Origin of the sequence: Caldimonas tepidiphila, from assembly GCF_003569765.1 — a bacterium.
Classification (GTDB): domain Bacteria; phylum Pseudomonadota; class Gammaproteobacteria; order Burkholderiales; family Burkholderiaceae_C; genus Caldimonas; species Caldimonas tepidiphila.
On record NZ_QXMG01000010.1, the window covers coordinates 1 to 54,825 of the forward strand.

Genomic DNA, 54,825 nt, shown 5'->3' on the forward strand with positions numbered 1-54,825 from the left:
CGGCCACGACAGGTTGATCAGGATGTAGCACAGCGGCAGGATCACCAGCAGGATGCCGAGGATGTCGATCACCGCGTTGGCGCGCCTGGACAGGTGCGAGGACAGCACGTCGATGCGCACATGGGCGTTGCGCAGGAAGACGTAGCCCGCGCCCAGCATGAACACGGCAGCGAACAGGTACCACTGGACTTCCAGCAGCGCGTTCGAGCTCATGTTGAACACTTTGCGCACGATCGCGTTGCCGGCGCTGATGAGCACCGCGGCGAGCACGAGCCACATGATCAGCTTGCCGATCAGCTCGCTGACACGATCGATGAGCCCTGATAACTTGAGCAAGGCAGCCACGACAGCTCCAGGTAAAGGTTTGAAATGCTGTGGACCGCAGGCGCGCGCGCGCCTCCCGGCCCTTCAGGAAAGGCGCGCAATTCTAGGGGGGGAGGGAGGGCGGAAGCCGAGGAGGATTACGAATGTTCCCCGAAATTTTTGGGGGTAATGCGTAACGCTGCCTTCCCTGCTAGAGAAGACCCTTAGGGGTTTGCCCCAGGGGTCTGTGGCGGCGGCTGAAAGGGAGCGTTCAGCCGCCGCTGGCCGCAACGAACAGCTTGGTGCTGCGCGCGCCGCTGCGGCAGAAGGCGAGGATCGGCTTCGGCAGCGTCTGCAGCAGCTCGGCGAACTGAGCGATCTCCTGCGGCGACTGGTAGGCGCCGTTGACCGGCAGGTGCCGGTACTCCAGGCCCGCGGCGCGCGCGGCCGCCTCGATCTGCGCGCTCGTCGGCTGCGTCGGTCCGCCCTCGAAGTCGGGGCGGTTGTTGATCACGCTGCGAAAGCCCGCCTCGGCGGCGAGCTGCATCGCGGCGGGTTCGAGTTGCGGCGCGACGGACAGCTCGGGCGTGACGGGGGTGGCGGGCAGGCTCATCGGGGGGCTCCTGGAGTGCGATCGGAACGGGGCGGGGGAGGGCTGGCTCAGCCCGCCAGTGCGCGCTTGACGGCGCCGGAGACCAGCGCCATGTCGGCCTTGCCGGCGAGGCGCGTCTTGGCCGCGCCCATCACGCGCCCCATGTCGCCGGGGCCGGCCGCGCCGAGCTCGGCGACGATCGCGCGCACCTCGGCGTCGATCTCGTCGGCGCCCAGGCGCTGCGGCAGGTAGGCCTCCAGCACCTTGATCTCCGCGCCTTCCTTGTCGGCGAGGTCGGCGCGGCCGGCGGCCGCGTACTGCGATTGCGCGTCCTTGCGCTGCTTGATCAGCTTGTCGACCAGCGAGACCACCGCGGCATCGTCGAGCTCGATGCGCTCGTCGACTTCCTTCTGCTTGCAGGCCGCGAGCAGCATGCGGATCGTCGTCAGGCGTTCGCTGTCCTTGGCGCGCATCGCCGTCTTCATGTCTTCGGTGATCTGGTCTTTCAGGCTCATGGTGGTGCGGAGGGTGAAATCGCGTCGATGGTAACGCGGGGCGCCGGCGGGGCGCAGAAACGACAAAGCCCGCGTGGGCGTCCCCAGGCGGGCTTTGTGCGCGAAGACTGACCGATCAGTACAGCTTCTTGGGCAGCTGCATGCTGCGCACGCGCTTGTAGTGACGCTTGACCGCGGCGGCCTTCTTGCGCTTGCGCTCGGCGGTCGGCTTTTCGTAGAACTCACGGGCGCGCAGTTCGGTCAACAGGCCGATCTTCTCGATCGTGCGCTTGAAGCGGCGCAGGGCAACGTCGAACGGCTCGTTTTCTTTGACGCGAATGGTAGTCATTGAGAGGTCAGATCCTTATCTTGCGCCGCTCACTCCGGTGTACCGGCCGAAGCTGTAGGCGCGGGTTTGCTAGCAAAGCGGGCGATTATAGGAGCAATCTGCGCGGGACGCAAAATCGGGTGTGCGTCGCACGCAGAAACCGTGACGGAAGTCGGGACAAGGGCGGCCCCGGCTCCTTCAGGAGGCCGGGGCTTGAGCCGCGACGCCGCGCGCGCAGGCCGCGGCGCTGGCCCAGGCCCACTGGAAGTTGTAGCCGCCGAGCCAGCCGGTCACGTCCACCACCTCGCCGATGAAGTGCAGGCCGGGGACCTTGCGGCTCTCCATCGTCTGCGAGTCCAGGTCGCGCGTGTCGACGCCGCCGAGCGTGACCTCGGCCTTGCGCCAGCCCTCGGTGCCGTCGGGAACGACCGCCCAGCGCGCGAGGCTCTCGGCGAGGCGCTGCAGGTCCTTCGTGCCGACCTCGGGCATCGGCCGCGTCGCGGGCAGCTGGTGCACCGCGAGCCAGGTGTCGGCGAGGCGCTGCGGCAGCCACTGCGCGAGCTCGTTGCCGAGCTGGCGCCTCGAGCGCGCCTTGGCGGTGAGCAGCTCGTCGGGAAGCGAGCGGCCCGGCGCGAGGTCGAGCTTGAGCGGCTCGCCCGCTTGCCAGTAGCTCGAGATCTGCAGGATCGCCGGGCCGCTCAGGCCGCGGTGCGTGAACAGCAGGTCCTCGACGAAGTGGCCGCGCTCGCGGCCCTTGCCGGTCTCGATCGCGACCTCGAGCGCGATGCCCGCCAGCGGCACGAAGGGGGCCCATTGCGCGGCGTCGAAGGTCAGCGGCACCAGCGCGGGGCGGGGCTCGACGATGCGGTGCCCGAACTGGCGCGCGAGCCGGTGGCCGAAGTCGCTTGCGCCGATCTTCGGGATCGACAGCCCGCCGGTGGCGACGACGACGCGCGCGGCGGCGACCGTACCCTGCTGCGTGTCGACCTCGAAGCCGTCGCCGCACTGGCGCACCGCCTGCACGCCGCAGGGCTGCCAGCGCGCGACGCCCCCGGCCTCGCACTCGGCGAGCAGCATGCGGATGATCTGCTCCGCGGAGTCGTCGCAGAACAGCTGGCCGCGGTGCTTCTCGTGGAAGGCGATGCCGTGGCGCTGCACCAGCTCGATGAAGTCGCGCGGCGTGTAGCGCGCCAGCGCCGAGCGGCAGAAGTGGGGATTGTTCGAGAGGAACTGCGCCGGCGTCGCGTCGCGGTTCGTGAAGTTGCAGCGCCCGCCGCCGGAGATGCGGATCTTCTCGGCGATGCGCGCCGCGTGATCGAGCACCAGCACGCGCAGGCCGAGCTGGCCGGCGATGCCGGCGCAGAACAGTCCGGCCGCGCCGGCGCCGATCACCACCATGTCGTATCTGTGCATGGGGCGGGATTATCCCGGCGGCACGCCGCCGGGGCCGGCGCAGGGCTGCTGTGTCGGGCCGGCGCCGCCTTCAGTCAGGCCGCGTGCTCGCGCCGCGGCGCGTCGCGCAGCGCGAGCAGCCCGCGCATCACCTCGCCGACGACGATCACCGCCGGGCTGCCGAGCCGCTCCTGCTCCAGCGTCCGGCGCAGCGCGCCGAGCGTCGCCACCGCGTGGCGCTGCTGCGGCTGGCTCGCGTGCTGCACGATCGCGAGCGGCGTGCCTTCGGGCAGCGTCCTCAGCAGCGCCGCCTCGATCGACGCGGCCTGCGCGACGCCCATGTAGATCACCAGCGTGAAGCCCTGCGCCGCGGTGCGGCCGAGCTGGTCCCAGTCGAGCGCGTCGGCGCCCTGGCGCGGATGGCCGGTGACGAAGATCACGCCGTGGGCATGGTCGCGGTGCGTCAGCGGCGCGCCGAGGGCGGTGGCGGCGGCCAGACCCGAGGTGATGCCGTTGACCACCTCGACCTCGATGCCGGCCTCGCGCAGGTGCTCGGCCTCCTCGCCGCCGCGGCCAAACACGAAGGGGTCGCCGCCCTTGAGCCGCACGACGCGCTCGCCCTTGCGGGCCTCGTCGATCATCAGCCGCTCGATGAACTCCTGCGGCGTGCTGCGGCAGCCGCCGCGCTTGCCGACGTGCACGATGCGGGCGGACTTGCGCGCCCAGCGCAGCACCTCGTCGCTCACGAGGTCGTCGACCAGCAGCACCGTGGCGGCGCGGATCGCGCGGATCGCGCGCAGCGTCAGCAGGTCGGCCGCGCCGGGGCCGGCGCCGACGAGCGTGCAGCGGGGGACCTTGGCGGACTTCTCAGCCTGCAGCATGGGCTTCTCCTGCTGCGACAGCGGCCGCGGCGGAGGGGGCCGCGCCGGGCAGCTCCCCCAGGGTGCGCAGCAGGCACTCCACCTGGCGCAGCAGCGGCGCCGGCGCGGGCTTCTCGCCGCTCGCGACCGCCTGGATGTAGAGCGCGGTGGTGGCCGCGTCGTGCTCGCGCGGCAGCAGCGGCACCTGCGCGAGCGAGCCCTCGAGCTGCGGCACGCTCAGCTCCGCGCGCAGCTCGCCGCCGAGGAACACGTCCATCTTCGGCGTGCGGCGCGCGTCGGCCACCGGCTCGCCCTCGGTGCCGCGCATCAGCAGCGCGTTGGCGCGCGTGGCGGCCAGGAACTCGCTCAGCGACACGGCGTACTCCGGGTGGGTGTAGTTGACGACGCGCAGCGCGAGGCCCGGCGGGCAGGGATCGAGCAGCTTGGCCACCGTGTGGCCCGGGTTGCGCAGCCCGATCACCCAGCGCGCCTCCAGCAGCCGCGCCAGCGGCGGGCACAGCAGCTCGGTGCGCATGAACACCGGCTCGCGCCGCGACCAGGCGCGCGCGATGTCGGCCGGGGTCTGCGCGATCGGCAGCCCGAGGTTCTGGAAGATCTCGGCGGTCGTGACCCGTCCCGGGTCGTGACCGAGGCCGTGCACCAGAACGGGGACGCCTTCCTGCGCCAGCAGCTGCGCCAGCAGCGCCGTCAGGTTCGGCAGGCGCCGCGCGCCGTTGTAGGAAGGCAGCACGACCGCGGGCCGCTCGGGCTGCACCGGGATGCAGCGCGCGGTGACGGCGTCGAGGAAGCCGGCGAGCTCGTCGGTGGTCTCGCCCTTGATGCGCATCGCGACCGCGAAGGCGCCCACCTCGAGGTCGCTGGCCCGGCCGTCGAGCACCTGGCACATCAGGTCGAAGGCCTGCTCGCGCGTGATGCCGCGCGCGCCTCGCGCGCCGCGGCCGATTTCCTTGATGTAGGGGGCAATGCTCATTCGGTGTCTCCAGTACCTCGCGGCTGACGCAAGTGTCGGGCCAGCGTCGGCGCGGCGGCTCGTTCGGGGGTGGCGCCGCGCTTCAACGCAGGTCGCCGTCGACGTAGAACCAGCGCCCGTCCTCGCGCACGAAGCGGCTGGTCTCGTGCAGCCGGTGCGCGCGCCCGCCGAGCTTGCTGCGCGCGACGAACTCGACCGTCGCGTGCGTCTCGTCCTGCTGCGCATGGCGCCGCACGTCGAGGCCGAGCCAGCGCAGGCCCGGCTCGTGCGGCTCGATCGACGCGGGGCGCGTGCGCGGGTGCCAGGTCTCGAGCAGGTAGTCGCCGAGGCCGAGCACGAAGGCGCTGTAGCGCGAGCGCATCAGCGCCTCGGCGTCCGGCGCCCGCAGCCGCTCGGGCCCCGCGTGCCAGCGGCCGCAGCAGTTCTCGTAGGGCAGGGGGCGGCCGCAGGGGCAGGCGGCGGGGGCGGGAGGCTGGGTCATGCGCGAAATGTAGTGCTGCTCTACAGTTCGCGCCTCACCACCGCCGCAACGCCATGCTGTTCCTGCTCTCTCCCGCCAAGTCGCTCGACTACGAGACCCCGCCCCAGGTCGACACCCACACGCTGCCCGCCTTCGTCGCGCGCTCGGCGGAGCTGATCGGGATCCTGCGGCAGAAGTCGCCGGCGGAGATCGCGAGCCTGATGAAGCTCAGCGACGCGCTCGCGGGGCTCAACGTCGCGCGCTACGCCGCGTGGAGCGAGACCTTCGACGCGCAGAACTCGAAGCAGGCGATCCTCGCCTTCAACGGCGACGTCTACGAGGGACTCGACGCGCGCAGCCTGACGGCCGAGCAGCTCGGCTGGGCGCAGGAGCACGTCGAGATGCTCAGCGGCCTCTACGGCGTGCTGCGCCCGCTCGACCTGATGCAGCCCTACCGGCTCGAGATGGGCACGAGGCTGCCCAACCCGCGCGGCAAGGACCTCTACGCCTTCTGGGGCGGCGCGATCGCCGAGCACCTGAACGCGCGGCTCGCGGCCGAGCCCGCGCCGGTGGTGGTCAACCTCGCCTCCGAGGAGTACTTCAAGGCGGTGGACCGCAAGGTGCTGAAGGCGCGCGTGCTGCAGTGCGTGTTCGAGGAGGGCAAGGGCGGGGGCTGGAAGATCGTCAGCTTCCACGCCAAGCGCGCGCGCGGCCTGATGACACGCTTCGCGATCGAGAGGCGCTGCACGCGCCCCGAGCAGCTGCAGGCCTTCGACCTCGAGGGCTACGCCTTCGACGTGGCGGCGTCGGACGACGCGCGCTACGTGTTCCGGCGCCGCGCCGCCTGATCCGGGTCGGGTTCGCGATCAGGCGCGGCCCGCGGCGGCTCAGGCACAATTTCCGGCCATGAGCATCCAGCACATTACCGTCGAACTGCGTCACTGGATCGTCGAGCAGACCGCTGCCGGCCACAGCCCGCAGGCGGTCCACGAGGCCATGCTCCAGCAGGGCTGGAGCGAGGAGGTCGCGGTCGCGGCCCTCGAGCAAGCGCTCGGCGAGAAGATCTACGAGGACGGGCCGCCGGTCGCGCTGCCCGAGCCGGACCTGGGCGGCTCGCCCAACCGCATCTGGGCGCACGACCGCGAGGTCAGCGTGCTGCTGCAGATGAAGTCGCCGCGCGTGGTGCTGTTCGGCGGCCTGCTCAGCGACGAGGAGTGCGACGAGCTGGTGGCGCTGGCGCGCGAGCGGCTGGCGCGCTCCGAGACGGTGCAGACGCTCACCGGCGGCAGCGAGGTCAACGCCGCGCGCACCAGCGAGGGCATGTTCTTCCAGCGCGGCGAGCACCCGCTGTGCGAGCGCATCGAGCGGCGCATTGCGGCGCTGGTGAACTGGCCGGTCGAGAACGGCGAGGGCCTGCAGGTGCTGCGCTACCGGCCGGGCGCGCAGTACCTGCCGCACTACGACTACTTCGATCCGGCGCAGCCCGGCTCGCTGCAGATCCTCAAGCGCGGCGGCCAGCGCGTCGGCACGCTGGTGATGTACCTCAACACGCCCGAGCGCGGCGGCGCAACCACCTTCCCCGACGTGCAGCTCGAGATCCCGCCGACCAAGGGCCACGCCGCCTTCTTCAGCTACGCGCTGCCGCATCCCTCCACCCGCACGCTGCATGGCGGCGCGCCGGTGATCGAGGGCGAGAAGTGGGTGGCGACGAAGTGGCTGCGCGAAGGCCGCTTCGACTGAGCCGGCGATGAACGAGCCGCTGCCGCCCGCTGTCCCGTCGCACGAGGAGCCGCCGCCGCTTGCCGGCGTGCGGGTCCTCGACCTGACGCGGCTGCTGCCGGGGCCCTTCGCGACGCTGCACCTGCGCCGCATGGGCGCCGACGTGCTGAAGATCGAGGATCCGGGCGCAGGCGACTACGCGCGCGAGCTGCTGCGCTCGCCGCAGCGGCGCGAGGCGGGCGAGCCGAGCCTCTTTTTCGCGCTGCTCAACGAGGGCAAGCGCACGCTGCGGCTCGACCTGTCGCAGCCGGGGGGGCGCGAGGAGCTGCTCGCGCTCGCGCGCGAGGCCGACGTGCTGGTCGAGGGCTTCCGTCCCGGCGTGATGGAGCGGCTCGGCGTGGGCTGGGAGACGCTGCGGCGCGAGAACCCGCGCCTCGTGATGGCCTCGATCAGCGGCTACGGCCAGGCCGGCCCCTGGGCGCACCGCGCCGGCCACGACCTGAACTACATCGCGCAGTCCGGCGTGCTCGAGCAGATCGCGACGCGCGAGGGCCGCCCGGTGATCCCGAACTTCCAGATCGGCGACCTGTTCGGCGGCACGCAGGCGGCGCTCGCCGGGCTGCTCGCGGCACTCTTCGCCGCGCAGCGCAGCGGGCGCGGGCGGCAGGTGGACGTGTCGATGACGCACGAGCTGCACGCGCACAACCTGCTCGCGCGCCTTGCGGTGCTGGAGGAGGGCCGCACGCCCGCCCACGGCCTCGGGCTGCTGACCGGCGGCGTGCCCTGCTACCAGGTCTACGCGACCCGCGACGGGCGCTGGATGGCGGTCGGCGCGCTCGAGCTGAAGTTCTGGCGCGCGGCCTGCGAGGTGCTCGGCCGCCCGGAGTGGGGCGAGCGGCACTGGTCGCTCGGGCAGGAGATCGGCGGCGCCGATGCGCTGGCGCTGCAGGACGAGGTGGCCGCGGTGTTCGCGACGCAGACGCTGGCCGAATGGACCGAGCGCTTCGAGCCGGTCGACTGCTGCGTCACGCCGGTGCTGCGCATGGACGAAGCGATGCGTCACCCGCTGTTCGCCGCCGCGCCGGGCTGAGCCGCCGCCGGGTTCTCCTCCACCCGCCATGAAAAACGGCCTCCCGAGGGAGGCCGTGGTGCTTGCGGGCAGGCCGGCCCGAGGGCCGGTGCTGCCGGGGATCAGTCCTGCGGCTTGCCGCCGCGGGCGCCGAAGGGCTTGCCGCCGAAGGGCTTGTTGCCGCCGAAGGGCTTCGGGCCGAAGCCCTTGCCGCCGTGCGGCTTGTTGCCGAAGGGCTTGCCGGCCACATCGCGGCGCGGACGCTGCGCGTCGTTGCGAACCGGCTCGAACCAGTTCTCGTCGCGCGGCGCGTCGAAGCCCTGCTGCTGGCCGCCGCCCTGGTGGCGCGCTTCGCTCTGGAAGGGGCGCTGCGCGAAGCCGCCCTCGCGGCGATCGCCGAAGCCGCGATCGCCACCGAAGCCGCGATCGCCACCGCCACGCGGGCCGCCGAAGCCGCGGCCGCCGCCGAAGCCCTGGCCGTCACGCGGGCCGCCGAAGCCGGGACGGCGCGGGCGCTGGCCGAAGCCCTCGCGCGGGCCGCCGCTGCGCTCGGCCGACGGTGCCGGCAGCTTGGGCTCGAGGCCCTCGATCGTCGCCACCGGCATGCGCTGCGTCGTGAAGCGCTCGATGCGGCGGATCATGCCGACGTCGCGGCGCTCGGCCAGCGTCACCGCCAGGCCGTCGCGACCGGCGCGGCCGGTGCGGCCGATGCGGTGCACGTAGTCCTCGGCCTTCATCGGCAGGCCGTAGTTGATCACGTGCGTGATGGTCGGCACGTCGATGCCGCGCGCGGCGACGTCGGTGGCGACCAGCACGCGCAGGTGGCGCTGGCGCAGGCCCTGCAGCACGCGGTTGCGACGGCCCTGCGGCATGCCACCGTGCAGCGCCGCAACGGCGTGGCCCATCTCGGCCAGCCGGTCGGCCAGCCAGTCCGCGTCACGCTGCGTGCTGGTGAACACCACCGCCTGGTCGACGTCGCGCTCGGTCAGCAGGCGATCGAGCAGGTCGTTCTTGTGGCTGACGCTGTCGGCCCAGTGCAGGCGCTGCTCGATGTTGGCGTGCGCCTCGGTGTGCGAGGCGATGTCGATGCGCTGCGGCTCCTTGGTCAGGCGCTGCGCCAGACCGCCCACGTGGCCGGCGAAGGTGGCCGAGAACATCAGCGTCTGGCGCGTCTCGGGCAGCGCATCGGCGATCGTGTTGATGTCGTCGATGAAGCCCATGTCGAGCATGCGGTCGGCCTCGTCGAGCACGAACATCTCGACGTTGGCCAGCACGGCCTTGCCGCTGCCGAGGTGGTCGAGCAGGCGGCCCGGGGTGGCGATCAGCACGTCGAGCGGGCCGCGCAGCGCCTTGAGCTGTGCCGCGTAGGGCACGCCGCCGACGATGGTGGCCACGCGCAGGCCGGCCAGGCCGCGGCCGTAGGTTTCGCAGGCCTTGGAGACCTGCATCGCGAGTTCGCGCGTCGGGGCCAGCACGAGGATGCGCGGGCCGTGCACGACGCCCTTCTCGCGGCGCTTGGTGTTGTCACCGCGCGCCTCGATGATGCGCTGCAGAGCGGGCAGCACGAAGGCGGCGGTCTTGCCGCTGCCGGTGCTGGAGGAGACCATCAGGTCCTTGCCGGCGAGTGCGGCAGGAATCGCCAGCGTCTGCACGGGCGTGGGCTCGGTGTAGCCGGAGGCCTGGACCGAGGACAGGATGGCGGGGCCGAGGCCGAGGGTATCGAAGGACATTGACTTTCTTTCAAGGCGAGGCGCAGCTCCCCGATGGCTCGAAGGCCACGACAAGGGCGCTGCAGAACGCGAAAACGCGTTCTCGTGTGGGGTCGCAGATCGGAAGGGAAGAGGGGGCGGAAAACGCCCGATCCCCAGCGGTTGAAGCGACGGCATCGCCGCCAACCAGGACTCAAGACGCGGTGTGGTTCCTGGAGTCGGAACCTGCGGCACCATCGGTGCCCCGGCTTGAAAGGGTCAGAGGGGATGAACGGATCGCAGGAGACGGCTCCAGCGAAGACCGCGATTGTGCACGAGTTCGGGCCGGCCCGTGCACTCTTACGCGGAAAAGAACCCGCATGTCATGCGGGTTTGCGAGGATGGCGGCACTGCCGGGCGGGTCACAGTACCGCGGCGTAGCCGAGTGACAGGGTCCTGGAATGGGCGCCCGAGCCGAGCCGGTCGGTGCCCAGCTTCAGCTGCCAGCCGTGCCAGTTCACGCCGAAGGTGGCGCGACGTTCGTGGAAGCGCCAGCCCAGCTCGGTGCGCAGGAACGGCCAGCGCTGCTGCCAGCTCACTGCCGGCAGCGCGCCGAAGCCCGGCAGGGCGTCGATCGAGGCGTTCAGCGTGCTGTCCGGGCTCGCCTGCCAGTTCCCGCTCAGCTTCCAGCGCAGCGGCGCATGGGCGGTGAGGCCGTCCTGGCGGTTGCGGCCCTGCAGCAGCGGCTTGTAGACCACGAAGCCGTCGGCGTCGATGGCCTGTGTGTCCGACGCCAGCGTGAACTCCTGGCGCGGCATGCCCTGCCAGTGCAGCCAGCCGGCGTCGCGCACGGAGGCCGCCAGGCCGAAGCGCTCGCCCTGCCAGGACACCCCGGCGCCGAACAGGAGGCCGGCGCCGTGCGGAGCATGCTCGCGCTGGAACGGGAAGCTCAGGCGATCGTTGAGCTCGCTCGAGCGCAGGTCGAAGCGGTAGGAGTCGCGCGCGGCGTCGAACTGCACCGGGCCTTCGATGCTGCGTTCGCGCCAGCGTGCCAGCCTCAGTGCCTGGAGCGACAGATGGGCGCGCCAGGCGGGAGCGGGTTCGAAAGCCCGCTTCAACTCGAGGCCCGCGCCGTTGAAGCCCCGCAGGCGGGCCTCGGTATGCCATTGCGTGTCCGCTTCGGCGCGGGTGTGTCCGGAGCCGTGCTTCAGCAGGCTGATGGCGTCGCGGTTGACGGTGAGGGTGGCGCGGCTGCGGGCGAGCAGGCTCCAGGTCCACGCGCCGTCGGCACGGCTCAGGCGGGCTTCGTCGTCGACATAGGCGAGGTTGCGCCGGCCTCGCTCCTGCAACCGCTCGAAATCGTCCTTCTCGAGATCGGCCAGCGGCAGCGGGTCGCTGTGGCGATCGGTCTGCAACTGGAACTGCCACTGCGGGCTGGCGCCATGCACCGCGGGGGCGACGCCCAGGACCATCCAGCAGATCCAGGACCAGCGGCCCGTGCGAGAGGGGACCCGGGCGGCCTCGGGAGTCGGGGGGCAATGCTTCATGGGATGGGGACAGTTCAGGGCGGGATTTGCGGGCCGGCCTCCGTCCGGGGGAGCGGAGGCGGGCATCCCGGGCCTGGAAAAAGGGCCCGGCATGCCGGGCCCTTGTCGGTGGCAACAGGGACGCGAGGCTCAGTTGGGCCGGGTGAAGTCCAGCGACAGGAAGGTGCCGTCGCTGAAGGTCATGATTCCGGTGCCCAGATCCAGTTCGCCCACCTTGGTGCTGTTGTTGAGCATCAGGTCAGCGCGCAGGTCGCCCTTCGTCACCTTCATCGACAGGCCCGACTTCGCCTCGTTCAGCGTGAGGGCGGGCAGGCCGGCGCCGTTGCGGAACGCGGTGACGTTGACCGTCATGCGCGGCGTGCCGGAGACCAGGCTGCGGTACTGGAGCGTCACCGGGGCGGCATATCGGTCATGACTGTTCTGCGAGGCTCCGAGCGTGAACTCCAGCACCGGCCGGGTGGGTGCAGTGACCTTGCCGACGAAGCTCAGGTCGGCGCGCAGGTAGTTCGTTGCCGAGGTGGGCAGCCTCTCCTCGAACTGGTCGAAGCGCGATACCGAGACATCCAGCTTGCCCGACATGAACTCCTTCGTCACGCCCGCGTCGATCGTGCGCAGTGCGCCGGCAAGGACGAACTTCGTCGGGGCATGCGTCGTCAGCGACTTGCTCCACACCGAGTCTGTGGCGGCGAAGGTGCCTTCGAACTCGGCGCCCGGCGTGGTCCAGGCGACGTTGAGGGACGCAGCGGAGAGTTCGCCGCCCGCGGACTCCACGGCGCCAGGATGGTGCGGGGCCACGATGGTGCCGTTGCTGTCGCGCGAGACCGGAATCTCCGAAACGCTGCCCGATTTGATGGTCAGCTTGCTCAGCTGACGGTCCTGGGCATCGAATGCCGTGACGGAGCCCGCGATCGTGCTGACGGAGTCCTTCGCGCCGTTGATCGTGCGGGTGCCGCTCAGGTTCCAGCCGTGATAGGCGTTCACGAGCGCCGTGCCTCCCATCTCGAAGGCGCCAGGCAGCTTGCCGTCGATGGCGTAGGAGACGATGCTGCCCTGGGCGTTGGTCGTCGTCGTCACCTGGCCGCCGTAGACATCGCTCAGCGAATTGTTGGCGAGCAGCGTATTGCTGGCGCTGATGAAGATGCGCTGGCGAGCGCGGGCCTGGTAGTCGAAGCTGCCCGGCGTCGCGGTCGGTGTGAGAGAGAAGCCGTGGCGCCACTCGTGGCGCTCGCCGTTCTGGGTGATCGTGGCGTAGAAGTTGGCCGCGCAGCCGATGTAGTTGGCATTGGCCGGCCCGGTCGCGAGAGTCGTCAGCGCGCTGTTCTGGAACAGTTGGCAGCCGACGGCGTTCAGCCAGGACAGGTTGCCGTCGCCGGTGGAGAGTGCGCCGGGGGCCCGGGCAATGGTGGGCACCGTGACGCGACCCGCCTTGTAGTCGTTGTAGAGCTCGATGCCCATCAGCAGCGTGCCCGCGTCCTTGATCAGCATCTCCGCCGGGGCCTGCACGCCCGCCATGGCGTCGCGGAACTTGAGCGCTTCGACCTTCACCTCGCCGGCGCCGATCGTGCCGGACGAGAACAGGAACAGCGTGGTCCAGTCGCTCTTGATTTCCGTGAAGAGGTGCTTGGCGGAAGCGATCGCGGTGGCCGCGGGATCCGCCGGTGCGGGAGCAGGTGCCGGTGCCGGGGCAGGTGCGGGAGCAGGTGCAGGTGCAGGTGCAGGTGCAGGTGCAGGTGCAGGTGCAGGTGCAGGTGCAGGTGCCGGTGCCGGTGCCGGTGCCGGTGCCGGTGCCGGTGCCGGTGCCGGTGCCGGTGCCGGTGCCGGTGCCGGTGCCGGTGCCGGTGCCGGAGCAGGTGCCACGGGCGTGCATGCCTCACCCGTGCAGCCCAGATTCCCGACGACGCTGACGAGCAGGGCCGGCGCGACCGAGCCGCGCAGCGCGTCGTCGTTCAGCACGGTGTTGACCGCCGACGCCAGGGCGCCCGAGACATCGACCGTGCCTGCACTGAGCTTGAGGGTGGTGGTGGAGGCGGCCTCTGCCATCTTCTCGACCACGCACTTCACCTGGCTGCCCGCCGAGTCGACGGCGCAACCCATCGCGCCGTCGTTGGCGAGCCGGGAGACTGCCGTCAGCAGCACCGCCATCTTCTGCTCGTCGGGGCTGCTCGCGTTGCTGGTGCTCTTCACCTCGACCGCGCTGGGGTTGAAGCCGAGCAGTTGCGTGACGGTCGAGATCGCCTGGCTGGCGGAGGCGGCACTCACGCCACCGGCGGACTTCTCGGCGGCGGAGACGGCCATCTCGCTGAACGGCGTGATGTTCGCGCTGGTGGTGACGGTGCCCGTGCTCGTCGGCACGAGCAGCGAACGCATCGTGAAGCCGGCCGGCAGGGGCTTCGACTGACCGCTCACCTCGTCGAGATGGGTGGTGCCGGCTTGCGCGGTCACCTTGATGACGTAGGGCTGGGACTGGGTGGCCGGGAAGCTCAGGGTGTAGCGACCGTTCTGATCGGTCAGCACCGGAGGCACCAAGGGCGTGGGGTTGACGGAGCCGTCGGCATTGACTGCATGGGCGGACACCAGAGCATTGGCCATCAGGCCCTTCGCCGCCGTGCCGCTCAGCGACATGCGGGCGCTGGTGTCATTCGACGTGGTGGTCGTGCTGCTGCCGCCGCCGCCACAAGCCGCCAACAGGCCGGCGCTCAACATTGCGGCCCATAGAACCTTCTGGTGCATTCCTTTTCCTTCCATGGTTTACAAGATGCATCTCGCCGATACGATCGGCAACAGATGTTATTGAAGTTTTGGAATGTTTCCCGAGGTGCTGCAGGCGCAACGACGCCGGAGGCAGGAGGGCGTGAATTCGATCACCGAAATCGCGGGCCGGGGAGGGCGAGACGCCCCGGGTGGCTCCAGGGCCGGCGCGACGGGCGTGCGCCGGAGCGTGTGTGCAATCCTCGGCCCGGATCGCGACAGGCCCGCCTCGCCTCGCGCTCGCCGGCCACGGCTCGCGCACGGCGGCTGCCCGGCACCCGGAGGGCGGGAAAGGCGATGGGGGGCTTCGGGTCCGGCACCGGCGCCTGCATTGGGCGCAGGCAGGGGCCGCTCCGGTCAAGAAAAAGGCCGGCGGAGGCCGGCCTGCGACGCATGTTCCGCTGCACCCGGCGACAGGGTCGCCGGGCGCCGGATCAGGACTGGGGCTTGCGGATCGCGCCGCCGAGCAGCGCCGCGCCCTGGCGCGGGCGGCCGCCGTTCTGCGACGGGGCCGAGCCCGCGCCGCCGCGGGCGGGCTGCTGCGCCTGACGGGCCGGCTGGCCGGCGGGCTTCGGCGCGGCGGCCTGGCGGCCGCCGTTGGGGTTGCCGGCGCCCTGGCGGCCGCCCTGCGGCGCCGGGGCACGCCCGCCGTCACGACGGCCGCCGCGGTCACCGCCGCCACCGCCGCCGCCACCCGAGGAGCGGCCGCGCGCGCCGCCGCCACCGCTGCTGCCGATGCCACCGTTGAGCGTCATGCGGCCGAGCTTGATCGGCTCGGGCTTCGCGTACGGGTCGGGCTCGAAGCCCGGCACGACCTCGCGCGGCACCTGACGCTTGATCAGCTTCTCGATGTCGCGCAGGAAGCCTTCCTCGTCGACGCAGACCAGCGACACCGCCTCGCCCTGGGCGCCGGCGCGGCCGGTGCGGCCGATACGGTGCACGTAGTCCTCGGGGACGTTGGGCAGCTCGTAGTTCACGACGTGCGGCAACTGGTCGATGTCGATGCCACGCGCGGCGATGTCGGTCGCCACCAGCACCTGGAGCGTCCCGGCCTTGAACTCGGCCAGCGCCTTGGTGCGCGCGCCCTGGCTCTTGTTGCCGTGGATCGCCATCGCGCTGATGCCGTCCTTGTTCAGCGCCTCGGCCAGGCGGTTGGCGCCGTGCTTCATGCGCGTGAACACCAGCACCTGGTGCCAGTCGCCCTGGCGGATCAGGTGCGCGAGCAGCTCCTTCTTCTTGTCGCGGTCCACCGGGTGGATCTTCTGCGCGATCGTCTCGGCGGTGGTGTTGCGGCGCGCGACCTCGATCACCTGCGGCTTGTTCAGCAGCCGGTCGGCGAGCGTCTTGATCTCGTCGCTGAAGGTGGCCGAGAACAGCAGGCTCTGCTTCTTCGGCGGCACGATCGCCAGCACCTTCTTGATGTCGTGGATGAAGCCCATGTCGAGCATGCGGTCGGCCTCGTCGAGCACGAAGTACTCGACGCGGCTCAGGTCCAGCGTGCCCTGCTGATGGTGGTCGAGCAGGCGGCCCGGGGTGGCGACCAGGATGTCGACGCCGCGGCGCAGCGCGTCGATCTGCGGCTGCATGCCGACGCCGCCGAACATCACCATCGACTTCAGCGGCAGGTACTTTCCGTAGTTGCGCACGCTCTCCTCGACCTGCGCCGCGAGCTCGCGGGTCGGGGTGAGGATCAGCGCGCGGATCGCGACGCGGCCTTTCGCGTCGCGGGCGGGCTGGCCGCCGGCCAGCTTGTGCAGCAGGGGCAGGGTGAAGCCGGCGGTCTTGCCGGTGCCGGTCTGCGCGCCGGCGAGCAGGTCGCCGCCGGCGATCACCGCGGGGATCGCCTGCTGCTGGATGGGGGTGGGAATCTCGTAGCCTTCCTCGCGCACGGCGCGAAGAATCGGCTGGGCCAGGCCCAGATCGTCAAAGGTCATGGAGGAAGCCCGTGCAACGGGCTGCGGTCCTGCCTGCTACCGCCGGGATTCGGGGGCACCAGTCGGAGGCAAAGGAAGTTTGCAGAGGTCGGAAACGACTGCGGCACCTTGACTGGAGGAGGTGCCGCGCAACCATTGTAGGCCGCGTGCCGGTTTCAGGTGGCGCCGCCGGCCGGGAAGCCGTATTTCCGGTGGGCACGGGGCCCGTCCGGCCGGGCGGCGACAGGGCGCGGGCGGGTCCCGGCGCAGCGTCGTACGCCCCTTTGCGGGGGCGGCGGCGCGGAAGCGGCGACAATACGCACATTCCTCCCGGTTTTCTCCGGACTCCCCTTCCCAGCTAGCGAACACTCTTCAGAGATGGCTCAGTACGTATTCACCATGAACCGTGTCTCCAAGACGGTTCCTCCCAAGCGGCAGATCCTCAAGGACGTGTCGCTGTCCTTCTTCCCGGGCGCGAAGATCGGCGTGCTGGGCCTCAACGGCTCGGGCAAGTCGACGCTGCTGAAGATCATGGCCGGCCTCGACAAGGAGATCGAGGGCGAGGCGGTGCCGATGCCCGATCTCAAGATCGGTTACCTGCCGCAGGAGCCGCAGCTCAATCCCGAGCAGACCGTGCGCGAGGCGGTGGAAGAGGGCATCGGCGGCGTGCTCGCCGCGAAGAAGCGCCTCGACGAGGTCTATGCCGAGTACGCCGAGCCGGACGCGGACTTCGACAAGCTCGCCGCCGAGCAGGCCGAGCTCGAAGCCATCATCGCCGCGGCCGGCAGCGAGAACACGGACCTGCAGCTGGAACTCGCCGCCGACGCGCTGCGCCTGCCGCCCTGGGACGCGCAGATCGGCCCGCTGTCCGGCGGCGAGAAGCGCCGCGTCGCGCTGTGCCGCCTGCTGCTGTCCAAGCCCGACATGCTGCTGCTCGACGAGCCGACCAACCACCTGGACGCCGAGTCGGTGGACTGGCTCGAGCAGTTCCTGCAGCGCTTCGGCGGCACCGTCGTCGCGATCACCCACGACCGCTACTTCCTCGACAACGCCGCCGAGTGGATCCTGGAACTCGACCGCGGCCACGGCATCCCCTGGAAGGGCAACTACTCCGACTGGCTGGACCAGAAGGAGAAGCGCCTGGAGCAGGAGCAGAAGAGCGAAGACGCCCGCATGAAGGCGATGAAGCAGGAGCTCGAGTGGGTTCGCAAGAACACCAAGGGCCGCCAGGCCAAGAGCAAGGCGCGTCTGGCCCGCTTCGAGGAGCTGAGCGACGTCGAATACCAGAAGCGCAACGAGACCAACGAGATCTTCATCCCGGTGGCCGAGCGCCTGGGCAACGAGGTCATCGAGTTCAGGAACGTCACCAAGAGCTTCGGCGACCGCGTGCTGATCGACGACCTGAGCTTCCAGGTGCCCCCGGGCGCGATCGTCGGCATCATCGGCCCGAACGGCGCCGGCAAGTCGACGCTGTTCCGCATGATCCAGGGCGTGGAGAAGCCGGACGCGGGCGAGGTGCTGATCGGCAAGACCGCCAAGCTCGCCTTCGTGGACCAGAGCCGCGAGGGCCTCGCGGGCGACAAGACGGTGTGGGAGGACGTCTCCGGCGGCCTCGACAACATCGTGGTCGGCAAGTTCGTGATGCCCAGCCGCGCCTACATCGGCCGCTTCAACTTCAAGGGCAACGACCAGCAGAAGCTGGTGAAGAACCTCTCCGGCGGCGAGCGTGGCCGTCTGCACCTGGCCAAGACGCTGGCGCAGGGCGGCAACGTGCTGATGCTCGACGAACCCTCGAACGACCTCGACGTCGAGACCCTGCGCGCCCTTGAAGAGGCGCTGCTCGAGTTCGCCGGCAGCGTGATGGTGATCTCCCACGACCGCTGGTTCCTCGACCGCATCGCGACGCACATCCTCGCGGCGGAAGGCGAGTCGAAGTGGGTGTTCTTCGACGGCAACTACCAGGAGTACGAGGCCGACAAGAAGCGCCGCCTCGGCGAGGAAGGCGCGCGTCCGAAGCGCGTGCGCTTCAAGGCGCTCAAGTAAGCCGAGCCCTCCCGGACGCCGAAGGCGCCGGTGCCCCCGCTGCAGGGGGCACCGGCGCCTTTTTCATTGCGGCGGGGATCAGTGCGGCCGGGGCGCGGCTTGTCGTGGCGCCTCCTGCGCGACGGCGGGCCGGCCGATGTCCCAGCCGGGCGTCGCGCTCGGCCCGGGCTGCTGCTCGGCGGGCGCGGGCGGCGGCTCGCGCTCGATCATCACCCGTGCATTGCGCTCGAAGGTCACGTAGGACCAGGCCCAGTCGGTCATCGCCGCGAGCCGGTGGCGGAAGCCGATCAGGAACCAGATGTGCACGAAGAGCCAGAACAGCCAGGCCGCGTAGCCGCTGAAGCGCCGACGCCCGAGCAGCGGGAACTCCACGTCGGCCACCGCCGCCTTGCGCCCGATCGTCGCGAGCGAGCCGTAGTCGACGTAGTGGAAGGGGCGGGTCGGCTCGCCGCGCAGGCGGCGCAGGATGCACGCGGCGGCATGGCGGCCCATCTGCTTGGCGGCGGGGCTGACGCCCGGCACCGGCACCGGCTCGCCGCGCTGTCCCGGGCGCGGGTGGCTCAGCGCCGCCGCCATGTCGCCGATCACCGAGATTTCCGGATGGCCCTCGATGCTCAGGTCCGGCCCGACCGGCACCCGGCCGGCCCGGTCGAGCGTGACGCCGGTGCCCTCCGCCAGCACCTTGCCGAGCGGCGACGCCGCGACGCCCGCGGCCCAGACGACGGTGCGGCTGACGAGCTCGTGCTCCCGGCCGTCCTCGCCCAGGTAACGCAGGCCGCGCGCATGGATGTCGGTGACGCGGCAGCCGGTGCGCACCTCGACGCCGAGGCGCTGCAGCTGCGCGCGGGCCTTCTCCGACAGCTCCTCCCCGTAGGCCGACAGCAGCCGCGGCGAGCCCTCGATCAGCACCACGCGCGCCTGGCGCGTGTCGACGCGGCGGAACTGATCGGGCAGCGTGTGGCGCGCGACCTCGATCAGCGTGCCGGCCATCTCGACGCCGGTGGGCCCGCCGCCGATCACCGCGAAAGTGAGCCACTCCTCGTGCCGCTCGGGGTAGCGCTCGGCCTGCTCGAAGGCCTTGAGCACGCGGTTGCGCAGCTCCATCGCGTCGGCGAGGGTCTTGAGGCCCGGCGCGTGCTCGGCCCACTCGTCATGGCCGAAGTAGCTGTGGCCCGAGCCGGCAGCGACGATCAGGTGCTCGTAGGGCAGGGCGGTGCCGTCGTCGAGCCGCACGAGGCGCGCGGCGACGTCGATGCCGGTGACGGTGGCCAGCAGCACCGTCAGGTGCCCGCGGCGGATCTGCTCGCGCAGCACGTGCCGGATCGGCGCCGAGATCGCCGGCGCGCTCATCCCGGCGGTCGCCACCTGGTAGAGCAGCGGCTGGAACAGGTGGTGGTTGGTGCGGTCCACCAGCGTCACCTCGACGTGGTCGCAGGCGAGCTCGCGCGCGGCCTCGAGCCCGCCGAAGCCGCAGCCGATGATCACGACGCGCGGCTTCGACGGCGGGGGCGTGGGCGGGGGCAGGGTGGGGGGCATGGCGGTCTTCTCCGGTTCGCGGATGCGGCAAGCGACGTGCCGCGCTTGACGGCGCGCCGCCCGTGGCCTTGCCGCTGTGGCTACACTGCCCGCCCATGAACGAGCAGCCTTTGGACGCCGAGCGCGTCATTGCCGAGATGCGCAACTGGGTCGACCGCGCGGTGATCGGCCTGAATCTCTGTCCCTTCGCCAAGTCGGTGCAGGTCAAGGGGCAGGTCCGCTATGTCGTGAGCCGGGCCACCGAGCCCGAGGCGTTGCTCGCGGAGCTGGCGCAGGAGCTGCAGCGGCTCGCCGACACCGACCCGGAGCTCACCGACACGACGCTGCTGATGCATCCGCTCGTGCTTCAGGACTTCCTCGACTTCAACGACTTCCTCGGCGCCGCCGAGGCGCTGCTCGAGGACCTGGAGCTCGACGGCATCCTGCAGGTGGCGAGCTTCCACCCGCAGTTCCAGTTCGCCGACGCGTCGCCCGACGACATCACCAACCACACCAACCGCGCGCCCTGGCCGACGCTGCACCTGCTGCGCGAGGAGAGCATCGACCGCGCGGTGGCCGCGATCCCCGACGCGGAGGCGATCTACGAGGCCAACATCGAGACGATGCGGCGGCTCGGCCCCGAGGGCCTGGAGCGCGTGCTGCGCGGCGAGGACGCGGGCGATGAGCGCGGCGCCTGAGCGCCGCGCCGCCGCCGGGGAGGCGCCGCGATGATGCGGCCGGTGCTCGACGCGCTGTGGCGCGCCGCGGCCTACTGCCTGCATCCGCGCGTGGTGCTGTACTCGATCGCGCCGGTGGTGCTGGTGGCGGGCCTCGCGCTGCTGCTCGGCTACTTCTTCTGGGGTGACGCGGTGGCGGCGATCCGTGCCCAGTTGGAGGGCTGGGCGCTGGTGCAAACCGTCACGCTGCTTCTCGAGTCGATCGGCTGGGAAGGTTTTCGCAGCGTGATGGCGCCGCTGATCCTCGTCGCGCTCGCGGTGCCCGTGCTGGTGGTGCTGACGCTGCTGCTGGTGTCGGTGCTGATGACGCCGGGCATCGTCACGCTGGTGACGACGCGGCGCTTCCCGCGCCTGGAGCGCCGCCACGGCGAGAGCTTCCTCGCCAGCGTGCTGCACTCGCTCGGCGTCTCGCTGCTCGCACTCGCCGCGCTCGCGGTGAGCCTGCCCTTCTGGCTGATCCCGCCGCTGGCGCTGCTGCTGCCGCCGCTGGTGTGGGGCTGGCTGACCTGCCGCGTGATGGCCTTCGACGCGCTGGCCGACCACGCCAGCCGCGAGGAGCGGCTCGAGCTGATGCACAGGCACCGCTGGCCGCTGCTGGGCCTCGGCGTGATCTGCGGCTACCTGGGCGCGGCGCCCTCGCTGCTGTGGGCCTTCGGCGCCTTCACGCTGATCCTTGCTCCGCTGCTGCTGGCGGTGTCGGTCTGGCTCTACACGCTGGTGTTCGCGTTCTCGTCGCTGTGGTTCGCGCACTACCTGCTCGCCGCGCTCGCGGCGCTGCGGGCCGAGCGCGACAGCGCCGCCGCGGGCGAGCTGCCCCTCGTCGAGCGGGTGGAGGGCGTGCCGCCCGCGCTGGCCCCCGCCCCGGCTCCCATGCTCCCAGGAGATTCCGCATGAACTTCGGCCTCATCATCGTCGGCGACGAGATCCTCTCCGGCAAGCGCCAGGACAAGCACCTGCCGAAGGTGATCGAGCTGCTCGGCGCGCGCGGCCTCGCGCTGTCCTGGGCCCAGTACGTCGGCGACGACCCGCAGCGCCTGGAGCGCCTGCTGGGCGAGGCCTTCGCGTCCGGCGAGACCGTGTTCTCCTGCGGCGGCATCGGCGCGACACCCGACGACCACACGCGCCAGTGCGCGGCACGCGCGCTCGGGCAGCCGCTGGCGCTGCACCCCGAGGCCCGCGCGCTGATCCTCGAGCGCATGGCCGACGTCGCCCGCGAGCAGGGCCAGACCTTCGAGCCCGAGCATCCCGCCAACCGGCGCCGCCTCGAGATGGGCGTGTTCCCGCAGGGCGCGCGCATCATCCCGAACCCCTACAACAAGATCCCCGGCTTCTCGGCGGACGGCCCCGCAGGCGGCACGGTGCATTTCGTCCCCGGCTTCCCGGTGATGGCCTGGCCGATGATCGAGTGGGTGCTCGAGACGCATTGCGCGCACCTCTTCCACCGCGTGAGCCATGTCGAGCGCTCGGTGATCGTCTACGGCGCGATGGAGGCGGCGCTCACGCCGCTGATGGAGGAGATCGAATCGCACTTCGCCGGCGTGCGGGTCTTCAGCCTGCCGAGCGTCGACCACCCGGTGCATGGCCGCCACATCGAGCTTGGCGTCAAGGGCGAGGCTGCGGCGAGCGAGGAGGCCTACGCCGCGCTGCTGGCCGGGCTGCGCGAGCGGGATTGCCCGCTGGGCCCCGAACTGGTGCGCTGACACCTCCTGCGGTATCCCCATATTGGTGCTATAACTGGCACTGAATTGGTGCACTCGGCGCTCTCGCACCCTCTCTGAAGTCTGCTGCAGGCACCTGCGCCCAACCTCAGGCATCTCGCTTCAACTGCGTTCCCCGGTGTGGTGAGCATGCCTCTGAAACGGGCATGGTTTCTGCTACATTGCAGTGCGCTTTTCGGGAGGGTCCGGCGGCCTGACCCCGATGTCCCCCATACACATTGATTCCCCATGAGGAGCTCTTGATGGCAAAGACCGTCGCCGACGTGATGCAGATGGTGAAGGAGAACGAAGTCAAGTTCGTCGACTTCCGTTTCACCGACACCCGCGGCAAGGAACAGCACGTGACCGTGCCGGTGTCGCATTTCGATGAAGACAAGTTCACGTCGGGTCATGCGTTCGACGGTTCCTCGATCGCCGGCTGGAAGGGCATCGAAGCCTCCGACATGCAGCTGATCCCGGATCCGAACACGGCCAACATCGATCCGTTCTTCGAAGAGCCGACGCTGATCCTGACCTGCGACGTCATCGATCCCGCCGACGGCAAGCCCTACGAGCGCGACCCGCGCTCGCTGGCCAAGCGCGCCGAGGCCTACATGAAGTCCACCGGCCTGGGCGACACCGCCTACTTCGGTCCGGAGCCCGAGTTCTTCGTGTTCGACAGCGTGCGCTGGAACATCGACATGTCCGGCTGCTTCTCGCAGATCGAATCCGAGGAAGCCGCCTGGAACACCGGCAAGGACTACGAGCACGGCAACAAGGGCTTCCGCCCGACCGTCAAGGGCGGCTACTTCCCCGTCCCGCCGGTCGACTCGGGCCAAGACATGCGCTCGGAGATGTGCCTGATCCTCGAGCAGATGGGCATCCCCGTCGAGGTCCACCACCACGAGGTGGCCAACGCCGGCCAGATGGAGATCGGCACCAAGTTCAGCACGCTGATCGAGCGCGCCGACTGGGTCCAGCTGCAGAAGTACATCATCCACAACGTCGCGGCCGCCTACGGCAAGACCGCCACGTTCATGCCCAAGCCGATCGTCGGCGACAACGGCAGCGGCATGCACGTGCACCAGTCCGTGTGGAAGGACGGCAAGAACCTGTTCGCCGGCGACGGCTACGCGGGCCTGTCCGACTTCGCGCTGTACTACATCGGCGGCATCATCAAGCACGCCCGAGCGCTCAACGCGATCACGAACCCCGGCACCAACAGCTACAAGCGCCTGGTGCCCGGCTTCGAAGCCCCGGTGAAGCTGGCCTACTCGGCCAAGAACCGCTCGGCCTCGATCCGCATCCCCTACGTCGCGAACCCGAAGGGCCGTCGCGTGGAAGCCCGCTTCCCGGATCCCCTGATGAACCCCTACCTGGGCTTCGCCGCGCTGCTGATGGCGGGCCTGGACGGCGTCGAGAACAAGATCCACCCGGGCGAGGCCGCCACAAAGGACCTCTACCACCTGCCGCCGGAAGAGGACGCGAAGATCCCGACCGTCTGCCACAGCCTGGACCAGGCGCTCGAGGCGCTCGACGCCGACCGCGCCTTCCTGACCAAGGGCGGCGTGTTCACGGACGCCTACATCGACGCCTACATCGACCTGAAGATGCAGGAAGTCACGCGCTTCCGCATGGCCACGCACCCGGTCGAGTTCGACATGTACTACGCCCTCTGATCCGCTCCACCGGATCCGACAGCGAGAAGGGACGGCGCGAGCCGTCCCTTTTTCTTTGCCTTCTTCTTCTCGGCGGCGCGCCGATGCCGGGGCGCGGCGCGTGCCCTATTTCGCAGGCGCGCGGCCTTTGGCCGATACTCGAACGCTTTGGCTTGAACCGCTCGCCGCAGTCGGGTTCCAATTCCGCATGCTGCCGAAGAACCCTCCGAATCTCCCGATCTCCTGCCGGGGCCTGACGGCCGGCGCGCTCGTCGTGCTGGCCGGCGCGCTCGCGACGCCGGCGCAGGCCCAGGGCACCGTCTACCGCTGCCCGGGCAACAGCTTCACCAACTCGATCTCCGAGGTGGAGGCGCAGCAGCGCGGCTGCAAGCCGCTCGACGGCGGTCATGTCAGCGTGCTGCAGACGCGCATCCCGCGCACGCCGCCGCCCGCCGCGCCCGCGTCGGGCGCCTCCGGCCCGGCCGCGGCGCCTGCGCCCGCGCCCGTGTCACGCCCGGCCGACTCGCGCGTGAGCCCGAGCGAGCAGCGCGCGCGCGACAGCGACGCGCGGCGCATCCTCGAGGCGGAGCTGCGCAAGGAGGAGGAGCGCCTGGCCGAGCTGCACAAGGAATACAACAAGGGCGAGCCCGAGCGCCGCGGCGACGAGCGCAACTACGCGCGCTACCAGGAGCGCGTGTCGGAGATGAAGGCCGGCATCGCGCGCAAGGAGAGCGACATCGCGGCGATCAAGCGCGAGCTCGCGAAGCTGCCGCAGTGAACATGAAGCCGCATCCGCAGACCCTGCTGCCGGCGCCGCTGCCGGCCTCCCCCTACGACGCGCTCGACCACCTCGCGACGATGGTGGCCGTGGTGCGCACCGACGGCGCCTGCCTGTTCGTCAACACCGCCTTCGAGAACGTGCTCGGGCTGTCGCGGCGCAGCATGCTGCGCGGCTCGCTGTTCGACTGGTTCGGCGCGCCCGATCAGGTGCGCGACATCGTCGCGGCGGTGGCGCGCAACGACTTCTCCGCCAGCCGCTCCGACGCGCTGCTCAAGCGGCTGTCGGGCCCGGCCCATGGCGAGCCGCTGCCGGTGCACGTGATCGTGTCGCAGACGGGCGACCCGGACACGGCGGTGGTCGAGCTCGTCGAGATCCAGCAGCAGACGCGCCAGGACCGCGAGGAGCGCGCGCTCGACCAGGCGCAGGCCACCAAGGAGCTGATCCGCAACCTCGCGCACGAGATCAAGAACCCGCTCGGCGGCATCCGCGGCGCGGCCCAGCTGCTGGAGATGGAGCTCGAGTCGAAGGGCCTGACCGAGTACACGCAGGTCATCATCAACGAGGCCGACCGGCTGCAGGCGCTCGTCGACCGGCTGCTCGCGCCGCACCGCAAGCCCCACGTCGTCAGCGACGTCAACGTGCACGAGGTCTGCGAGCGCGTGCGCTCGCTGATCCTCGCCGAGTTCCCGCGCGGCCTGCAGGTACGGCGCGACTACGACACCTCGATCCCCGACTTCCGCGGCGACCGCGAGCAGCTGATCCAGGCGGTGCTCAACATCGCGCACAACGCCGCGCAGGCGCTCGCCGAGCGCCGCGCCTGCGGCGACGCCTGCATCACGCTCAAGACCCGCGTCGGGCGCCAGGTCACGATCGGCAAGCAGCGCTACCGTCTGGCATTGGAATTGCATATCCAGGACAACGGTCCGGGCGTTCCCGAATCGATCCGCGATCGCATCTTCTTCCCGCTGGTGTCGGGGCGCGAGGGCGGGTCCGGCTTGGGGCTGACGCTCGCGCAGACCTTCGTGCAGCAGCACCACGGCACGATCGAATGCGAGAGCGTGCCCGGGCACACGGACTTCAAGATCCTGATTCCGCTGCCCTGAGTCCGACGGTCCTCCGGTGGGCGGGGCGGGCGGCCGAAATACAAGAGAGGGCAGGGCGCTGCATGAAACCCATCTGGATCGTTGACGACGACCAATCCATCCGCTTCGTGCTGGAGAAGGCGCTGGCGCGCGAGGAGCTGCCGGTGCGCAGCTTCACCAACCCGCGCGACGTGCTGCTCGCGCTGGAGCACGAGGCGCCGCAGGTGCTGGTCTCGGACATCCGCATGCCCGGCGGCTCGGGCATCGACCTGCTCGCCCGCGCCAAGGAGCTGTACCCGGGGCTGCCGGTCATCATCATGACCGCCTTCTCCGACCTCGACAGCGCGGTGTCGGCCTTCCAGGGCGGCGCCTTCGAGTACCTGCCCAAGCCCTTCGACCTCACGCGCGCGGTCGAGCTGATCCGCCGCGCGCTCGAGGAGAGCCTGCGCGAGCAGGTCAGCGACGAGCGCATTGCGCAGATGCCCGAGATGCTCGGCCAGGCGCCGGCGATGCAGGACGTGTTCCGCGCCATCGGCCGGCTCAGCCAGAGCAACGTGACGGTGCTGATCAACGGCGAGTCCGGCACCGGCAAGGAGCTCGTCGCGCGCGCGCTGCACAAGCACAGCCCGCGCGCCGCCGGCCCCTTCGTCGCGATCAACACCGCGGCGATCCCGAAGGACCTGCTCGAGTCCGAGCTCTTCGGCCACGAGCGGGGCGCCTTCACCGGCGCGCAGACGATGCGCCGCGGGCGCTTCGAGCAGGCCGACGGCGGCACGCTCTTCCTCGACGAGATCGGCGACATGCCCTTCGACCTGCAGACGCGGCTGTTGCGCGTGCTGTCGGACGGCCAGTTCTACCGCGTCGGCGGCCACCAGCCGCTCAAGGCCAACGTGCGCGTGATCGCGGCGACCCACCAGAACCTCGAGGAGCGGGTGCGCCAGGGCGTGTTCCGCGAGGACCTGTTCCACCGCCTCAACGTGATCCGCCTGCGGCTGCCGCCGCTGCGCGAGCGGCGCGAGGACATTCCCGGCCTCGCACGCTACTTCCTGCAGAGGAGCGCCAAGGAGCTCGGCGTCGAGGCCAAGCGCATCTCCGACCCGGCCGTCGCGCGGCTCGTCGCCTTCGACTACCCCGGCAACGTGCGCCAGCTCGAGAACGTCTGCCACTGGCTCACCGTGATGGCGCCGGCGCAGGTGATCGAGGACAAGGACCTGCCGCCCGAGCTGCTCGGCGACGCGACCGTGTCGCCGAAGCCGCTGGCGAGCGTGCCGGCCGAGGGCGCCGCCGCCGCTGCCGCGACGTCCCCGGCGCCGCTGCCGGCCGCGATGCCGGAGCCCGCCGCGCCGTCGCCCGGGGCCTGGCGGGCGGACGACGGGGTGCTGCCGCCTGCGCAGCCGCTGCCGCCTCCGCCGCCGGCCACCGGCTGGCTGCTCGACCTCGAGCGCGAGGCGCGCGCGCTGCTCGAGAGCGGCCATCCCGAGGTCTGGGACGCGCTCACGCGCCAGTTCGAGGCGCGCCTGATCCACACCGCGCTCGACCTGACGCGCGGGCGCCGCATCGAGGCGGCGCAGAAGCTCGGCATCGGCCGCAACACGATCACGCGCAAGATCCAGGAGCTCGGCCTCGACGACTGAGCCAGCGCCGCGCGCTCACGCGCGCGGGGCTCCTCAGGCGATCTCGACGAGCACCGGCGCGTGGTCGCTCGGGCGCTCGTTGCGGCGCGGCTGCTTGTCGATCGTGCAGGCGGTGACGCGGCCCTTGAGCGCGTCGCTCACGAGGATGTGGTCGATGCGCAGGCCCTGGTTCTTCCTGAACGCGAGGTTGCGGTAGTCCCACCAGCTCCAGCTCCGCGGCGCCTGCTCGAAGAGCCGGAACGCGTCGCTGAGGCCGAGGCCCACGAGCGCCTGGAAGTGCCCGCGCTCCTCGGGCGTGCAGTGGATCTGGCCGGCCCAGGCGACGGGGTCGTGCACGTCGCGGTCATCGGGGGCGATGTTGTAGTCGCCCATCAGCACGAGGCGGGGGTGGCGCGCGAGCTCTTGCGCGAGCCACTCGCGCAGCGCCTCGAGCCAGCGCATCTTGTAGGCGAACTTCTCGCTGCCCGGCGCCTGGCCGTTGGGGAAGTAGGCGCCGATCACGCGCAGCGCGTCGGGCGTGCCTTCGAGCAGCGTGCCGGCGATGACGCGCGCCTGCTCGTCGGCGAAGCCGGGGATGTTCTTCACCACGTCGGTGGCCGGCGTGCGCGACAGCAGCGCGACGCCGTTGTAGGTGCGCTGGCCGAACCACTGCGCCTGCCAGCCGGCCTCGGCCAGCGCCGCGGCCGGGAACTTGTCGTCGGTGAGCTTGGTTTCCTGCAGCACGAGCGCGTCGGGCTGCGCGGCGGCGAGCCAGTCGAGCAGCTGCGGCAGGCGCACGGCGAGCGAGTTGACGTTCCAGGTGGCGAGCCGCATGGTTCTCTTCGTTCCTCTTCAGATCGGTGGTCGGGACGCGCCGCTGCACGGCGGTCCCGGATTGTGCTCCGCAGCCGGCTTCCCCGCTCGCCTCGCCACGCGCCGTGGCGCCGTCTCAGCGGAACCTTCGCGCCACCCGCATCAGCGCGCGCTGCAGCACGACCAGGATCGCGGTGACCAGCACGGCGGTCGTGAAGAGCGCCAGGCTCTCCTCCTCGGCCGCGCGCAGACCGAAGCTCAGCGCGGTCGACACCGCGGGCGGATGCATCAGGTCGAACACCACCATCGCGCCGATCGCCAGCAGCATCGCGATACCCGCGGACAGGTAGCCCGGCCCGAGCAGCTCGTGGCTGAGCCATCCGAGCAGGGCGGCGCCGATCTGGGAGATCACCAGCCGGCGCACGTTGTTCATCTCGTGCTCGGGATCGAGGTAGATCAGGAAGGCGCTCGACGCCAGCGAGGCGAACAGCAGGCGCTGGCGGGCCACCGACTCGACGAAGGCGAGCACCAGCAGCACCGTGAGCGTGGGCATCAGCGCGAGCAGCAGCTCGGCCTTGACGCTGCGGCGCCGGCGCGAAGGCAGGCTCGACGGCCTGTCTTCCTGCGGGGGAGGAGCGGGGCTGGGCACCCGGAGTCGAGCCGAGGTGGGGCAGACGAGGAACGGGCGAGCGAGGACGTCCGCCCCTGCGCACGCATCAGGCCGCCGCCATCCTGCGGCACTCGTCGGCGCAGCGGCGGCACGCGACGGCGCACTGCTGGCAGTGATCGTGCTGGTGCTTCGCGCACTCGTCGCCGCAGGCCTGGCAGATGTCGGCGCAGACGCGGCACAGCTGCTTCGCGAACTCGCTGCCGCGCGCCATGTAGCCGGCGGCAAGCCGGCAGATCGCGGCGCAGTCGATGTCCAGCACGATGCAGCGCGCCATCATCTTGACGTCCTGCTCCTGCAGGCAGGCGCTGGCGCAGTGGTCGCAGGCATCGGCGCAGGCGTTGCAGGCCTCGACGCAGGCCTGGTGGATCTGGTGAGACATGGGTCACTCCTTCCGTGTGGGTGTCGGCGCGTTCCTGCGCCGATGGTTGGAAACGTGGGGAGCAGGGGCGGTCGCCGGCCGGGAAAGCCGGCAGGCGTCCTGTCGGGCGTGCCACTGGCGTCGCCTGTCCGGTCGACGCGATGTGCAACTCCTGCCCCGGCTTGCATCGTGAACCTCACGCAGCGGCGCAGTGCCGGTCCGCGGATCCGGCCGTCCCGGGAGGCAGGGTCTGCTTCCCCGAACGGTTCCCCCAGGTGCGGCAAGCGGCGTTCCATGCGCGGGTCGTCCGCAAGGCCTGAGAGCGGTCTCTCATTCGCTGCCCGCCGGCAGCTCGAGCCGCAGCCCCAGAACGCGCGCCTGCGCCAGCAGGACATCGCGGCGCGCCTGCAGGCTGACCGTCTGGGCAATGGCCTCGGACACCAGCGCGAGCCGGCGCCGTAGCGCCAGCCGTCGCGAGGGCTCGGTGACTGCCTCCTCGACGATCCCGATCGCGTGCAGCAGTCGGGCGAACACCTCGGCGTCGCCGCGGGTGTGCGACACGATCGCGTCGAAGGCGAGCGCGCTCAGGCTCTCGAAGTCCGGTCCCCGCGCCACGACCCGCAGCGTGCATCCGTCGCTGCGGCAGGGGCCGGGAATGTGCCGGCCCGCCAGCCGCACGAGCAGCGCGGTCAGGTGGTCGATGCACATCACCGCGGTCGTCGGGTCGTTGACGCCGGGCGACAGCGCCTTCACCGCCACGTCGACGATCTGCTGCACCCCGTAGGGCGCATCCTGGTGCACCGTGCGCTGGCGCTGGATCGAGAGCAGCCGGCACAAGGCGTCGGCGTCCGCCTCGCCGGGTGGTGCATCGCCCGACAACTCGGCAAGCGGCCGGCCCTCGATCACGAAGTCGCCGATGCAGTGCGCGAGGCGCACGACCCGATCCTGCCGTGCGGCGAACTCGAGCAGTCCCGCATCGTCCACCCCCACGATGTAGCCGGTCGACTTCGCGGCCACCGGGTGCCAGCGCGTCGGCATCCCGGCGGCGCAGTCCTCCGTGGCCGGCAGCGCTTCGCCGAGCCTGCAGGGGAAGAGGCGGTCGATGGCCCGCGTGGTCTCGCCGGCGATGCGCTCGAGGATCGAGGAGGCATGGATCGACGAGGCGACGTGGTGGATGAAGTAGATCAGCATCGCCACGCCGAAGAGCGCGAGCACCACGCCGCCGAGCACCGCGAAGGAGGGCAGGAAGCCCGCTCCCTCGTCGCTGCTGCGCACGGTGCGCAGCACCACCAGGCAGTAGGCGAAGATGCCGACGAAGACCCCCAGCACGAACTGGGTCGGGCGGTCGTTCATGAAGTTGCGCAGCACGCGCGGCGAGTACTGGCTCGACGCGAGCGACAGCGCGACGATCGTCACCGAGAACACGACGCCCGCGACCGTGATCATCGACGTCGCGATCGCCGACAGCATGCTGCGCGCGCCGTCGGGCCCGGCGCCGAAAAGGCGGGGCCACCGTGCCGCGAGGTCCGCGTCGATCCAGGAATGGGCCTCGATCAGCATCAGCGCGAGCCAGATGGCACCCGCCACGACGAGGGTGGGCACGAACCACAGGCTCGCACGCAATCTCAGCCACAACTCACGCACCCGGCTCATCGAGTGCCCCCGCTGCAATCCGCGCGCCCATTGCCGCCGGGGGAAGGCATGGACATTGCCGAAAGCGGGCGACCGCGCCGTTCCCGGCATGCGGTCCGCAACGCGGACATGGGGGCAAGGGCATGTTCTTCGACGGATGGATGGCGCTGGCGCGCATCGTGATTCTCGGCACGCTCGCCTACGTGGCGCTGGTGCTGCTGCTGCGCGTGACCGGCAAGCGCACGCTCTCCAAGCTCAATGCCTTCGACCTGATCGTCACGGTGGCGCTCGGCTCGACGCTGGCGACGGTGCTGCTGTCCAAGGACGTCTCGCTCAGCGAGGGCGTGACAGCGCTGGCGCTGCTGATCGGGCTGCAGTGGATCCTCACCTGGCTGTCGGTGCGCTCGCGGCGCGTCTCCGACTGGGTCAAGGCCGAGCCGAGCCTGCTGTATCACGAGGGCCGCTTCCTGCGCGACGCGATGAGGCGCGAGCGCGTCACCGAGGACGAGCTGCGCGCGGCGGTGCGCATGCACGGCTTCGGCCGCATGGAGCAGGCCGTGGCGGTGATCCTGGAGACCGACGGCAGCCTGGACGTGATCGGCCCGCCCGGCGATCGGCCCTGGACGGCGCTGGCGAACGTGCAGGGCAGCGAGGCCCGGGCCCTGCGCGAGGCGCCTCCCGGGGACGAGGGGCCATGAAGGAGGGGCTGCGGCGGGCGGCGCTGGCGCTGCTGCTCCTGCTCCTGCTCCTTGCGGCGGGGCTCGTCCCGGTCCACGGCCAGGCGGCGCCCGAGGCCTCCGCGCTGCCGGCCTCCGAGGCCGGCTCCAGCGCGGCGAGCGAGACCGCCAGCGTCACGCAGCAGGACCAGCGCCTCGTGCGCGAGCTGCTCGCGCGCCTGTCGCGCATCGAGGGCCTGCGCGGCGTGCGCGTGCAGGTCAACGCCGGTGTGGCGACGCTGCACGGCGAGGTGCCGACGGAGGAGGACCGCCAGCGCGCCGCGAAGCTGGCGCGGGACGTGAAGGGCATCGTCGAGGTGGACGACCAGCTGCGCCTGGACACCTCGCTCTCGGTGCGGCTGCGCCCGACGCTCGTGCGGGTGCGCTCGCTGGCCCAGCAGGCGGTGGGGGCGCTGCCGCTGTTCGTGCTGTCGGTGCTGCTGGTCTGGGGCATGGGATGGTTCGGGGGCTGGCTCGGCGACCGCCAGGTGCTGCGGCGCCTGGTCGGCGGGCATCCCTTCCTCGTCGACCTGCTGCGCCAGACGGTGCGCGTGGCGGCCGTGCTGCTGGGGCTGGTGATCGCGCTCGAGCTGCTCGATGCCACCGCGCTGATCGGCGCGGTGATCGGCACCGCCGGCGTCGTCGGCCTCGCGCTGGGCTTCGCGCTGCGCGACGTGGTCGAGAACTACCTTGCCGGGCTGCTGCTGAGCCTGCGCCAGCCCTTCGCGCCCAACGACCACGTCGTGATCGACGGCCACGAGGGCCGGGTCGCCGCGCTCACGACCCGCTCGACCACGCTCATCACGCTCGACGGCAACCACCTGCGGCTGCCGAACTCGGCGGTGTTCAAGGGCGTGATCCTGAACTACAGCCGCAACCCGCAGCGGCGCTTCACCTTCCGCATCGGCATCGGCGGCGGCGAGGATCTGCTGCGCGCGCGTCGCATCGGCGTCGACGCGCTGCGCCGGCTGCCGGGCGTGCTGGCCGATCCCGCGCCGCTGGCGCTGGTGATGGAGCTGGCCGAGTCGAGCGTGACGCTCGAGTTCAGCGCCTGGTTCGACCAGCGCGAGGCGGGCTTCTTCCAGCTGCGCAGCGAGGCGATCCGCGTCGTGAAGGGCGCGCTCGACGCCGGCGGCGTCGACCTGCCCGAGCCGACCTACCGGGTGCAGCTCTCGCGCGGCGTGGCGGGCAGCGCACGCCCCGCGCCGGGGCCGGCCCCGGACGGGGAGGGCGCGGAAGACCTCGACGCCCTGCCGGTCGAGCGCGCGGTGGAGCGGCAGGTGGCGCAGGAGCAGGCGCTGAGCGCCGGCAGCAACCTGCTCAAGTCGGACGCGCCGCGGGAGTGAGTCTCATGCCCCGGGCGCCACGCGGATTCGGCCGCGGGTGCGCTCCGTGCCCTGGCCTGCTCCGTCGCGCAGGGCCAGGCCGCGAACGAGCACGCCGACCCGTCGCGGGCGCAGCAGACGCGACCCGAGCGGGCCGAGCTCGGCTGGGGCGCGGCCACGCAGAAGACCACGCGCGACCGGCTCGCGACCCGGCTGATCGGGACGAAGGTGCGCAACTGGCAGGGCGAGGATCTCGGCGAGATCCGCGAGCTCGTCATCGACGTGAACAACGGCCGGGTCCACTACGCGATGCTGTCCTTCGAGGGGGGCTGCTGAACCTGGGCGACAAGCTGTTCGCCTACCCCGTGACGCTGCTGCGCCAGGGCACCGGCGACGAGCTGATCCTCAACGTCCCTCGGGAGGCGCTGGAGCGCGCGCCGGGCTTCGAGCGCTCGCTCTGGCCCGGCTTCGAGGACAAGGCCGACCGCAGCGGCACCGACGGCATTCCCGGCGGCGCGCCGGCCGCCGGGCCGCCGGGTGCCAGTGAGCGCCACGGGGCGTGCCAGCGCGGCGCGACCCGTTCAGCCGGTCTGCGCGGCCCGGCCCCGCGCCTCGCCCGATTCCTGCCCCGACTGCAGCGTGTCCTCGATGTAGAGCTTGCGCACCAGCACCAGCGCGATGACCATCATCGGCGTCGCGAAGACCACGCCGACCGGGCCGAACAGGATGCCGAAGATCAGCGCCGAGAACAGCGTCAGCACCGGCGGCAGCGCGACCGCCCAGCGCTGCACGAAGGGCAGCAGCAGGTAGTCCTCGACCTGCTGCAGCGCGAAGAAGAGCAGCGCCACGTGCAGCGCCTTCTGCGGCCCCTCGATGAAGGCCATCAGCACCGACAGCAGCCCGGCCGTGATCGCGCCGAAGAAGGGGACGAAGGCCAGCAGCCCGGTGATCAGGCCGAGCGCGAGCGCGAGCGGGATTCCCAGCAGCCACAAGCCGATCGCGGTGCTGGTGCCGAGGAAGATCATCGACAGGCCCTGGCCGAGCAGCCAGCACGACAGCGCGCGGCCGCTCGCGTCCAGCGCCTCCCCGGCGCGGTCGCGGTACGCCGGTGGCACCAGCCTGAGGACCCCCTTGCGGTAGGTGGGCGCGTCGGCGGCGAGGTAGACGCCCACGATCGCGATCAGCAGCGCGGTGCCGAGCGCGCCGAGCGTGGTGCCCGCCACCCGCGCGAGCCGGTTGCCGGTGAGGCCCGAGTCCATCGCGCCCTGCAGCACGTCGAGCAGCTGGCGCCCGAGCGCGTGGCTGGCGAGCCAGCTGGAGGCCGCGGCCCAGGCCTGCGGCAGCTGCTCGCGCAGCCGGGTGATCTGCTCCGCGAAGGCGCCGCCGACGAGCCAGCCGACCACCGCGAGGACGGCGAGCACCAGCAGCGCGGCGAGCACGGCCGAGACCTGCGGCGAGGCGCCCGTCCAGCGCTCCAGGCGCCGCGCGATGCCGCGCAGCATCGTCGCCATCACGATGCCGCCGAAGGCGAGCACCGCCACGCTGCTGAGCTGCCACAGCAGCAGCAGCAGCAGCAGCACGACGACCGCGGTGGTCAGCAGCAGCAGCTGCAGGAAGCTCCAGGAGTCGTCGGTCGGTCGGGGCATGGCGAAGGCGGCACGGGGCACATTCCGGCAAAGGCCCGCGAGCGGGTCCGCGCCTTCCCAGGCAAGCCGCGCACCTGCCGGCCGCGTCCGGGGGGGCGCTCCCCGGCGCGCCGAAGGCCGCCCGCCGCATGTGGGCGCCCTCGGGAGCGGCCTCGCGTTCAGAGCTGCGGGCGCAGCAGCGAGGCCAGGCGCTCCACCAGCTTCTTCGACCAGGGGCGCCGCTGCCACTGGGAGAGCGTGATGCGGCGCGAGCGCTTCAGGTCGGCCTCGAACATCGCGGTCATCCGCGCGGCCAGCGCCTCGTCGTAGACGTTCAGGTTGGCCTCGTCGTTGAGGCGGAAGGAGCGGTTGTCGAAGTTCGTGGAGCCTACCGACACGAGCAGCCCGTCGACGATCATCGCCTTGACGTGGTACATCGTCGGCTGGAACTCGTGGATCTCCACTTCCGCCTCCAGCAGCTCGCGCCACAGCGTGCGCGAGGCGCGACGCACGACCTTCATGTCGATGTGCCGTCCCGGCACGATGATGCGCACGCGCACGCCGCGCTTCCTCGCCTCGATCAGCGTGCGGCGCGCGAGTGCGTCCGGCACGAAGTAGGCGGCCGCGAGGTCGATGCTGCGGCTCGCCGCGGTGATCGACAGCAGGTACATCAGGTGCATGCTCTCGCTGCCGCCGGAGGGCGAGCTGCTGAACATCTGCGCCGGCATGTCGCCCTGCGCGCGCAGCTGCGGGAAGTAGTCCGGCCCGTGCAGCACGACGCCGGTGGCCTTGAGCCAGTTGTCGAGGAACACCGCCTGCATCTGCGCCACGACCGGGCCCTCGACCCGGTAGTGCGTGTCGCGCCAGTGCCCGGGATCCTGCGCCCGGCCCTGCCACTCGTCGGCGATGCCGACGCCGCCGGTGAAGCCGACGCGGCCGTCCACCACCAGCACCTTGCGGTGCGTGCGGTTGTTGATCCGCGAGAGATTCCAGCCGCGAGGCTCGTGGAAGCGCTTGACCTCGACTCCGGCCGACTTCATGCGCTCGACCAGGGACTCGTCCATCGGCAGGCTGCCGAACCAGTCGAGCAGCACGTGCACCCGCACCCCTGCGCGGGAGCGCTCGCTCAGCGCCTCGGCGAAGACGTGGCTGATCTCGCCGGACCAGTAGATGAAGGTCTCGAAATTGATGCTGCGCTGCGCCTCCCGGATCGCCGCGAGCATGGCCGGGAAGATCTCGTCGCCGTTGTGCAGTTCCGCGACGCGGTTGCCATCGACGATGGCCGGTCCGAGCATCACCCCCATCGAGCGGCAGAAATCCGGGTCGCGCACCCCGTAGAGGCGCTCGATCCGGTGTTCGATCCTGCGGTCGTCGTGCATCAGTCCCAGCGGTTCATGGCAAGCCGCTCCCGGCGGGCGAGGCGCAGCGCACCGTGGCGCCGCCTTCCTGCCCGCTACTTTCTCATGCCCTGCCGTGGTGCGGCAGGGAGGCCCGTCCCCGGCCCGGCACAAGGCCGCAGGCGGGGGACAGGGCAGGCCCCTTCATCCCCAGGGGAGGCCGCTCGTCGGTGCGGGGGCCGCAGGGGGCCCGACAGGCGTCTCGCTTGCCGGAGAGGGAGGCGGGCCCCGCCCGTGCCAGATCCTCTTTTCCAAAAGGAGAACTGCCATGTATCGATTCCATGATTTCGGAGTGCCCGCCGCAAGGCGCAGCGCGATGTTCCTGAGCATCCCGGTGCTGGCCGCGGCGCTCGCCCTGTCCGTCCCTGCGGCTTGGGCCCAGAACGATGCCGGGACCCGGGCGCCGAACACGGCCGCCCCCGGCACCACCGGCCTGGGCACCGACCCCGGGAACACCTTCGATGCCGCCCGCACCACCGCGCCGGAAACCCGGGCCTCGCACGACATGCGCGTCAGCCAGCTGATCGGCAAGGAGGTGCGCAACCCGCAGGGAGAGAGCCTCGGCCAGATCCAGGACCTCGTCATCGACGTCGGCAACCAGCGCGTGCACTATGCCGTGCTGGCCTTCGGCGGCTTTCTCGGCATGAACGAGAAGCTGTTCGCCTACCCGGTGCGCCTGTTCCGGCAGGGGGCCGACCGCGAGCAGCTGGTGCTGAACGTGAACCGCGAACAGTTGCGCGAGTGGCCCGGTTTCGAGCGCAACCGGTGGCCGAACTGGAACGACGAGGCCTACCGCAACGAGGTGGAACGCTTCCACGGCCGAGGCGCCTCCGCGGCCGTGACGGTGCAGGCGCGGCAGAACATGCGGCTGGTGCGCGCCAGCGAACTGCTCGATCGCGACATCAACGACCTGCGCGGCAATGACGCGGGGGCGGTCGAGGACCTCGTCGTCAACCTCGGGGACGGCACCCTTCGGTACATGGTGATGGAGTTCGACCGGGCCTGGAACCCGGACGACAAGCTGCTCGCCCTGCCGATGACCGCCTTCGACGTCCCGACGCGACAGGACGTCGACCTGCGCCTGCGCGTCGAGCGCGAACGGCTGCGGAACGCACCGGGCTTCGCTGCCAATCGCTGGCCCGATCTGAACAGCCCGGAATGGCAGCGCAGGAACGATCGCTGGATCGGCAACCTCGGCGAGCGGGGAGCGTCCCGCGATGCGTCCTATTGACGCAGGCCGCAGCGGGGCAGTTCGAGCCGGGCCTGCCTCGTCCGCGCCCTCGGCGCTCGGGGCGCGCTTGCCTCGCCGGGCGCCCGCTGCGGAACGCGACGGTCCTGCCTTTCGTGCCCTTAGCGGGTGCTGTTCGGACCCGTGCCGGCCCACATCCGCTCGCGGTAGCTCATCGTCAGGTCCTCGTCGCTGCCCTGCGGACGCGCCGTCACGGTGATGTCGAACACCTGGCGCGGCAGGATCGTGTAGGTGCCGGTGTAGGCGACGCGGCCCTGGGCGCGGGTCTCGCGCATCGGCACCTCCTCGATGGCGCCGGCGAGGCTGGTGACGCGGGCCTGGACGCGGGCCGGGACGGTGCGGCTCGCGCCCTGCTCGTCCTTCAGCACCACCACGTTGAGCACCGCGCGGCCAGGAGCCGGCTCGATGCCGTGCTCGCGCGCGGTCTCGGCGGCCAGGGCCTCGCTGTTCACGCTCGAACTCTGCAGCGTGTAGGCGCCGAAGCGCTGCGTGTGCGCCTGCGACCACGCGGGCCCGGCCAGGGACAGCGAGAGCAGCAGCGCGGCCAGGGGCCGGGCGGCGGGCGTCAGTGCGGGGATGCTCAGGCTCATGGGACCTCCTTGCAAGCGGGGACAGGACAAGGGCGGCGGCAATGCTCGCGCCTCATGCCGGGTCGGAGCGCAGCGGATAGGCCTTGCCGCCGATGAAGAGGATCTCCGCGCGCAGCGTCGGCGTCTCGCGCACGGGCGGGCCGGCATGGCCGATCACGCCGATGCGATCCTTGATCTTCGGCCGCGGCACGTCCCAGACGCTGAGGCGGGCCAGCGAGGCGAGCTCGACCCGCCAGATCCGGCTGCTCTGCGTCGGCAGCGCGGCCTTGGCGAGCAGCGCGGCGGTGTCGACCTGCTCCTTCTGGCGCGGCACGAGGCGCTGGCGCAGGTCGGCGGGCACGCGGGCGCCCGGGTCGGGGGCCAGTTCCAGGTAGGCGTGCGGGTCGGACCACAGCAGCGTGGCCACCTCGCCCTCGAGATAGAGGGGGCGCGTGGTGTCGTAGGCCTCCCAGCCGTGCTCTGCCCAGGCTCGGGACGAGCAGAGCGCGGCGACTGCGGCAAGGACGGATCGGCGATGCATGGCAACTCCCGGGAAGGGCCGGATGGCGGGTGTCGTGGCGGGATGGCGAGCGCCGCACCGGGCGGGGACGCCGCGCCGCGTTCGTCCGGGATGCGGCAAGGCGTGTTCCCATACCCGGTCCGGGAGGCGGCGACACGCGCCGCAACGCTTCCCGCCCGGGCGCGCCGGCGCGCTCAATGCGTGGTGCCCGCTTCTCCTGTCCGGCGCGGCGCCGTATCGCTGCTGCCCAGGCTCGGGCGGTCGTCGCCCAGCATCGCGGAAATGCTGCTCGGCTCGTCATGCCGTTCCAGCCGGTCGTCGATGTGCCGCACCCCCGGCATGGCCAGCACCGTGGACAGCAGCGCGTCGATTTCCTGCGAGAGGACCTGGCCCCGCAGGCTCACGCTGTCCTGGTTGACCACCACCTCGATCGCCTCCGGGCGGCTGACCAGGCGGGGGAGTTCCGCGCGGATGCGCTCGCGCAGCTGCCGCTCGGGAGTCGGCTGCGAAGCGTCCGCGAGCGGCGCGGGGTCCCTCGCGGCCCCGCGCATGCCCTCGACCCGGTCGTCGTCCTCCGCCATCCAGCCCTGCCGGGGGGCGTCGTCGCGGGGATTCGGTGACATCGAGCCGAACTTGTCGCGCACCAGCGCCCGGCGCTGGCGACCCATGCGGGGATCGAGGTAGTAGAGGGCGGCCGCGCCGAGGGCGGAGAGGACCAGGGGCTTGAAGACGTTTCTCATGCAGCTTTCCTTCGGGGTGGAGGTCGAGTCGATGCGTCGTCAGCGGGGACCGAGCCGCCCGCCCGAACGCTCCCGGGCCGCTTCGCTCGCCTCCTCGGAGGCCGGCCCGCCGCCCGCGTCGCTGCCGCCGGTGCCGTCGCCCGGCCCCACCCGGCCGCTGCCGGTAGGCGCTCCCTCGGGCGGGCGGGACGAGCCGGGAGCGGGGCTCGCCGGGGCCTTCGGCGCGAAGTCGTCGGAGGGGCCCGAGGACTGCTCGGCCCGGCTCAAGGGATCCTGGTCTGCTGGCTTCATGCTGCTCTCCTGTACTCGATGGAAGGCGGGGCTCTGGAAATGCATGCCGGGCAAGTTCGATGCCGGCACCCGCGGCAGCGGGAACGCGACCCGGCGCCTCGTCGGACGCCAACACGCGCGATCCCTCCAGGACACCGCCTTGCCGGCCTACAGGAATGGCGGTTGCCGGCCCTTCATGCAGGGACGGGAGGGAGTGATTCCGCGGCCGGCCCGCGCCGGTCCCGACCATCAACCTCACTGAGGAGCTCATCCCATGAAGCATCTCTCCATTGCGCTCGGAGCCGCGGCGCTGTTCGCCGCCTCGCTGCCCGCATCCGCCCAGCAGGCCCGGGACGCGGCCGGCGCCATGCAGGGCAGCACCCGCGACGCGGCCGCCGGCCCCGTCGTCTGGGTGAACACCAATGTCGTCAGCGGCACGATCACCGAGATCCACCGGGGGCAGCGCATGTTCACCGCCCGCACCGACGACGGCCGGATGCTGACGATGGCCGTCGGCCGAGACGTGAACAACTTCGACACGCTGAAGCAGGGCGACCAGGTGTCGATCCGCTACACCGAGGCCGAGGCGATCGCGCTGGCCAAGCGCACCAGCGAGCGGCAGCAGATCGGCGAGATCCGCAGCACGGTGGAGTCCTTCGCATCGGCGCAGGCCCCGGCCGGGTCGGCGAGGCCCGGGATGAGCGCCGCCGAACGCACCACGATGGTCGCCAACGTCTTCGACATCGACCGCAGCAACGGCATCCTCACGCTGCGCGGCACCAGCGGCGAGCCGGTGGACATCCGCGTCGATCCGAAGGCGCTGCAGCAGATCAGCAAGAACGACCAGGTCGTGATCAGCTACCTCCAGTCGACCGCGGTCGCGATCGAGCCGAACCCCGGCGCCCGCGTCTCCGGCGGGCCTTCGAACAGCGGCGGCCGGGCCGGCTCCCGCGACGCGAACCGCTGACGGCCGCTCCCGTCCCGCCGCGGCGCTTCGCCGCGGGGGCACAGCCCTTGCCCCGCTCGCGAGGGACACCGCGCGAAGGCCCATGGGACAAGGACACGCTCACCACCATCATCATGCGGGCGGCAACGAGCGCGCGCTGCTGGGCGCGCTGCTGCTGACCTCGACCTTCCTCGTGGTCGAGGTCGTCGGCGGCGTGCTGGCCGAAAGCCTCGCGCTGATCTCGGACGCGGCGCACATGTTCACCGACACGGCGGCGCTGGCCATCGCGCTGGCGGCGCTGCGCATCGGCCGCCGGCCCGCCGACCATCGCCGCACCTTCGGCTACTACCGCTTCGAGATCCTCGCCGCCGCGCTCAACGCGGTGCTGCTGTTCCTCGTGGCGATCTACATCCTCGTCGAGGCCTGGCAGCGCCTGCGGCAGCCCGCCGAGGTCGAGTCCGCGCTGATGCTGTGGATCGCGGTGGCGGGCCTCGTCGTCAACCTGATCGGCATGCGGCTGCTGAGCGGCGGCAAGGAGAACAGCCTGAACATGAAGGGCGCCTACCTGGAGCTGTGGAGCGACATGCTCGGCTCGCTCGGCGTCATCGCCGGCGCGCTCGTGATCCGCCACACCGGCTGGAACTGGGTGGACTCGGTGGTCGCGGTGGGGATCGGGCTGTGGGTGCTGCCGCGCACCTGGCAGCTGCTGCGCGAGAGCCTGAACATCCTGCTCGAGGGCGTGCCCGAGGGCATCGGCGTCGACGAGGTCGAGCGCAGCCTGCGCGAGGTGCCGGGCGTGCAGAGCGTGCACGACCTGCACGTCTGGTCGATCTCCAGCGGCAAGACCAGCCTGAGCGTGCACGTGGTCTGCGACGACTCCGCACGGGACGGCTTCGAGCTGCTGCGCTCGCTGCGCGAGCTGCTCGCGCAGCGCTACGACATCCACCACTCCACCGTGCAGCTCGAGCGCGTGCCCTGCGAGCAGGCGCGCGAGTTCCACGGCTTCGGTCCCGCGGGGCATGCCGACGCGGCGCATGCCGGCCATTCGCACTGAGGGGCGGCCCCGCCGCCGCCCGCGGCCGGCTCACAGGCCGCAGGGCGGGACCATCAGCAGCGGCGCCGTCTCCCACACCACGCCCACCAGCGCGAGCACGCCGCCGCCGAGCCGCAGCGCCGGGATCACCGGATCGCCCTGCGGCTTGTGCCGGCTGTCGCGCACCGAGCGCGCCAGCATCGCGATCATCAGCGCGAGCACCGCGGCGCTGAAGACCAGCAGCGAGAGGCTCACCGCAGGCAGCCCGGCCCAGCGGGCGTCCGACCAGCCGCGCATGCAGCCTGCGGCCACGACGACGTAGAGCGCGAAGAAGTGCAGCGCCCACAGCAGCAGCGGTGCCGTGGCATGCCAGACGGCGGCACCGAAGCGCCGCGGGGGATCGGGTTGGGCGGGGCTTGCGGGCATCGGGCGCCTCGTCAGTCCATCACGAGCGGCAGGAACTGCACCAGGGCGGCGATCACCAGGCCCTGCAGCGTCACGTAGTGCCACATCATCGCGGTGGCGTCCATCGCCGCGCGGCGGTCGGGTGCGAGCCGTCCGGCGAAGGAGCGCGCGAGCGTGAAGCCCGCCATCATCAGCAGCACCCCGACGTGGAAGCCCTGGTAGCCGAGCATGCTGGCAATCGTCGCGTCCCAGGCGCGCGCGCGCGGCTCGAGCCCCGCCTGCAGGTGCCCGAGGAGGTCCGCGCCCCAGGCGAGCGCGACGCAGCCGAACGCCGCCGCGAGCAACAGCTGCAGCAGGCGCTGGCGCCTCGCGCCGCCCGCGTGCACGCTGCGCCGCGCCAGCGCGGCGAGCAGCGAGCCGGCCAGCAGCAGTCCGGCGGCGGCGAGCGGCCAGCGGGCGGCCGGCAGCGCCGCGCCGGGCGGCGGGCAGACCTCGCTGCGCATCGACAGGTGCACGTGCGCGAAGGCCATCGACGCGAAGATCGTCGCGTCCACCAGGAGCAGGATCACCATCGCCCACCAGACATGCGAGCGCCGGCCGCTGCCGCCCACCGGCAGCCACACGCCGCCCTGCTGCGGCGCCTGGCCCGCGCTCATGCCGGGCGGGACGCGGTCGGCGACGCGCACCAGCGGCGCATGCGGCGCCGGGTCGCTCTGCCACATCCAGTGCAGCACCGCGGCGATCGCCACCACGCCGCCGACGAAGGCCGGGATCACCAGCTTGACCGTCAGCAGCAGGAAGAAGGCCGCGGTGCCCGCGGCGGCGATCACCGGTGCCCAGCCGTAGCCGGGCAGCCGCAGCACGTACCAGGGCTGCGCGTCGAGCGGGCTGGTGACGAGCGTCTCGCGCCCGCCCGAGGTCGTCGGCGGCAGCCAGTGGCGGCCGGCCGCCACCTCCTCGACCAGCGAGGGCCGGCTCCACAGCGGCTCGCGGCTGTCGACCTGCGGGATGCTGCGCACGCCGTAGTTGCCGCCCTTGAGCCACTCGAGCGTGCCCGCCTGCCAGGGGTTGCCGACCGGCTGGCTGCTGCGCCGCTGCGTGCGCACGAGGTCGAGGAAGAAGCAGGCGACGCCCGCGGCGAACGTGAAGGCGCCGACGGTCGCGACCGCGTTCCACAGGTTCCAGCCGAGGTCGGCGTCGTAGGAGTAGACGCGCCGCGGCATGCCCTCCAGCCCGAGGATGTGCATCGGGAAGAAGGCGACGTTGAAGCCGACGAACATCAGCCCGAACACCCAGCGTGCGAAGCCCTCGGACATCGGCCGGCCCTTGACCAGAGGCATCCAGAAGTACAGCGCCGCGAAGATCGGGAACACCATGCCGCCGATCAGCACGTAGTGCAGGTGCGCGACGACGAAGTAGCTGTCGTGCACCTGCCAGTCGAAGGGGATCACCGCCACCATCACGCCGGTGAGGCCGCCGAGCACGAAGATGAACAGGAAGCCGAGGATGAAGAGCGTCGGCGCCTTCATCTGCACCTCGCCGCGCCACAAGGTGGCGATCCAGGCGAAGACCTGGATGCCGCTCGGGATCGCCACCGCGAGGCTGGCGGCCGACACGAAGGACAGCGCCAGCGGCGACAGCCCGGCCGAGAACATGTGGTGCGCCCACAGCGCGAAGCTGAAGAAGCCGACCGCGACCAGCGCGACGACCACCGCCCGGTGGCCGACCAGCGGCGTGCGCGCCAGCGCCGGCACCATCATCGACACCAGCCCCGCCGCGGGCAGGAAGATGATGTAGACCTCCGGGTGGCCGAAGAACCAGAACAGGTGCTGCCACAGCACCGGGTCGCCCCCGCGCTCGGCGAGGAAGAAGGGCCAGTCGAAGGCCCGCTCCATCTCCAGCAGCATCGTGCCGGCGATCAGCGCCGGGAAGGCGAACACGATCATCACGCCGACCACCAGCATCGCCCAGGCGTAGATCGGCATGCGAGCGAGCGTCATGCCCGGCGGGCGCGTGAGCAGGATGCCGACGATCAGCTCGATCGCGCCGGCGATGGCCGAGATCTCGATGAAGCCGATGCCCAGCAGCCAGAAGTCGGCGTTGAGCCCGGGCGAATGCTCCATGCTCGTGAGCGGCGGGTACATGAACCAGCCGCCGTCGGGCGCCACGCCGAAGAAGATCGTCAGGAAGAAGGCCACGGCGCCGATCGCGTAGGCCCAGAAGGCGTAGGCCGACAGGCGGGGAAACGGCAGGTCGCGCGCGCCGAGCATGCCCGGCAGCAGGTAGACCGCCACCGCCTCCACGATCGGCACCGCGAACAGGAACATCATGATCGAGCCGTGCATCGTGAAGACCTGGTTGTAGGTCCCCGCCGACAGCAGCGTGTTCTCGGGCACCGCGAGCTGCGCGCGGATCGCCAGCGCCAGCAGCCCGGCGAGCACGAACATCAGCATCGCGGTGCCGATGTAGAAGAGGCCGACGATGGTGTTGTTGACCGCCGAGACCTTGCGCCACCAGCCCCGGGGCGGCAGCCAGGCGCGCTCGAGCGCCTCCTCCTCGCCGGGCGGGCGCGGCAGGCGGCTCGGCAGCGTGTCGTCGTCGTCGCGGGCCTCGCGCCCGGCGTGCGGTTCGGGATGCTTCAAGGGCGGCGCTTCCTCACTTCAGTTGCGCGAGCCAGGCCGACAGCGCCTGCAGCGTCTGCGGATCGATCTGCCCGAAGGACGGCATGCGCGCGCCGGGCTTGAGCTCCTGCACGCCGGCGATCCAGCCGGCGAGCGTGCCGGGGTGCGTCGGCAGCAGCCCGGCGCCGATGTAGAGCCGGCTGCCGACATGCGTGAGATCGGGGCCCAGCCGGGACTCCTCGGCGACGCCGCGCACCGTGTGGCAGGCATTGCAGCGGTGCTCGAGGAAGGCGCGTCGGCCGGCGGCGAGCACCGGGTCGGCGGCCGGCGCCGCGGGCTGCGCCTGCCGCGCGAACCAGGCCTCGAAGGCCTCGGGCGTCTCGGCCACGACATGCAGCGCCATGTGCGCGTGCTGCTGGCCGCAGTACTCGGCGCACTTGCCGAGGTAGAGGCCGGGGCGCTCCGCGGTGAAGACGAGGTGGTTGACGCGGCCCGGCACCAGGTCCATCTTGCCGTTGAGCGAGGGCAGCCAGGCGCTGTGGATCACGTCGGCGGTCTCGAGCGCCAGGCGCACCGGGCGGCCCGCCGGCACGCGGATCTCGTTGGCCGTGGTGAAGCTGCGGCCGCTCGCCGGGTCGCGGTACTGCACCTCCCACCACCACATGCGGCCGATGACGCTGACGACGAGCGCGTCCCCGGGCGGCGGGCGCGTCAGCTCGGCGCTGCGCACGCCGTTGAACACCAGCAGCGCGCTGAGCGTCACGACGGGGAAGACGACGCCGCCGCCGACCACCCAGCGCCAGGTGTTCACCGGCCGGGCGCCGCGGCGCAGCGACAGCGCGAGCAGCACCATCACGCCGACGAAGATCAGCGTGCCGCCGATGAACAGCACCCAGGCGATGTCGGCGATCGCCTCGGCCTGCGGACCGGCCGGCTTCAGCACCGACAGCCAGCCGGGTGGCTGCGCGGCGGCGCGGCAGGGAAGCGCCGCCGCTGCGGACAGCAGCACGCCGGCGGCTCGGAGCGGATGGGCGGGCCGCATGTTCAGCGCAGCTGCCGCAGGTAGGCCGCCATGTGGCGCGCGTCCTCCTCGCTCGCGCCCATCGACGGCATCGGGCTGTCCGGCACCAGCGAGTGCGGCGCGACGATCCACTGCACCAGCAGTTCGGGCCGGTTCGGGACGTGCCCGGCGATGTAGGCCCGCTTGCCGAACTTCACGAGCGGCGGGCCGACCCGGCCGCGCGCCGCCGGCACGCTGGGGATCTCGTGGCAGCTGCCGCACTGGTAGCGTTCCAGCAGCTGCTTGCCGAGCGCGACCCGGCCCGCATCGGGCGGCCGGTCGCCGGCGCTGGCGGCGGTCGCGGTCGCGCCGAGGCCCGCCAGCGCCATCCACGCGGCGAAGGCCGCGCCGAGCCCGCCGAGCGACAGGCCGCCGATCAGCCAGCGCGGCAGCGGCCCCTGCGGCGGCTGTTCGCCGCGCGGCAGCGTCACGCTGCCGTGCGCGGGCCGCCCGCCGATCTCGGCCGGGTCGCCGTCGGGCACCGCGGAGCCGCGCAGGTCGCCGCCGGCGAAGCGCAGCGCGTCCGCCGGCCGCAGCGCCGAGGCATGCCCGCCGAGCAGCAGCGCGGCGCGCCACAGCAGGCTGCCGGCGAGCTCGCCCGCCGCGGCGAGCGCGGAGATCCACAGCAGCCGCTCCGCGGTGAAGAGCTGCGCGAGGTGCAGCGCCACCGGCAGCAGCAGGCCGGCGCCCAGCACGCCGAGCACGAACAGCGCGCCGGTGCCGCCGTGCACCAGCGGCGACAGCAGCTGCGCGGCGCCCAGGCGGACCAGCCACGCCAGCACGAAGATCCACGCCACGCCGGTGGCGAGCAGCGCGAACTTCTCCAGCGCCGCGTCGAAGGTCGAGCCGCCGAAGGCGAGGCCCGCGAGCGTGAGCGCCGACGCGCCGGCGGCGAGCGAGAAGGCGGCGAAGCTGCCGGCCAGCAGCGCCGGCGAGCGCGCCCACAGCGGCGTGCTGGTCGCCGACAGCAGCGGGGCGGTGTAGGTCGCCATCAGCAGCCCGACCGCGGCCGCCGGCAGCTGCACCAGCAGCTCCAGCCCCCGGGGCGCCACGAACCAGCGCAGGTCGCCCAGCAACTGCAGCAGCACCGTCAGCGCGGTCAGCCCGCTGAAGGCCATCAGCACCCAGCTGCCGATCGACATCGGCGAGGTGCGGCGGAAGATGCGCAGCATGTAGAGGAAGCGCCGCGGCGTCTTCAGGTCCGCGATCAGCAGCACCGCGCCGATCGCGCAGGCGGCCAGCGCCCCCCAGCGCGCCGGGCGCAGCACCACGGCGGCGGCCTCGCGGTCCGGGGCGATCATCAGCACGAGCGCCCCGAGGATCTGCACCGCGCCCGCGATGCCCGCGAGCCAGATGTACACGGCCACCATCCACTTCCAGTGGCTGGGCTTGAGCGCGGGCAGCCCGTAGTAGCCGGCCGCCGCGGGTGGCCGCTCGGTGCGGCCGTGGCGGTGCAGGAGGCCTCGCGTCTCAGCCATAGATCAGCACTCCGAGCGCCGCGACGGTCAGCGCCGACGCGGTGGCCAGCCCCGCCACGAGCCCCGGCGCGATGCGGCGCGACGCGCGCGTCGGGTGCTCGGGCAGGTTGTAGGTCCCGGGCGGCGCGGTGAGCAGGAAGAAGGCGTTGAGCCCGGCGAGGTCCCGGCCGCTGTCGCCGGTGGCCGGGCTCTGCGCCTGCGGGTCGGCCGAGGGCGCGCCGTAGAGGTAGGCGCTGTCCACGCCGGCCTCGCGCAGGTGCTCGACGCGGCGCTGGGCGCGCTCGTGCAGGGTGCCGAGCTCGCCGAAGACGATCGAGTCGGTCGGGCAGGCCTTCGAGCAGGCGGGCTCCATGCCGGAACTGAGCCGGTCGTGGCACAGCGTGCACTTGTGCGCCTTGCCGTCGTCCTCGCTCAGGTCCACCACGCCGAAGGGGCAGGCCGGCACGCAGTAGCCGCAGCCGTTGCAGATGTCGGCCTGCACCACCACGGTGTCGAACTCGCTGCGCCAGATCGCGCCGGTCGGGCAGGCCTCCAGGCAGGGCGCGTTCGCACAGTGCTTGCAGACGTCGCTCATCATCAGCCAGCGGTTCTGGAAGTGCGGCATCGCCGGCGCCGCGCCGCCGTCGGCCTTCGGCTCGTGGCCGATGTGCTCGACGAACATCACGTGGCGCCAGGTGCTGGCCGAGAGCTGCTGCGTGTTGTCGTAGCTCAGCCCGGAGAGGTGATTGGGCTCGGCCGGCAGCGCGTTCCAGGTCTTGCAGGCCACCTCGCAGGCCTTGCAGCCGATGCACAGCGTCGTGTCGGTGAAGAAGCCGTAGCGACGACCCGGGCGGATCGTCACGTCCGCGGTCAGGCGCGACTCGTCCGCGAGCGGACTGCTCATCATCGAGTCGTCGAGCGGCAGCTGAGGCGTGGCGTGTCGGTGGTCGGGCATCGGCGAGCTCCCGTGGCAGGCGGGGCAGTTCTCGTGCCGCCTCCGTAGCCCTGCGGCCCCCTTCTCCAGGGGGCGCGTCCCCGACGGTGACGGGAATGCGCGCAGCGCTGTTCGGGAGGCGGGCCCGGGCGGGCACGCTGCTCGCTGCGCCATGTCGGGGGCCCGGCGCGAGGGGAGGGGCCGGCGACGAATCCACTCCTGCCGGCGGCCCCCTCCGTTGCGGGCGATTCCGTGCCTGTCGGGGAGGACAAGGGAGCGCATGCCGGATGCAGCCGTCGCAGATCGTCAGGAAAGCCGCCTCGGCAGGGCGCGGGTCGCGGCCGTCGCGGCCGTCGTCTTCGTCCTCGCCGCGCTGGTCGCCGCCTGGGTGATCCTGCTGCTCGAGGAGCACCGCGTCGAGCAGGTCCGCTTCGCGGCCAACATCGAGGGGGCCGACAAGGCCCAGGAGATCCGAACCGTCGTCGAGCGCGCGCTGTCGGCCACCTATGCGCTCGGGGCGCTCGTGCACCAGGGCAGGGGCACGGTGGAGGACTTCGAGCCGGTGGCGGCCGAGATGCTGCCCTTCTACCCGGGCGTGGCCGCGCTGCAGCTCTCGCCGGGCGGCGTGGTGCGGCAGGTTTTCCCGCTGGAGGGCAACCGGGGAGCGATCGGCCACGACCTGCTCGCCAACCCGCGGCGCAACCCGGAGGCCTTCATCGCGCGCGACACCGGCCGGCTGACGCTGGCCGGTCCCTTCGAGCTGCTGCAGGGCGGCATCGGGGCGGTCGGCCGCCTGCCGATCTACCTGCCGCGCGAGAAGGGCGGGGCGCTGGTGTTCTGGGGCTTCACGGCCGTGCTGATCCGCTTCCCGGACGTGCTGTTCAAGGCCCAGCTGCCGCAGCTCAGCGGCAGGGGCTACCACTACGCGCTGTGGCGGCGGTATCCGGAGAGCGGCGAGGTGCAGATCATCGCGGCATCGTCTCCCGAGCCCCTGCACGACACGGTGGACCACCCCATCGACATGCCCAACGACCAGTGGACGCTCAGCATCGTGCCGCTCGAGGGGTGGAGCCAGGGGCGGCGGCTGGAGGCCCAGGTGGCGCTGGCGCTGCTGCTGTGCCTGCTGCTGGCCGCGGCGGCGGGGCAGATGGTGGCGCTGCAGATGAACCGCCGCCGCCTGCAGGACACCGTGGCGCTGGTGGAGCGCCAGAAGGCCGAGCTGCTCGCCAGCGAGGCGGACCTCCACCGCGCCCAGGCGGTCGCCGGCGTGGGCAGCTGGGTGCTCGACAGCCGCAGCGGCACGCTGGCGCTGTCGCCGCAGGCGCGCCTCATCTTCGGCGTGGCGCAGGGCGAGCGGGTCGATCCGCAGGCCCTGAGGTCGCGCGTCCATCCCGCGGACGACGCGGCCTTCGGCCGCGCCTGGCAGCGCATCCTCGACGGCGAGGCCTGCGAGGTGGAGCACCGCATCCTCCTCGACGGCGAGTGCCGCTGGGTGCGCGTGCTGGCCGAGGGCCGCAGGGAGCGGCCGCGGCGCGAGGGCGAGGGCGACGTGGTCGGCACGGTCCAGGACATCAGCCGGCGCAAGCGCGACGACGAGCTGATCTGGCGCCAGGCCAACCTGGACGGGCTCACCGGCCTGGCGAACCGCCACCTGCTGCTCGACCGGCTGGACAAGGCGCTCGCCCGCGCCCGGCGCGGCGGGCACCGGGTCGGGCTGATGCTGCTGGACCTCGACGGCTTCAAGCAGGTGAACGACACGATGGGCCATCACGTCGGCGACGAGCTGCTGGTCGAGCTGGCGGCGCGGCTCAGGCGCGGCGTGCGGCCCTACGACACCGCGGCGCGCCTCGGCGGCGACGAGTTCACGGTGGTCATCGAGGACCTCGGCCACGCGGAGGACCTGCTGCGCGTCGCCGACGGCGTGCTCAAGCTGCTGCGCGAGCCCTTCGAGCTCGAAGGCACGACCCGCCACCTCTCCGCCAGCATCGGGCTGGCGCTGCACCCCGACGACGCCGAGGACGCGCTGGCGCTGCTGCGCTGCGCCGACATCGCGATGTACCAGGCCAAGCGCCAAGGCAAGGACCGCTGCCAGTTCTACACCGCGCAGATGCAGCAGGCCGTGCTCGCGCGCATGGAGATCGAGGCCGAGCTGCGCGCCTCGCTGGAGCGCCGGGACTTCGAGCTGCGCTACCAGCCGATCGTCGATGCGGTGAGCGGCACCCTGGTCGGCGCCGAGGCGCTGCTGCGCTGGCGGCATCCCCGGCTCGGCTGGGTGCCGCCCCAGGACTTCATCCCGGTGGCCGAGGAGACCGGGCTGATCGTGCCGATCGGCCAGTGGGTGCTCGCCGAGGCCACGCGCCAGCTCGAGCAGTGGCGAGCGCTCGGCGGCCCGCCGCTGTACCTCGCGGTCAACGTCTCGGGCGTGCAGTTCCGCGAGGCCGGCCTGCAGGAGTTCGTGGCGCGGCTGCTGGCCGAGCGCGAGCTCGGCGACTGCCGGCTGATCCTGGAGATCACCGAGTCGGTGCTGATGGACGAGGGCGAGGCGGTCGAGGCGCGCATGCGCGGCATCAAGAGCCTGGGCGTGGGCTACTCGCTCGACGACTTCGGCACCGGCTACTCCTCGCTGTCGAGCCTGCGGCGCTTCCCGGTGGACACGGTGAAGATCGACCGCAGCTTCATCAGCGGCTGCCAGGAGGGCGGCAGCAGCGCGCGCCTCGTCGAGGCCATCGTCAGCATGGCGCACAGCATGAGCCTGACGGTGACGACCGAGGGCGTCGAGACGCAGGAGCAGGCCGCCTTCCTGCGCGCGCTCGGCTGCGACAGCCTGCAGGGCTACCTGATCGGCCGCCCGCTGCGGGCGGCGGACTTCGAGCGGCTGCTGCGCCGCAGCGCTGCCGCCCGGGGCACGGTGGCGGCGGACGCGGGCGGCGCGCAGCGCGGATCCGCCGGGGAGGCCCCCGGGAGGTGAGGCCATCCCGCCACCCGTGTTTTTTCCGGAACCGCAGGCCCTCCACGCAGGAGGCCGCGCGCCGAAGTGCCCGCCCTGTGGAGCGGACGCCGGGCTCACCCTTGCCCCTGCGACCCCGCACCTTCCCCTGGGGGAACCCGCGCCCGGCGCGATGCCGGCGCGTTCACCTCATTCCGCGCCGGTCTCTGCAGCGGAGTGCCGCAGGGGCTCGGCCGCGAAGGCGAGCGCGTCGTCGAGCCGGTCGTTGCCCCAGAACAGCTCGCCGCGCACCAGGAAGCTCGGAGCGCCGAAGAGGCCGAGCCGCTGCGCCTCGGCGGTCTGCTCGCGCAGCCGCGTGCGCGCGGCGCCGCGGACGGCCTCGTCGATCAACTCCGCCGCCGGCAGGCCCAGTTCCCGCAGCACCCCGGCCACGGTGTCCTGCGGGTCGATGTCGCGGTCGAGCGCGAAGTTCAGCCGCATCATCTCGCGGCAGTAGGCGCCGATCCACGGCTGCCCCGCATGGGCCGCCGCCACGCGCATCGGCAGCACCGCGCTGCGCGGGAACACCGAGGGCTTCTTCCACGGCAGCCCGTACTTGCGGCACTGGCGCTCCATGTCGCGCCACACGTAGGCGCCCTTCTCCTTCTGCAGCACGAAGGGCGAGCTGTCCCAGCCGAAGCTGTTGAAGATCGGCCCGAGCAGGAAGGGCCGCCACGCCACGCGCAGGCCGAGCCGCTCGGCGGCAGGCTCGATGCGCATCGCGCTCAGATAGCTGTAGTTGCTGGCGAAGTCGAACCAGAACCCGATCTCCGGCAGCGCGCCCGCCATGTCCTTGTCCCTGTCCTGCGTCATCGGCGTCCCCTCCCATCCCTTCGCGTGGATCCGGGTGCGATTCGACCCGCTTCCCGAGGGCGGCTCAAGCGACTTTCCCGGCGTGCTTGCATGCGCCTCATGCATGCGAGTCCGTTTCGCCGCGCGCCTCCTCGAGGATCCAGTCCACCACCTGCCGCACCTCCGCACGGGGCTCGGGCTGCGCCTGCAGCAGCCAGCAGCCGGCGTGCTCGGGCAGGTCGGTCGCGAGCGGCTGCAGCGCGCACAGCCGCCCGTCCGCCAGCAGCGGCGCCACCAGCGGCAGCCGCCCGAGCGCCAGCCCCTGGCCGGCCACCGCCGCGTGCACCACCTGCTCGTACTGGTTGAAGCGCAGCATGCCGCGCGGCCGCGGCGCCGCGGGCCCGAGCGCGTCGAGCTGCCGCGCCCAGCCCACCTGCGCGGGGCGCTGCGGGGCGTCGAACTCCAGCAGCACCTGCTCGGCCAGCACCTCGCGCAGCGCGCGGCCGGCCAGGCCGAGCGAGGGATGCGCCACCGGCACCACCGACTCGCCGAAGAGGCGCAGCGCGCCGCGTGGCGGCGTGTCGTCGTGGATGTAGCGGATCGCGAGGTCCACCCCCTCGCGCTGCAGGTCCAGCGACTGGTTGGTCGCGGCCACGCGCAGGTCGATCTCCGGGTGGCGCTGCTGCAGCCGGCCCAGGCGCGGCAGCAGCCACAGCGCGGTCACGCCGGTGCTGGCGGTGATCGTGACCGGCTCGCGCGCGCCGCGCCGCGCCAGCGTGCCGCACAGGTCCTGCAGCTGCTGCAGCGCGAGGTCGGCGACGCGGAACAGCCGCTCGCCCTCGGGCGTGAAGCGGACCTGCCGGTGGCCGCGCACCAGCAGCTTCGTATCCAGCGCCTCCTCCAGCGCCAGCACCTGCCGGCTCACCGCGGACTGCGTCAGGCACAGGTCCTGCGCCGCGAGCGTGATGCTCATGCGCCGCCCCACCGCGACGAAGCCGCGCAGCGCATCGAGCGGGGGCAGCCGGTGCAGGGGCAGTGACATTCCGATTCCTCATGCGAACGATGCAGGAAGATTGCTTGAGCCGGTCCCCGTCGTCAATTCGAATCGGGGCTGCGGGCCGCCTTCCGGACGGCCGGCGACAGGCGAAGGGAGACGGCGATGATGCGGGGCGAGACGGGGGAGCAGGCGGGCGCCGGGCTGCACGGGCGGCTGCTGCTGGCGGTGGTGTGCGGCGGGCTGGTGATGGGGCTCGCGCTCGGCGTGCGGCACGTGCAGGGCCTGTTCCTGCTGCCGATGACGCTGGAGCGCGGCTGGTCGCGCGAGGCCTTCGGCTTCGCGCTGGCGATGCAGAACCTGGTCTGGGGCCTGGCGCAGCCCTTCACCGGCATGATCGCCGACCGCTTCGGCGCGCTGCGCGTCGTCGTCGCCGGCATGGGGCTCTACCTGCTCGGGCTGGCGGGGATGTCGGTCGCCGCGACGCCGCTGGCGCTGACGGCGAGCAACGGGCTGCTCGTCGGCGTGGCGCTGTCGGGCACGGCCTTCGGCCTCGTCTACGGGGCGCTGAGCCGCATCGCGCCCCCTGCGCAGCGCAGCGCGGCGCTGGGCCTCGCGGGCGCGGTGGGCGGATTGGGCCAGTTCCTGATGGTGCCGATCGCGCAGGGGCTGATGGAGTGGCTCGGATGGGCCGCGGCGCTGCTCGCGCTCGGCCTCGCCTTCGCGGCCTGCCTGCCGGCGGTGCGCGCGTTCGACGACCGCGCCGAGCTCGGCGCGGCGGCGCGCGCGGGCGGCCCGTCGATGGGCGCCGCGATCCGCGAGGCCTTCGCGCACCGCGGCTTCTGGCTGCTGAACCTGGGCTTCCTCGCCTGCGGCTTCCAGCTCGCCTTCATCGCCTCGCACCTGCCGGCCTACCTGCTCGACCGGGGGCTCGCGCCCGGCGTCGCGGTGGCGGGGCTGGCCACGATCGCGCTGGCCAACGTCGCGGGCACCTGGCTGTGCGGCTGGGCGGGCGGGCGCTGGCGGCGCAAGCGGCTGCTCGCGGGCATCTACCTGCTGCGCAGCGCGGCGATGGCGCTGTTCCTGCTGCTGCCGCTCTCGCCGCTGACGGTCTATGCCTTCTGCGCCGCGATGGGGCTGATGTGGCTCGGCACCCTGCCGCTGACGAGCGGGCTGCTGTCGCAGGTCTTCGGCGTGCGCTGGATCGCCACGCTGTTCGGCTTCGTCTTCTTCGGCCACCAGCTCGGCGCCTTCCTCGGCGTGTGGCTGGGCGCGCGGGTGTTCGACGCGACCGGCTCCTACGAGGCGCTGTGGCTCGGCTCGATGGCGCTCGGGCTGCTGGCGGCCGTGCTGCACTGGCCGATCGACGACCGCGAGATCGCGCGGCCGGCTGCCGTGGCGGCGGGCGCATGAAGGGCCTGCGCTCCGCGGCGGGCCGGGTCGCGCTCGGGCTGGCCGCCGCCGTGCCTGCCGCGCTCGGGCTCGCGCTGGCGTTCTCGGCCTGGCTGCGTCCGGGCCATGTGCTGGACTGGCTCGCGGTGCTGGCCTTCTGCGGCTGAGGCGGGGCGGGGCCGGGCCGGTTGCGGAGCGCCCGGCGCAGCCGGCAGCCCGATCCCGGCCTCAATCCGCCTTGAAAGGATCGGCGTGGCGCGGATTGGAGAGGAACTCGTGGTCGGTCAGGGTTCTGAGGAAGGCGATGATGTCCGCCTGCTCCTGCTCGTTCAGGTCGATGCGGCTGATCAGCGGGCTCTTCAGGGGGTTGGCGCGACCATCGCCGGCATGCGGGCCGCTGGTGATCTGGCGCCCGCCCGCCGCATAGGTCCGCAGCACCTCCTCCAGCGTGGCCACCGAGCCGTCGTGCATGTAGGGCGCCGTCACTTCCACGTTGCGCAGGCTGGGAGCGCGGAAGCGGCCCATGTCGCCGGCCTGCGCAGTGAGCTCGAACAGGCCGCGGTTGGGCTCGGGATAGGCACCCGTGCCGCCGAGGTTGTAGAGCCCGGTGTTGTGGAACGGCGTCGGGACGAGGCGGCTGGCGGAGTGAAGGATCTGGTTGTTGAAGTTGAAGCTGCCGTGGCAGTGGAAGCACTCGGCCTTTTCCCCGAAGAAGAGCCGCATGCCGCGCTGCTCCGCGTCGCTCAGCGTCGTCTCGCCGACCAGCCACCGGTCGTAGCGGCTGTTGCCGGAGATCAGCGTGCGCTGGAAGGCCGCGATGGCCTTGATCACGTTGCCCCAGTGCAGCGGCCGGGCCTCGCCGGGGAAGGCCGCGGCGAAGCGCTCGGGATAACGCGAGGGCAGCGTGTCCTCGCGCAGGCGCTGCAGCACGGCTTCCTTGTTGCCGTCGTTGACGCCCATCTCCACCGGGTGCTCGCCGAACAGCGGGGTCTCCATCTGGCGCTCCAGCGTCACGAGCGAGGGGTTGGCCCAGGTGAGGGTGGCGTTGTAGGCCACGTTCGAGAGGTGCTGGGAGCTGCGCGGGTGCAGCT

52 protein-coding genes (1 of these 52 only partly in view) are annotated in these 54,825 nt (G+C 71.9%); 21 read left to right on the forward strand and 31 right to left on the reverse strand.

What is annotated here, in order from left to right:
• The 8 genes from D3A59_RS09175 to D3A59_RS09210 all read right to left on the reverse strand — a co-directional run.
• On the reverse strand, positions 1 to 345 hold a 345-nt coding region (locus D3A59_RS09175; protein WP_119154718.1), incomplete at its 3' end, for a TRAP transporter small permease subunit.
• A gap of 229 nt (positions 346 to 574) precedes the next feature.
• Complete coding sequence (locus D3A59_RS09180; protein ID WP_119154625.1) at positions 575 to 916, reverse strand: protein tyrosine phosphatase family protein; 342 nt, start codon at positions 914 to 916, stop codon at positions 575 to 577.
• Between the two features lie 47 nt (positions 917 to 963).
• On the reverse strand, positions 964 to 1,410 hold the full coding sequence (locus D3A59_RS09185) for a GatB/YqeY domain-containing protein (RefSeq protein WP_119154626.1): 447 nt from the start codon (positions 1,408 to 1,410) through the stop codon (positions 964 to 966).
• Positions 1,411 to 1,525: 115 nt separating this feature from the next.
• A complete protein-coding gene (rpsU, locus tag D3A59_RS09190; RefSeq protein WP_119154627.1) occupies positions 1,526 to 1,738 on the reverse strand; it encodes a 30S ribosomal protein S21 in 213 nt (70 codons plus the stop codon).
• 177 nt (positions 1,739 to 1,915) lie between these two features.
• Positions 1,916 to 3,130 carry a BaiN/RdsA family NAD(P)/FAD-dependent oxidoreductase gene (locus D3A59_RS09195; RefSeq protein WP_119154628.1) on the reverse strand — a complete coding sequence of 405 codons (1,215 nt, stop codon included), beginning with the start codon at positions 3,128 to 3,130 and terminating at the stop codon, positions 1,916 to 1,918.
• A gap of 74 nt (positions 3,131 to 3,204) precedes the next feature.
• Positions 3,205 to 3,990: a uroporphyrinogen-III C-methyltransferase gene (gene cobA / locus D3A59_RS09200; protein WP_119154629.1), complete on the reverse strand. Its 786-nt coding sequence runs from the start codon at positions 3,988 to 3,990 to the stop codon at positions 3,205 to 3,207.
• On the reverse strand, positions 3,977 to 4,960 hold the full coding sequence (gene ybiB / locus D3A59_RS09205; RefSeq protein ID WP_119154630.1) for a DNA-binding protein YbiB: 984 nt from the start codon (positions 4,958 to 4,960) through the stop codon (positions 3,977 to 3,979). The genes cobA and ybiB overlap by 14 nt, the downstream gene beginning before the upstream one ends.
• 82 nt (positions 4,961 to 5,042) lie before the next feature.
• Positions 5,043 to 5,441, reverse strand: a complete 399-nt coding sequence (locus D3A59_RS09210; protein WP_119154631.1) for a YchJ family protein — start codon at positions 5,439 to 5,441, stop codon at positions 5,043 to 5,045.
• 53 nt (positions 5,442 to 5,494) lie between these two features.
• Between D3A59_RS09210 and yaaA the strand changes: the two genes are divergently transcribed.
• The 3 genes from yaaA to D3A59_RS09225 are packed head-to-tail and all read left to right on the forward strand — an operon-like array spanning position 5,495 to position 8,229.
• Positions 5,495 to 6,268, forward strand: coding sequence for a peroxide stress protein YaaA (gene yaaA / locus D3A59_RS09215; RefSeq protein WP_119154632.1), 774 nt, complete (start codon positions 5,495 to 5,497; stop codon positions 6,266 to 6,268).
• A 58-nt stretch (positions 6,269 to 6,326) separates the two neighbouring features.
• Positions 6,327 to 7,160, forward strand: a complete 834-nt coding sequence (locus tag D3A59_RS09220; RefSeq protein WP_119154633.1) for a 2OG-Fe(II) oxygenase — start codon at positions 6,327 to 6,329, stop codon at positions 7,158 to 7,160.
• Between the two features lie 7 nt (positions 7,161 to 7,167).
• Entirely contained in the window at positions 7,168 to 8,229 is a 1,062-nt protein-coding gene (locus D3A59_RS09225; RefSeq protein WP_119154634.1) for a CaiB/BaiF CoA transferase family protein, read from the forward strand.
• Positions 8,230 to 8,330: 101 nt separating this feature from the next.
• Here the strand turns inward: D3A59_RS09225 and D3A59_RS09230 are convergent, their stop codons facing one another.
• From D3A59_RS09230 to D3A59_RS25955, 3 genes are all read right to left on the reverse strand, one after another.
• Positions 8,331 to 9,938 (reverse strand): DEAD/DEAH box helicase, encoded by a 1,608-nt coding sequence (locus tag D3A59_RS09230; protein ID WP_119154635.1) that lies wholly within the window; start codon positions 9,936 to 9,938, stop codon positions 8,331 to 8,333.
• Between the two features lie 380 nt (positions 9,939 to 10,318).
• A complete protein-coding gene (locus tag D3A59_RS09235; RefSeq protein WP_119154636.1) occupies positions 10,319 to 11,368 on the reverse strand; it encodes a hypothetical protein in 1,050 nt (349 codons plus the stop codon).
• A gap of 204 nt (positions 11,369 to 11,572) precedes the next feature.
• Entirely contained in the window at positions 11,573 to 14,032 is a 2,460-nt protein-coding gene (locus D3A59_RS25955) for a hypothetical protein (protein WP_205665150.1), read from the reverse strand.
• Here D3A59_RS25955 and D3A59_RS25315 point away from each other — a divergent pair.
• A complete protein-coding gene (locus D3A59_RS25315; RefSeq protein WP_157991462.1) occupies positions 14,025 to 14,237 on the forward strand; it encodes a hypothetical protein in 213 nt (70 codons plus the stop codon). The two genes, D3A59_RS25955 and D3A59_RS25315, sit on opposite strands and share 8 nt — an antisense overlap.
• A 388-nt stretch (positions 14,238 to 14,625) precedes the next feature.
• On the opposite strand, the gene D3A59_RS09245 is transcribed toward D3A59_RS25315, so the two are convergent.
• A complete protein-coding gene (locus D3A59_RS09245) occupies positions 14,626 to 16,125 on the reverse strand; it encodes a DEAD/DEAH box helicase (protein ID WP_119154637.1) in 1,500 nt (499 codons plus the stop codon).
• A 357-nt stretch (positions 16,126 to 16,482) separates the two neighbouring features.
• Between D3A59_RS09245 and ettA the strand changes: the two genes are divergently transcribed.
• Positions 16,483 to 18,147, forward strand: a complete 1,665-nt coding sequence (gene ettA / locus D3A59_RS09250) for an energy-dependent translational throttle protein EttA (protein ID WP_119154638.1) — start codon at positions 16,483 to 16,485, stop codon at positions 18,145 to 18,147.
• Between the two features lie 78 nt (positions 18,148 to 18,225).
• On the opposite strand, the gene D3A59_RS09255 is transcribed toward ettA, so the two are convergent.
• Positions 18,226 to 19,683, reverse strand: a complete 1,458-nt coding sequence (locus D3A59_RS09255) for an NAD(P)/FAD-dependent oxidoreductase (protein ID WP_119154639.1) — start codon at positions 19,681 to 19,683, stop codon at positions 18,226 to 18,228.
• A 95-nt stretch (positions 19,684 to 19,778) separates the two neighbouring features.
• Here D3A59_RS09255 and D3A59_RS09260 point away from each other — a divergent pair, with 95 nt between their 5' ends.
• From D3A59_RS09260 to ntrC, 7 genes are all read left to right on the forward strand, one after another.
• The gene (locus tag D3A59_RS09260) at positions 19,779 to 20,360 is read left to right on the forward strand and encodes a DUF1415 domain-containing protein (RefSeq protein ID WP_119154640.1); all 582 of its coding nucleotides are present in this window, start codon (positions 19,779 to 19,781) and stop codon (positions 20,358 to 20,360) included.
• Between the two features lie 30 nt (positions 20,361 to 20,390).
• Positions 20,391 to 21,293, forward strand: a complete 903-nt coding sequence (locus tag D3A59_RS09265) for an EI24 domain-containing protein (protein ID WP_240636004.1) — start codon at positions 20,391 to 20,393, stop codon at positions 21,291 to 21,293.
• Positions 21,290 to 22,099, forward strand: a complete 810-nt coding sequence (locus D3A59_RS09270) for a competence/damage-inducible protein A (protein WP_119154641.1) — start codon at positions 21,290 to 21,292, stop codon at positions 22,097 to 22,099. The genes D3A59_RS09265 and D3A59_RS09270 overlap by 4 nt, the downstream gene beginning before the upstream one ends.
• 260 nt (positions 22,100 to 22,359) lie before the next feature.
• Positions 22,360 to 23,775 carry a type I glutamate--ammonia ligase gene (gene glnA, locus D3A59_RS09275; protein ID WP_119154642.1) on the forward strand — a complete coding sequence of 472 codons (1,416 nt, stop codon included), beginning with the start codon at positions 22,360 to 22,362 and terminating at the stop codon, positions 23,773 to 23,775.
• 187 nt (positions 23,776 to 23,962) lie between these two features.
• Positions 23,963 to 24,532 (forward strand): hypothetical protein, encoded by a 570-nt coding sequence (locus D3A59_RS09280; protein WP_240636005.1) that lies wholly within the window; start codon positions 23,963 to 23,965, stop codon positions 24,530 to 24,532.
• 2 nt (positions 24,533 to 24,534) lie between these two features.
• Positions 24,535 to 25,638: a nitrogen regulation protein NR(II) gene (gene glnL, locus D3A59_RS09285; protein ID WP_119154643.1), complete on the forward strand. Its 1,104-nt coding sequence runs from the start codon at positions 24,535 to 24,537 to the stop codon at positions 25,636 to 25,638.
• A gap of 62 nt (positions 25,639 to 25,700) precedes the next feature.
• The gene (ntrC, locus tag D3A59_RS09290) at positions 25,701 to 27,251 is read left to right on the forward strand and encodes a nitrogen regulation protein NR(I) (RefSeq protein WP_119154644.1); all 1,551 of its coding nucleotides are present in this window, start codon (positions 25,701 to 25,703) and stop codon (positions 27,249 to 27,251) included.
• Between the two features lie 33 nt (positions 27,252 to 27,284).
• Here the strand turns inward: ntrC and D3A59_RS09295 are convergent, their stop codons facing one another.
• The 4 genes from D3A59_RS09295 to D3A59_RS09310 form a co-directional block, all read right to left on the reverse strand.
• The gene (locus tag D3A59_RS09295; protein ID WP_119154645.1) at positions 27,285 to 28,064 is read right to left on the reverse strand and encodes an exodeoxyribonuclease III; all 780 of its coding nucleotides are present in this window, start codon (positions 28,062 to 28,064) and stop codon (positions 27,285 to 27,287) included.
• A gap of 115 nt (positions 28,065 to 28,179) precedes the next feature.
• On the reverse strand, positions 28,180 to 28,692 hold the full coding sequence (locus D3A59_RS09300; protein WP_205665151.1) for an HPP family protein: 513 nt from the start codon (positions 28,690 to 28,692) through the stop codon (positions 28,180 to 28,182).
• 67 nt (positions 28,693 to 28,759) lie between these two features.
• Positions 28,760 to 29,092, reverse strand: a complete 333-nt coding sequence (locus D3A59_RS09305; RefSeq protein ID WP_119154646.1) for a four-helix bundle copper-binding protein — start codon at positions 29,090 to 29,092, stop codon at positions 28,760 to 28,762.
• Between the two features lie 309 nt (positions 29,093 to 29,401).
• On the reverse strand, positions 29,402 to 30,724 hold the full coding sequence (locus D3A59_RS09310) for a DUF2254 domain-containing protein (RefSeq protein ID WP_119154647.1): 1,323 nt from the start codon (positions 30,722 to 30,724) through the stop codon (positions 29,402 to 29,404).
• 122 nt (positions 30,725 to 30,846) lie between these two features.
• Here D3A59_RS09310 and D3A59_RS09315 point away from each other — a divergent pair, with 122 nt between their 5' ends.
• The 3 genes from D3A59_RS09315 (at position 30,847) to D3A59_RS25320 (ending at position 33,080) form a co-directional block, all read left to right on the forward strand.
• Complete coding sequence (locus D3A59_RS09315; RefSeq protein WP_119154648.1) at positions 30,847 to 31,401, forward strand: DUF421 domain-containing protein; 555 nt, start codon at positions 30,847 to 30,849, stop codon at positions 31,399 to 31,401.
• Positions 31,398 to 32,765, forward strand: a complete 1,368-nt coding sequence (locus tag D3A59_RS09320; RefSeq protein WP_119154649.1) for a mechanosensitive ion channel family protein — start codon at positions 31,398 to 31,400, stop codon at positions 32,763 to 32,765. The genes D3A59_RS09315 and D3A59_RS09320 overlap by 4 nt, the downstream gene beginning before the upstream one ends.
• A gap of 195 nt (positions 32,766 to 32,960) precedes the next feature.
• Positions 32,961 to 33,080: a PRC-barrel domain-containing protein gene (locus tag D3A59_RS25320; RefSeq protein WP_336470413.1), complete on the forward strand. Its 120-nt coding sequence runs from the start codon at positions 32,961 to 32,963 to the stop codon at positions 33,078 to 33,080.
• A 245-nt stretch (positions 33,081 to 33,325) separates the two neighbouring features.
• Here the strand turns inward: D3A59_RS25320 and D3A59_RS09330 are convergent, their stop codons facing one another.
• Together D3A59_RS09330 and cls are read right to left on the reverse strand one after the other, a co-directional pair.
• Complete coding sequence (locus tag D3A59_RS09330; RefSeq protein ID WP_119154651.1) at positions 33,326 to 34,390, reverse strand: AI-2E family transporter; 1,065 nt, start codon at positions 34,388 to 34,390, stop codon at positions 33,326 to 33,328.
• A gap of 158 nt (positions 34,391 to 34,548) precedes the next feature.
• The gene (gene cls, locus D3A59_RS09335) at positions 34,549 to 35,748 is read right to left on the reverse strand and encodes a cardiolipin synthase (protein ID WP_119154652.1); all 1,200 of its coding nucleotides are present in this window, start codon (positions 35,746 to 35,748) and stop codon (positions 34,549 to 34,551) included.
• 286 nt (positions 35,749 to 36,034) lie between these two features.
• Between cls and D3A59_RS09340 the strand changes: the two genes are divergently transcribed.
• Positions 36,035 to 36,997: a PRC-barrel domain-containing protein gene (locus D3A59_RS09340; RefSeq protein ID WP_157991464.1), complete on the forward strand. Its 963-nt coding sequence runs from the start codon at positions 36,035 to 36,037 to the stop codon at positions 36,995 to 36,997.
• Positions 36,998 to 37,116: 119 nt separating this feature from the next.
• Here D3A59_RS09340 and D3A59_RS09345 read toward each other — a convergent pair whose 3' ends face one another.
• The 4 genes from D3A59_RS09345 to D3A59_RS09360 all read right to left on the reverse strand — a co-directional run bounded on the left by D3A59_RS09345 (position 37,117) and on the right by D3A59_RS09360 (position 39,135).
• Positions 37,117 to 37,605, reverse strand: a complete 489-nt coding sequence (locus D3A59_RS09345) for a DUF4426 domain-containing protein (RefSeq protein ID WP_157991465.1) — start codon at positions 37,603 to 37,605, stop codon at positions 37,117 to 37,119.
• 52 nt (positions 37,606 to 37,657) lie between these two features.
• Complete coding sequence (locus D3A59_RS09350) at positions 37,658 to 38,125, reverse strand: DUF6152 family protein (protein WP_119154655.1); 468 nt, start codon at positions 38,123 to 38,125, stop codon at positions 37,658 to 37,660.
• A 173-nt stretch (positions 38,126 to 38,298) separates the two neighbouring features.
• Positions 38,299 to 38,844, reverse strand: a complete 546-nt coding sequence (locus D3A59_RS09355) for a BON domain-containing protein (RefSeq protein ID WP_119154656.1) — start codon at positions 38,842 to 38,844, stop codon at positions 38,299 to 38,301.
• A 39-nt stretch (positions 38,845 to 38,883) separates the two neighbouring features.
• A complete protein-coding gene (locus tag D3A59_RS09360; protein WP_119154657.1) occupies positions 38,884 to 39,135 on the reverse strand; it encodes a hypothetical protein in 252 nt (83 codons plus the stop codon).
• A gap of 253 nt (positions 39,136 to 39,388) precedes the next feature.
• On the opposite strand from D3A59_RS09360, the gene D3A59_RS09365 reads away from it, so the two are divergent.
• Together D3A59_RS09365 and D3A59_RS09370 are read left to right on the forward strand one after the other, a co-directional pair.
• Positions 39,389 to 40,081 (forward strand): hypothetical protein, encoded by a 693-nt coding sequence (locus tag D3A59_RS09365; RefSeq protein ID WP_119154658.1) that lies wholly within the window; start codon positions 39,389 to 39,391, stop codon positions 40,079 to 40,081.
• Between the two features lie 82 nt (positions 40,082 to 40,163).
• Entirely contained in the window at positions 40,164 to 41,114 is a 951-nt protein-coding gene (locus D3A59_RS09370; protein WP_119154659.1) for a cation diffusion facilitator family transporter, read from the forward strand.
• A gap of 30 nt (positions 41,115 to 41,144) precedes the next feature.
• On the opposite strand, the gene D3A59_RS09375 is transcribed toward D3A59_RS09370, so the two are convergent.
• Genes D3A59_RS09375 through D3A59_RS09395 form a run of 5 tightly spaced genes read right to left on the reverse strand, consistent with a single transcriptional unit; the run spans position 41,145 to position 47,591 of the window.
• Positions 41,145 to 41,519, reverse strand: a complete 375-nt coding sequence (locus D3A59_RS09375) for a hypothetical protein (RefSeq protein WP_119154660.1) — start codon at positions 41,517 to 41,519, stop codon at positions 41,145 to 41,147.
• An 11-nt stretch (positions 41,520 to 41,530) separates the two neighbouring features.
• A complete protein-coding gene (ctaD, locus tag D3A59_RS09380) occupies positions 41,531 to 44,140 on the reverse strand; it encodes a cytochrome c oxidase subunit I (protein ID WP_240636006.1) in 2,610 nt (869 codons plus the stop codon).
• 13 nt (positions 44,141 to 44,153) lie between these two features.
• The gene (gene coxB / locus D3A59_RS09385) at positions 44,154 to 45,128 is read right to left on the reverse strand and encodes a cytochrome c oxidase subunit II (protein ID WP_336470411.1); all 975 of its coding nucleotides are present in this window, start codon (positions 45,126 to 45,128) and stop codon (positions 44,154 to 44,156) included.
• A 35-nt stretch (positions 45,129 to 45,163) separates the two neighbouring features.
• A complete protein-coding gene (gene nrfD, locus D3A59_RS09390; protein ID WP_119154662.1) occupies positions 45,164 to 46,657 on the reverse strand; it encodes an NrfD/PsrC family molybdoenzyme membrane anchor subunit in 1,494 nt (497 codons plus the stop codon).
• Complete coding sequence (locus tag D3A59_RS09395; protein ID WP_205665152.1) at positions 46,650 to 47,591, reverse strand: 4Fe-4S dicluster domain-containing protein; 942 nt, start codon at positions 47,589 to 47,591, stop codon at positions 46,650 to 46,652. Before D3A59_RS09395 ends, nrfD begins: the two co-directional genes overlap by 8 nt.
• A 259-nt stretch (positions 47,592 to 47,850) precedes the next feature.
• On the opposite strand from D3A59_RS09395, the gene D3A59_RS09400 reads away from it, so the two are divergent.
• Positions 47,851 to 50,538 carry a bifunctional diguanylate cyclase/phosphodiesterase gene (locus tag D3A59_RS09400; RefSeq protein WP_205665153.1) on the forward strand — a complete coding sequence of 896 codons (2,688 nt, stop codon included), beginning with the start codon at positions 47,851 to 47,853 and terminating at the stop codon, positions 50,536 to 50,538.
• A gap of 168 nt (positions 50,539 to 50,706) precedes the next feature.
• Here D3A59_RS09400 and D3A59_RS09405 read toward each other — a convergent pair whose 3' ends face one another.
• On the reverse strand, positions 50,707 to 51,369 hold the full coding sequence (locus D3A59_RS09405) for a 2-hydroxychromene-2-carboxylate isomerase (RefSeq protein ID WP_240636007.1): 663 nt from the start codon (positions 51,367 to 51,369) through the stop codon (positions 50,707 to 50,709).
• A 97-nt stretch (positions 51,370 to 51,466) separates the two neighbouring features.
• The gene (locus tag D3A59_RS09410; protein WP_119154664.1) at positions 51,467 to 52,390 is read right to left on the reverse strand and encodes a LysR substrate-binding domain-containing protein; all 924 of its coding nucleotides are present in this window, start codon (positions 52,388 to 52,390) and stop codon (positions 51,467 to 51,469) included.
• A 120-nt stretch (positions 52,391 to 52,510) separates the two neighbouring features.
• Here D3A59_RS09410 and D3A59_RS09415 point away from each other — a divergent pair, with 120 nt between their 5' ends.
• Together D3A59_RS09415 and D3A59_RS25325 are read left to right on the forward strand one after the other, a co-directional pair.
• A complete protein-coding gene (locus D3A59_RS09415; RefSeq protein ID WP_119154725.1) occupies positions 52,511 to 53,755 on the forward strand; it encodes an MFS transporter in 1,245 nt (414 codons plus the stop codon).
• Positions 53,752 to 53,901 carry a hypothetical protein gene (locus D3A59_RS25325; protein ID WP_157991466.1) on the forward strand — a complete coding sequence of 50 codons (150 nt, stop codon included), beginning with the start codon at positions 53,752 to 53,754 and terminating at the stop codon, positions 53,899 to 53,901. The genes D3A59_RS09415 and D3A59_RS25325 overlap by 4 nt, the downstream gene beginning before the upstream one ends.
• Positions 53,902 to 53,962: 61 nt before the next feature.
• Here D3A59_RS25325 and D3A59_RS09420 read toward each other — a convergent pair whose 3' ends face one another.
• Positions 53,963 to 54,825, reverse strand: the 3' portion of a protein-coding gene (locus D3A59_RS09420) for a methanobactin export MATE transporter MbnM (protein ID WP_119154665.1). The gene runs 331 nt beyond the window's last position; the window shows 863 of its 1,194 coding nt (coding positions 332-1,194); its start codon lies off the right edge, out of view — the gene reads right to left on this strand; the stop codon is at positions 53,963 to 53,965.

Excerpts from the sequence above, each read along its gene's own strand:
- D3A59_RS09180 (WP_119154625.1), bottom strand. The coding sequence starts at position 916 with ATGAGCCTGCCCGCCACCCCCGTCACGCCCGAGCTGTCCGTCGCGCCG.
- D3A59_RS09185 (WP_119154626.1), bottom strand. The coding sequence starts at position 1,410 with ATGAGCCTGAAAGACCAGATCACCGAAGACATGAAGACGGCGATGCGC.
- rpsU (WP_119154627.1), bottom strand. The coding sequence starts at position 1,738 with ATGACTACCATTCGCGTCAAAGAAAACGAGCCGTTCGACGTTGCCCTG.
- D3A59_RS09195 (WP_119154628.1), bottom strand. The coding sequence starts at position 3,130 with ATGCACAGATACGACATGGTGGTGATCGGCGCCGGCGCGGCCGGACTG.
- cobA (WP_119154629.1), bottom strand. The coding sequence starts at position 3,990 with ATGCTGCAGGCTGAGAAGTCCGCCAAGGTCCCCCGCTGCACGCTCGTC.
- ybiB (WP_119154630.1), bottom strand. The coding sequence starts at position 4,960 with ATGAGCATTGCCCCCTACATCAAGGAAATCGGCCGCGGCGCGCGAGGC.
- D3A59_RS09210 (WP_119154631.1), bottom strand. The coding sequence starts at position 5,441 with ATGACCCAGCCTCCCGCCCCCGCCGCCTGCCCCTGCGGCCGCCCCCTG.
- yaaA (WP_119154632.1), top strand. The coding sequence starts at position 5,495 with ATGCTGTTCCTGCTCTCTCCCGCCAAGTCGCTCGACTACGAGACCCCG.
- D3A59_RS09220 (WP_119154633.1), top strand. The coding sequence starts at position 6,327 with ATGAGCATCCAGCACATTACCGTCGAACTGCGTCACTGGATCGTCGAG.
- D3A59_RS09225 (WP_119154634.1), top strand. The coding sequence starts at position 7,168 with ATGAACGAGCCGCTGCCGCCCGCTGTCCCGTCGCACGAGGAGCCGCCG.
- D3A59_RS09230 (WP_119154635.1), bottom strand. The coding sequence starts at position 9,938 with ATGTCCTTCGATACCCTCGGCCTCGGCCCCGCCATCCTGTCCTCGGTC.
- D3A59_RS09235 (WP_119154636.1), bottom strand. The coding sequence starts at position 11,368 with ATGGTCCTGGGCGTCGCCCCCGCGGTGCATGGCGCCAGCCCGCAGTGG.
- D3A59_RS25955 (WP_205665150.1), bottom strand. The coding sequence starts at position 14,032 with ATGGCCAATGCTCTGGTGTCCGCCCATGCAGTCAATGCCGACGGCTCC.
- D3A59_RS09245 (WP_119154637.1), bottom strand. The coding sequence starts at position 16,125 with ATGACCTTTGACGATCTGGGCCTGGCCCAGCCGATTCTTCGCGCCGTG.
- ettA (WP_119154638.1), top strand. The coding sequence starts at position 16,483 with ATGGCTCAGTACGTATTCACCATGAACCGTGTCTCCAAGACGGTTCCT.
- D3A59_RS09255 (WP_119154639.1), bottom strand. The coding sequence starts at position 19,683 with ATGCCCCCCACCCTGCCCCCGCCCACGCCCCCGCCGTCGAAGCCGCGC.
- D3A59_RS09260 (WP_119154640.1), top strand. The coding sequence starts at position 19,779 with ATGAACGAGCAGCCTTTGGACGCCGAGCGCGTCATTGCCGAGATGCGC.
- D3A59_RS09265 (WP_240636004.1), top strand. The coding sequence starts at position 20,391 with ATGATGCGGCCGGTGCTCGACGCGCTGTGGCGCGCCGCGGCCTACTGC.
- D3A59_RS09270 (WP_119154641.1), top strand. The coding sequence starts at position 21,290 with ATGAACTTCGGCCTCATCATCGTCGGCGACGAGATCCTCTCCGGCAAG.
- glnA (WP_119154642.1), top strand. The coding sequence starts at position 22,360 with ATGGCAAAGACCGTCGCCGACGTGATGCAGATGGTGAAGGAGAACGAA.
- D3A59_RS09280 (WP_240636005.1), top strand. The coding sequence starts at position 23,963 with ATGCTGCCGAAGAACCCTCCGAATCTCCCGATCTCCTGCCGGGGCCTG.
- glnL (WP_119154643.1), top strand. The coding sequence starts at position 24,535 with ATGAAGCCGCATCCGCAGACCCTGCTGCCGGCGCCGCTGCCGGCCTCC.
- ntrC (WP_119154644.1), top strand. The coding sequence starts at position 25,701 with ATGAAACCCATCTGGATCGTTGACGACGACCAATCCATCCGCTTCGTG.
- D3A59_RS09295 (WP_119154645.1), bottom strand. The coding sequence starts at position 28,064 with ATGCGGCTCGCCACCTGGAACGTCAACTCGCTCGCCGTGCGCCTGCCG.
- D3A59_RS09305 (WP_119154646.1), bottom strand. The coding sequence starts at position 29,092 with ATGTCTCACCAGATCCACCAGGCCTGCGTCGAGGCCTGCAACGCCTGC.
- D3A59_RS09310 (WP_119154647.1), bottom strand. The coding sequence starts at position 30,724 with ATGAGCCGGGTGCGTGAGTTGTGGCTGAGATTGCGTGCGAGCCTGTGG.
- D3A59_RS09315 (WP_119154648.1), top strand. The coding sequence starts at position 30,847 with ATGTTCTTCGACGGATGGATGGCGCTGGCGCGCATCGTGATTCTCGGC.
- D3A59_RS09320 (WP_119154649.1), top strand. The coding sequence starts at position 31,398 with ATGAAGGAGGGGCTGCGGCGGGCGGCGCTGGCGCTGCTGCTCCTGCTC.
- D3A59_RS09330 (WP_119154651.1), bottom strand. The coding sequence starts at position 34,390 with ATGCCCCGACCGACCGACGACTCCTGGAGCTTCCTGCAGCTGCTGCTG.
- cls (WP_119154652.1), bottom strand. The coding sequence starts at position 35,748 with ATGCACGACGACCGCAGGATCGAACACCGGATCGAGCGCCTCTACGGG.
- D3A59_RS09340 (WP_157991464.1), top strand. The coding sequence starts at position 36,035 with ATGTATCGATTCCATGATTTCGGAGTGCCCGCCGCAAGGCGCAGCGCG.
- D3A59_RS09345 (WP_157991465.1), bottom strand. The coding sequence starts at position 37,605 with ATGAGCCTGAGCATCCCCGCACTGACGCCCGCCGCCCGGCCCCTGGCC.
- D3A59_RS09350 (WP_119154655.1), bottom strand. The coding sequence starts at position 38,125 with ATGCATCGCCGATCCGTCCTTGCCGCAGTCGCCGCGCTCTGCTCGTCC.
- D3A59_RS09355 (WP_119154656.1), bottom strand. The coding sequence starts at position 38,844 with ATGAGAAACGTCTTCAAGCCCCTGGTCCTCTCCGCCCTCGGCGCGGCC.
- D3A59_RS09360 (WP_119154657.1), bottom strand. The coding sequence starts at position 39,135 with ATGAAGCCAGCAGACCAGGATCCCTTGAGCCGGGCCGAGCAGTCCTCG.
- D3A59_RS09365 (WP_119154658.1), top strand. The coding sequence starts at position 39,389 with ATGAAGCATCTCTCCATTGCGCTCGGAGCCGCGGCGCTGTTCGCCGCC.
- D3A59_RS09370 (WP_119154659.1), top strand. The coding sequence starts at position 40,164 with ATGGGACAAGGACACGCTCACCACCATCATCATGCGGGCGGCAACGAG.
- D3A59_RS09375 (WP_119154660.1), bottom strand. The coding sequence starts at position 41,519 with ATGCCCGCAAGCCCCGCCCAACCCGATCCCCCGCGGCGCTTCGGTGCC.
- nrfD (WP_119154662.1), bottom strand. The coding sequence starts at position 46,657 with ATGGCTGAGACGCGAGGCCTCCTGCACCGCCACGGCCGCACCGAGCGG.
- D3A59_RS09395 (WP_205665152.1), bottom strand. The coding sequence starts at position 47,591 with ATGCCCGACCACCGACACGCCACGCCTCAGCTGCCGCTCGACGACTCG.
- D3A59_RS09400 (WP_205665153.1), top strand. The coding sequence starts at position 47,851 with ATGCCGGATGCAGCCGTCGCAGATCGTCAGGAAAGCCGCCTCGGCAGG.
- D3A59_RS09405 (WP_240636007.1), bottom strand. The coding sequence starts at position 51,369 with ATGACGCAGGACAGGGACAAGGACATGGCGGGCGCGCTGCCGGAGATC.
- D3A59_RS09410 (WP_119154664.1), bottom strand. The coding sequence starts at position 52,390 with ATGTCACTGCCCCTGCACCGGCTGCCCCCGCTCGATGCGCTGCGCGGC.
- D3A59_RS09415 (WP_119154725.1), top strand. The coding sequence starts at position 52,511 with ATGCGGGGCGAGACGGGGGAGCAGGCGGGCGCCGGGCTGCACGGGCGG.
- D3A59_RS25325 (WP_157991466.1), top strand. The coding sequence starts at position 53,752 with ATGAAGGGCCTGCGCTCCGCGGCGGGCCGGGTCGCGCTCGGGCTGGCC.